This window comes from Rudanella lutea DSM 19387 (genome assembly GCF_000383955.1).
GTDB classification, from domain to species: Bacteria; Bacteroidota; Bacteroidia; order Cytophagales; family Spirosomataceae; genus Rudanella; species Rudanella lutea.
In genome coordinates this window covers 5433530-5491200 of record NZ_KB913013.1, presented here as the reverse complement: position 1 = coordinate 5491200, position 57671 = coordinate 5433530, and the positions used below count along the sequence as shown (strand labels likewise).

Below are 57671 nucleotides of genomic sequence, written 5' to 3'. Positions count from 1 at the left end.
ATTTCGACTTTACGCATCCTGAAGTAGAGGAAGCCATGCGGTCGTTTATGAACGTGGTTTCGCAACATATTGCCGTTCGGCGCGAACACCTGGAGCCCATGCTGGCCGACGCGCTCCGCAAAACGCTGACACTGATCTTCGACCCGCGTTATTTTTTCGACGATCTGCTGCGTAACCAGCCTGACTTTACGCTCACTTCCGATGCAGCCAAGCAAATTGTCCGCTACACGCAGATCAACAAGTTTGTGGCCAACTATCTGGTAGAACGCATGAACGGCAAACCGTTTATGTACGTCAATCAGGCGCTGAACTGCCTCGATGAAGTGCTGTCGCAACGAGGGCACGAGCTGGAGAAGTACGACCGGTACGTGGCTATTCTGTCGGAGAAAGTACCCATGGATCTAAATGCCCTCCTGCGCACGTCGCCGGGTGTAGCCAACGGTAGCCCGGCCCGTTCGTTTTTCGATACCGAACTCGAATCAGATAATACGGGCGCGCAAAGCCCAAACGTCGGTGGGGCAGCCGAAGCGTCGGGGAACCAACCCGTCGACTTATCGAGCGCCCCGCTGCGTCCGACCCTGCTGACCGAAACAGGTCAGCGCACGTTCAGCCCGGCCGAAACACCCATGAGCCAGCCAGTCGTACCCGCCGACTCGTTCAGCGACTCACCCGGCGTTGGCGTTCAGTTCTCTCCCGATGAGTCGGATCGGTACAGCCGCGAGCCAGTAGCCGCGCCGGTGGCCGCCCCGGTGAGCCAGGCATCGCCGTTCGCCAGTGGAGCCCTGAGCCAATCGCCCAGTTTTGAAGCGCCCCGCCTTTCTGCCGACAGCGAGCCCAAATCTAACGAGCCAACGAGTGTGGCCGAAGCGTTCCACCGAGCGCCCATCGAGAGTATTGGCAAGAGTATCTCACTGAACCAGAAATTCCGGTTTATCAATCAGCTTTTCAGTGGGAGCAGCACCTCATATGCACAAGCTATTGAGGAACTCGACCAAATGGAAAACTACGGGCAGGCTCTGGATTTGATTTCGTACCGCTACGCCAGTCAGTATCTCTGGGATATGAGCAGTGACGAGGTAAGCGAGCTGGTCGAGATTCTGAAACGACGGTTTAGTTAAGCGGTCAGCACCAGTTTTTTTGTGAATAGTACATTCAGCCGGAGATGTCTTAGAACATCTCCGGCTTTTTTTATACGACAAACAACTATTAATCAAGCTCTAATGCCGGTTTGTTGGAACAAACCCAGCGGTGTACCATATTACGCCACACAAAGTGACATCGGCCCAGTTTGGTCGTCTTACTCAGGCGTAATGATCAGATGCGGGGTACCGCGTCTCTACTTTTCTTTTCAACCGGATTGATGCCCCGGTCGTAGGCGGCATCCCCTGATCACAACCGCTTGCGAGTCCTCTACCCCACCCTACTTCTGCTACTCCTGTGCGTACGCACCTGGGCCCAACAACCACCCAAGCCCGCAGTGGACCTGAATGGTTTTCTACAGGGACTGTTTCCGGTACAGGCCGAAGGTATTGACTACCAATCGGTATTCGATAACCTCGCTCAGCTTTACGCCACCCCACTCGACCTGAATACAGCCACACGCGACGAACTGGCGGCTACGTACCTGCTCGACGAGCGGCAACTTAACAGCCTGCTCACCTACCGCGAACAGTACGGCGATTTGCTATCGGTGTACGAACTTCAGGCTGTACCGGGCTTCGATGTACCGACCATTCGGCGGCTAATGCCGTTCGTTGAAATTGGTTCGTCGGCCCTCTCAGGGCGTATGCCAGCTCCTGTCGACCACTATCTGCTTCTGCGGTATGAGCAAATTGTGGAAGAACAGAAAGGGTTTTCGGCAGCTTTGCCCGACAAAAACGGCAAGTACCCCACGCGTTACGGGGGTGGTTCGGCGCAATGGTTTGCCCGGTACCGATACAGCCGCCCACGGGCTTACAGCCTGGGCCTGACCGTAGAGAAAGATCCCGGCGAAGCGTTTCGGTGGCAACCCGGTAGCCGGCAGTGGGGTGCCGACTACGTTTCATTTCACGCACAGGTGCAAAACCGGGGCCGTTGGCGCAACCTGATTCTCGGTGACTACCAGCTTCAGATTGGACAGGGGCTCGTGCTGTCGGCCGGGTTTGTGCTGGGCAAAAGCTCCGAAACCGTGCAGACTGTCCGGCGGCCCACGCTGGGAGCTCGTCCGTACACCTCACTTACCGAATACGGGTATTTTCGGGGGGCAACGGCTACCTACGCGCTCGCCCGAAATCTGGACATTACGCTACTGGCCGCCCGCAACCGACGCGATGCCAATACCGCCCCGTCGACAGCAACAACCGTAGTGGAAGGAACCATTGCCACGTCGCTTCAAACTTCAGGGCTGCACCGTACGCCTTCCGAGCTGGCCGACCGGGGCAGCCTACTCGAAACCAACGTGGGCGCGCACCTGCTCTATCACCGGGGGCAACGCCTGCAACTGGGAGCCACTTTACTGCGCACCCAATTCGACCTGCCCCTACTCCGGCGCAACTTAACCTACAACCGGTACGAGTTTACGGGTCGGCAAAACACGGTGCTGGGCCTGCACGGCAGCTATATCTGGCACAACCTGAATTTCTTTGGCGAGGTGGCCCACAGCCGTGGTTCGCTCACCAACAGTGGGGGTGTGGGGGCCGTGGGGGGTATGCTGGCCAGTTTCAACCGGCGCGTCGACGTGTCAGTCGTGGCCCGGCACTACGACCGGAACTTCCATAGTTTTTACGCCAACGGGTTCAGCGAAAACACCCGCACTATCAACGAAACAGGTTTGTATGCCGGGCTGAAATACACCGTCTACCGCAAGCTGGTTGTGGGCGGCTATGTAGACGTAGTTCGGTTTCCGTGGTGGCGGTATCTGGTCGACAAGCCTTCGCGTGGTTTTGATTTTCTGACGCAGGCTACGTACACCCCTAACCGACAGACATCGTTCGCGCTCATTTTTCACGAAGAACATAAGGAAAAGAATAAGCCCGGTAGCAAAACCACACCGCGCGAGGTGGTAGGCACTACTCGCCGGAGCCTGGCCCTTACGGCCGAATACCCGCTGGGGCCGCGCCTAACCCTACGCTCTCGCGTGCAGGGGGGTACATTTGCCTACACGAGCCTGAGCCCCTCGCGGGGGTTTGCCTTGGTACAGGACGCAAGCTACGCGTTCAAACGGTGGCACCTGAGCGGACGGATAGCCCTGTTTGGCACCGACGACTACGACAGCCGTCAGTATGTGTACGAACGCGATGTGCTGTACGCCTTCTCGTTTCCAGCCTACTTCAACCGGGGCCTTCGGCACTATGTGCTCGTACAGTACGATGTGAGCCGCCACCTTGACCTCTGGTTACGCTGGGCCCGCACCAACCTCACCAATCAGGATACCGTTGGTTCAGACCTCGATCAGATCAATGCCCCGCATAAATCAGAGCTGAAAGTACAGGCCCGATGGCGGTTTTAAGTTCGTTCAGTCGGTTACAAACTGTGTATCGGCGGTCTGCTTTTTGTCAACTTTACACATTATCAAACACCTTACAAGTACACCTAAGACCTCCTTTATTCACTTCTAAATCTAAAGTCACGGTTAGATTTATAATTGTCTACAGGATCAGAGCATATCTCCCAGGAATCTGCCTAATTTTCAGGTCTGAGCTATAAACTACCTGATAATGAAGCACTTTCTCTACTTATTCACTTGGTTAACTACGATCGTTGCTGCTTCCGCCCAAACCCCATCGACACTTAAATCGGAAGCCCGGCTCAATGGGCACCTGCGTTCTTTATCTGATGCATACAAACAAAACAAGCGACTCGACTCCTCGATAGTCAACTCCCGACTCATCAACTTCGACAAAAGCTCCGGGCGGGTATTGGTCAATGCCATTGCCGAAAGAGACACAGCGACCCTCAGCGCCGAACTCCGGCAGGTAGATGCCGAAATTGTGAGTAGTCGCGCTCAGATTGTCAGCGCCTGGGTGCCCGTAGCCAACCTATCAGCGCTTGAGAGCCTGACCAGCTGCCGGTCGGTGCGCCCCGCTTACCGCCCGCGTTTGCGCACCGGTCCGGTCAATAGTCAGGGCGACTCCGCGCAGCGTTCGGGCGTGGCCCGACGTCAGTTTGGCGTGATTGGACAAGGGGTAAAAGTGGGGGTTCTATCCGACAGTTATGCGGCTCTGCCGCAGTCAAACACAGGCGTAACTACCGGTGAGCTACCGGGCATTGGCAACCCCAACGGCTATACCACGGCCGTGACCAACGTACTGGATTATACCACATCGGGAGCGTCGGACGAGGGACGGGCCATGCTCGAAATTATCCACGACGTAGCGCCCGGCGCCCAGCTCTTTTTCCGAACCGCGTTTATCTCCAACACCGATTTTGCGGCTGGTATTCAGCAGTTGGCTAATCTGGGGTGCAAAGTCATTATCGACGACATTGGCTATTTCGAAGAACCTTTTTTCCAGGACGGGGTCATTGCCCAGAGTGTCGACAATGTGAAAAACAACAATGGTGTTACGTACTTCTCGGCGGCAGGCAACTCAGGTAATGCCTCGTATGAAGCCAATTATCAGCCCTCTACGTATCGGCCGTTTAGTGGAACTATAAATCCTGAGGTGGCCCATAATTTCGGCACAGCAGCCGCACCGGTATATTTTCTACCCATTCGGTTGCCAGCACTGGGTGAAGCGGTTATCTCGTTTCAATGGGATGATCCATTTTTTTCGGTTACCGGAAACAGACAAGCAGATGCTCAAACCGATCTGGACATTTATCTGCTCAATGCCATTCCCAGTTCGAACACGGCTACTGTAGCGTTAAGCTCAATTGTAGCCCGAGGCTCTGACGACAATCTGGCAAGTGGCGACCCGGTCGAAATTCTGAGCTATGCCAACCCCAGCAATACGCCCCGGACTTTTTACATCATGATTGTAAAGTACGCGGGCCCCAACCCCACCCGAATCAAGTACGTTGAGAATTACGACTCGACCTTTCCGGCCGCAGCCAGCGCGATTGTGGGTATCAATGCAAGTACCTGTTACGGGCACCCCAACGCAGCCGGGGCCATTGCCACGGGGGCTGCTTTCTTTCTGGAAACACCCGCGTACGGCATTAACCCTCCGCTGATTGAAGACTTTTCCTCGAAAGGCGGCACCCCCATTTACTTTACGCCCAACGGCACCCGGCTACCCAGCCCCGTGACGCGGCAGAAGCCCGATGTGACGGCCCCCGACGGCGCTAATACTTCGTTTTTCTTTAGAGATAGCGCGTCTGATCCCGACACCTCACCTAACTTTTTCGGCACTTCGGCCGCGGCTCCACACGCGGGGGCTGTAGCGGCTCTGATGCTCCAGGCCAACCCCACACTGACGCCCTCGGCTGTCCTGACTGCCCTGACTGCTTCCTGCCTCGACATGGACGACCCCACAACCCCCGGTTTCAGCACGGGATTTGACTTTGTGACCGGGCACGGACTGATTCGGGCCGACGTGGCCGTGCAAAACGCCATTCCGGCTTCGTTACCGTGTGTCTCGCTCACTTCGGGCAACTGGAACAGCGCGGCAACCTGGTCGTGCGGGTTTATTCCACAGCTGACCAACCCCGTGAGCATTGGCAACGGGCACATCGTCACGATTAGCGGCCAAACCGCCCGCGCCCAAAAAGTCACTTTCAGCGGCACCGGAAAGCTCAATTTCCTCAACAACGGGAAGTTGGGGTATTAGAAAAAAGGAGGAAAGGGAGAAGGAGGAAAGGGACGCAAGCGCGGCCATTCATTCTCCCTCTCCTCCTTTTCTCCTATTTCCTTATCATCTCATCCGTTACGCGGGCGGTGCGGCTCCGAACAGCGGAGGTCACAAAAAAGCCGGTTGCGGCCGGGCCATTGGCGTTTAAGTTCCGAATATTGGTAGGTACGTTGGCGGGGGGCGTGGCAAACAAACCACCGTTGCTAATCTGTGTTCTCAGCTCAGCCAGAAAAAAGAAAGCTTCGGGCGTAATAGACTGCACCTCAACCCGCACCGTATCGTTCCGGGCATACAGCCGCTCAGGGTTTATAGACTGCCGAATGGGGCGAATAAACAGTAACCCATCCGTGTTTCCGTTGCTGCTGAAACCAGCATCGTAGACCGTAATCAGGTCGTTGGGGCGGTTTTGAAGCTGTCCGTTCCTGAAAAACCGGATCCGGTAGTAATCCGGGGCACCGGGAAAATCTTTGACGTAAAACTCCGCCTGAAAACCCCGCTCCTCCGAAATCGGGTTAACCTTTTCTTCCCGAAACACAATTGAATCGACAGCAGGCACCCGGTTCATGCGAGATACCGACACGTACTGCTGCCCGCCATACTCGATACCGAGCGTGTAGGTTTCGCCAATTCGCCCGAGGGTGTCGGTTGGGCTGCTGGGCTTCCAGCTATAAAATCCATCGTTATCAGGATCGGTAAAGAGGTACGTACGCCCTTTGCCGTCGCGGATACCCACCCGCGCCCCGGTGGCCGGTATAGCTGCGCCATTCTGGAGGTACGGGGCCGTTTGGGTCAGGCGGATTCGTTGCTCACTGAGGCCGTCGGTCAGCCAGGCATCCACCGACAATTGCGTAGGGCCTTCATCCAGTTTAGCATCAATGACGGTCTCACAGCCTACGAGCGTCAACGTGCTCAACAGTGCCAACAGGTACGCACTTCTGTATTTGCGGGGCCAAACGATTTGGGTCATCAGGCGGCCGAGTATGTTTTGGGGGTTTGATTGCATCAGTGTGGCAGGTTAGAATTTAAAATTGTACGTGACCGACGGGATGGCGGTTGCAAACACAGAGTACCGTACCGCCTGCGTGTTGTTGGTCACCTGCAACCGGCGGGTGTCGCCCAGCTCGGGCGAGCGCGGCACGTCGATGGTTGTGGCGGGTTCCTGCTGAAAAAACACCGAGAATGGGTTTTTACGGGCGTACACGTTGTACACCGAGAACACCCAGTTATCGTCTTTCCGTTTGCCCGGACGCTGCCTTCCCTTGAGCGTAGCCGCCAGATCGAGCCGGTGATATACCGGAATCCGGTAGTTGTTGCGCAGGTTGTCGGCGTTATGCGGTACCACATACCCCTGATACTCAAACCGCGTGGTTGGAAACGTAGCCGGCGTACCACTACTCAGGGCAAACGTGGCCGAGAAATTCCAGCGTTTCAGCCGACCGGTGCTGCCGGGGTCAATCAGGGCCACGGTATTGAGCGTATGCCGCCGGTCGAACCGCGAAGCAAACCAGTTCCCTCCGTTGATACCATCGACCAGTCGGTCGGTTTTGCCGAGGGTATAACTCACCCAGCCGTTGACCAGACCCGTGTTTTTCTTCACGTAAAACTCAGCGCCGTAGGCCCGCCCCCTACCCGACAGCAAATCGCCTTCGAGGTATTTGTTGAGCAGCAAATCGGCCCCGTCGATGTAATCCAGCTGGTTTTGCAGCCATTTGTAGTACACTTCCACCGATACCTCGTAGGTATTGTTGCGGCCATCTTTGAGGTTGCGGAAATACCCACCGGCCACCTGATCGGCCACTTGCGGCCGGATATTGTTGGTCGAAGGCGTCCAAACGTCGAGCGGGGTCGACGCGGTTGTGTTCGACACGAGATGGATATACTGCGCCAACCGGTTATAACTGAGTTTGAGCGAGCTATTTTCGCTTAGTTCGTATTTGGCCGAGAAACGAGGCTCCCAATTGCCGTAATTTTTGATCACATCGCCCCGCTTGTACGTACGCGTTTGGCTCAGAATCGGAAACCGGCGCTCGCCCGGCGGCACATCGGTCTGAAACGAGTACGCTTCACCGGGGCCGAGGTAGCTAAACAACGAGTACCGCAACCCGTACTGCAACTGCAACCGGGCCGATACCTGCTGCTCATTGCCGATGTACAGGGCGTTTTCGATGGCGTACTTATTCTCCAGACTGAACGTCCGAATACTGCCTAAACTCGCCCCGGTAGCCGTGCCGGGCTCAAAATCATACACGATGCTCTGCCCGCCGAACGTGAGGGTGTTGTTACGCAGAAAAAGCGTAAAATCCGGCTTGATGCTGTAGTTGATGATCCGCGATTTCCAGCGGAAATAATCGTTTTTGTTTTCTTCCTTCCGCTTCAGGTCGGAGTCGAGCATGTAGTCGTAATTGCTGTAAAAGGCCGTTGTGTTCAGAAACAGTTTCTGGTTGAACACGTGGTTCCAGCGCAGCGAGGTAGTGGCATTGCCCCAGTTGAAACCAAAGTCGGAGCCAAACACATCGCGACCCAGATACCCCGACAGGTAAACCGTGTTTTTGTCGTTGATCCGGTAATTAGCCTTGGCGGTGAAGTCGTAGAAGTAAAACGAAGAGCCCTTGAGATCGCCCGTCAGAAAAGGCTGGGCGAGCACGTCGGCATATGACCGCCGACCGGCCACAATAAACGAACCCCGCGCTGTACCATCGGCTTTTTTGAACAGGGGTCGCTCGTACGACAATCGACTAAAGATCAAGCCGATTCCCCCGTTCACTTCGGGCTTTTTGGCGTTACCTTCTTTCAGCCGCACATCCAGAATCGACGAAATGCGCCCGCCGTACAGCGATGGAATACCGCCCTTAATCAGCTTAACATCCTTAACGGCGTCGGGGTTGAAGACCGAGAAAAATCCGAACAGGTGCGACGAGTTGTACACCGGAGCTTCATCGAGCAGTACCAGATTCTGATCGATGTTACCGCCCCGCACATTGAAACCCGTAGCCCCCTCACCCACGGTCGTGACACCGGGCAGCAGCTGAATGGCCCGCACCACGTCGACCTCGCCCAGCAGGGCAGGCACCCGCTGTATGGTGCGCACGTCAATTTTATTGACAGACATTTCGATGGCCCGCACGTTGTCTTCTTCGCGCTCAGCCTTCACCGTGACTTCCTGTAAATCACGACCTTCTTCGCTCAGTTCAACATCTTTGCGCAGGTTCTCGGTTGTAAGCGTAATCGGAATCGTCTGTTTCTGGAAACCAACAAAGGAGATAACGAGGTTATACGAACCGGGAGGCAACGAGATGGCGTAATACCCGTAGTTATTAGTGACGGCACCGGTGCCGGTTTCTTTCACAAAAACCGACACGCCAATGAGGCCTTCGCCGTTTTTGGCGTCTTTTACGTAGCCACTTACAGTGAGTTGTGCCGCACCCGCGGGTGGTCGGGAAAGCCCATTTTGCCCCGTCGACTGCGCCCAGGAAACCGATTGGGCCAGGCAGGCAAGACCCAGAATCAGTGCCCACGCAGTGCGAAAAATAGAAATCATAAATTGGATAGGTTGTAAAATCGTCGATGGATGGTTTGTTAACAACTCGAAAAGTAAGTCAGATGATTTGGTGTTAGACCCAAAAATTGGACGAAGTGGAGAAAAACGACCGCGAACGGTCTTATGAGTAAGACAAAACCAATACTTTTACGAGCCTGAAAGCCCCTCATCCACCCTTATTCACCGACTTACCTTGCCCAATGGACCATTGTAGAGCCATTTACCCCTACCTATCCAGCCACCTATTCTGCCAGACGACTGACGCTTTATGATTCAGATAAAAAACATTTCGAAGACATTCGGCGACCGCAAGGTCCTCAACGACATCAGTGCCACCTTCAAGCCAGGCAACACCAGCCTGATTATCGGGGGGAGTGGAACCGGAAAAAGTGTGCTCCTTAAATGCATGATCGGCCTCGTGAAGCCCGAACAGGGCGAGGTGCTCTACGACGGTCGCGATTTTTTGAAGGGCGACGAAGAAACCATCAAGGCGATTCGGCGCGAGATGGGCGTTCTGTTTCAGGGGTCAGCCCTGTTCGACTCCAAAAATGTGATTGATAACGTGCGGTTTCCGCTCGAAATGCTCACCGACATGAGCGAGTCGGAAAAAGAAGACCGGGCCCAGTTTTGCCTGCAGCGGGTGGGGCTCGAACAGGCTGCCACCCGGATGCCGTCGGAAATTTCGGGCGGTATGAAAAAACGGGTTGGTATCGCCCGGGCCATCGTGATGAACCCCAAATACCTTTTTTGCGACGAACCCAACTCGGGCCTCGACCCGCTGACCTCGATCAAGATTGATCAACTCATCAAAGAAATTACCGACGAGTTCAACATCACCACCATCGTGATTACGCACGACATGAACTCGATGATGGAGATTGGCGAACAGATTTCGTTCCTCTACCAGGGCCGCAAAATCTGGGAAGGCGACAGCAACACCATTGTGAACACCAACGTGGCGGAGCTGAACGAGTTTATTTACGCTAACAAGCTACTCCGGGATATGAGCCGCTAAGAAGCTGTTCAGGGCAGGGCGAAGGCCACGTACTTATCGCCCGAGCGGGTGTTGAGCTTTCCCCCTCCGCAGGCAATCACAACGTACTGACGCCCGCCCACCGAGTAGGTGCTGGGCGAAGCATACCCAGCCGCCGGGAGGCCGGTTTGCCAGAGGCTTTGGCCGGTCCGGGTGTCGATGGCCCGAAACTGCTCGTCTTTACTCGCTGCCACAAACAGCAGGCCGCTACCCGTTACGAGCGGCCCACCGTAGTTATCGGTGCCCGTGGGCGGAAGCCCTTTGGCTGTCAGCTCTTTGTACTCGCCCAGAGGCACCTGCCAGCGGTGCTCGCCTGTGTTCAGGTCAATGGCGGTGAGTGTTCCCCAGGACGGGGCGCTTACCGGGTAGCCGTTGCGATCGTACCAACGATTGTAGCCCGTGTGTCGATAAGGCAATTTGGGTTTGGACACGTTCGCCCCATTAGCCGCCTGTGCCAGCCCCGCCGTTGGGTTGAACAAAAAGTCGACAATCGCCTTGCGCTCGGCATCAGGCAAATGGGCAAAAGACGGCATCAACCCCCGCCCGGTTTTCAGCACCTGATGCACAGCCTCGACCGACAACCGGGCTTCGAGCCCTACCAGCCCAGGATACGACCCATCGTGATTTCCGCGCCGGTCAGAGCCGTGGCAACTGGCACACCGCAGTGTATATAGCTGCGCGCCCAGCGTCATGCCTTTGTCGGCGGGCACCTCATTCGGAACCAGCGACGAATACACCGGATTTTGCTTGGCCGGAATGTACATAACTCCGCCCGGGTCCACCGCCGAACCGCCCCATTGTGCGCCCCCGTCGGTACCGGGATAGAATACAGTCATCTGGCCTGTAAGCGGCAGGTATGGGCTTCCGGTGCGGGCCGTTCGGAGCCGGGCCACAATCTCTTCACGGTTAGCAGCCCAGGGGTTAATATCGGCCTCGGTAAAGGTCTGTCGGGTAAACGGAGCCGGTTTGAGCGGCACAGGCTGGGTCGGGCTGGGGTACTCGCCCGGCATGGCATCGGTCGCATAGGGGCGTTCTTCCACCGGAAACAGTGGTTTCCCCGTCACCCGGTCAAACACAAACACATGGCCCTGCTTGGTCGTCTGCGCTACGGCGTCGATTCGTTTGCCCCTATGCACAACCGTCAGCAGATTGGGCGGAGAAGGCGGATCGCGGTCCCAGATGTCGTGGTGCACCAGCTGAAAATGCCAGATTCGTTTACCCGTCCGGGCATCGAGTGCCAGCAGGCAATTGGCAAACAGGTTGTCGCCCTGCCGGTTTCCGCCGTAAAAATCATAGGCGGCCGAGCCCGTCGGTACGTACACAATACCCCGTTGGCGGTCAATGGCCATACCCGCCCAGGCATTGGCCCCACCGAGCCGGTCGCGCGGATTGGCGGGTTGCCAGGTATCATACCCGAGCTCACCCGGCTTTGGAATGGTGTGAAACGTCCAGACGAGTTTACCCGTGCGTACGTCGTAGGCCCGAATATCGCCCAGCAAAGCGGTTTCGCCCTCGGCTACGCGGGCACCCACAATAATCAGATTTTCGAAGATGGTATTGGGCGTATTGGCCTGCACGTAGGTATCACCTCCGGGCCGCTCGATGCCCCGCTTCAGATCGATTCGGCCGCCCTGCCCAAAGCCATCGATAGGCTTTCCCGTGCGTGCATCGAGGGCGTAGAGCCACGGCCCGTACCCGAAAAAAATGCGTTGGTCATTACCAGAAGCCCAGTATGTAACACCCCGACTGGTGGTACCGCCCCCGCCGGTCAGATTGGTACGCCAACGCTCCCGGCCGGTAGCGGCATCGAGGGCAAACACCTGCGTGCCAGCCGATACGCCGTAGAGCACCCCATCAATTACAAGGGGATTACATTGCATTTGGGTGCGGTTGTTCACGGTATCGGCCCCGCCCGACGCGTACGTCCAGGCCACACGCAGCTGCCCCACGTTGGCGGACGTGATTTGGCTCAGGGATGAGTAGTGGCTTCGGGCACCGTCGCCGTTATATTCGGTCCAGTTGACATCGGGTAGCTGCGGCCGAAACGCCACTTGGGCGGTACCGAGCAACAGTACAGCCCCGACAAAATACCTGAGCATAAGCAGGATGGATAGAAAGTGTCTCGCTGGTAGAAGCGACCAACCCACCGGGTTTACCCATCGGACCGAGACGGTGCTGGCCGTTGCGCGGGCCGTCGCCGAATCCGTTGCAGAGCCAGCCGCACGGTGTCGCGCTCCACTACAGCGATAATACCCAGATACAGCACAAACAAGGCCATGTGGTAGGGCACCGAAACCCAGAGATTCGGAATCTGCACGAGGCTCGACCCGTAAATAAGCACAGCCGCACTGCCAATGTAAAACAGGGCCGAACCCAGCCGGTACGGCACCGGGTAATATTTTTCGCCCAGCCCATAACAGAGCGCCATCATGACAAAACTCGACGCCAGAAAAGCCCACGCACAGCCCATGTAGCCCATTTTGGGAATGAGCAGGATATTGAACAGAGCCGTAACCGCTGTACCTACTACGGTAATCAGCGTTCCAAAACTTGTTTTGTCACTCAACTTAAACCAGAACGAGATATTGTAGTACACACCCAGCAGGAGGTTGGCCAACAGCAAAATAGGCACCACCCCCAACCCTATCCGATATTTGGGCGACAAGGTCAGTTTGCCAATAATGTCCAGATTGAGGCTCACGCCTACCCACAACACCGCGCACACAATGATGAACCACTTGGTTACGTCGGCCAGCAGTTTAGGCGAGTTTTTATCTTCGGCCCGGCTGAAAAAGAACGGGTCGGCAGCAAACTTGAACGAGTTGATAGCCAGAGCCATGAAAATCGACAGTTTGAGGCAGTTTCCGTAGATACCCAGAGCATCGTCGGCAGTGAGGCCGGGATAAAAACCGTCGGGCAGAAACCGCCGGAGCAGCAGCCGGTCGGTGAGTTGGTTGAGCACACCCGACAGCCCCGTGAGCATAATCGGGAACGAATAGGCCAGCAGGGATTGAGCGGCTACCCAGTCGAGCGTAAACCGGAAACCGCTAAAGGCATTGCGAAGCAGAACCAGATATAAACCGTTGGCAATCAGATTAGCGAGCAGAATATAAGCCGGGCCAATTTCGGGCCGGTAAATAAACGAAGCCACCGGACGCAGGGCGGGCAGGTAGTCGCCCTCGGCAATGTCTTTGCACAGGATGATAAAGAAAACATTGAGCGCCACGTTGATCAGGATGTTGAGCACCTTGGCTAGCACAAACTGTTTTGCTTTGTTCTCGACCCGCAACCGCGCAAACGGCACCGCCATAATGGTGTCGATGGCCAGGATAAACCCGCCCCACATTACTGCAATTCCCTCGCCGGGGTATCCCATCAACCCGGCGATCTGATCGGCAAACAGGGTTGTAAAGAAGGCAGGAATCAGGCCCGACAGCACCAGCAGACTCGTGCTTCGGTTAAACACCAGTTGGCGTTCGTCGGCCCGCTCGTCGCCCTTGGCACGAGCGGCAAACCGAAAGTAGGCCGTTTCGAGACCGAGGGTGTAAATAGCCAGCAAGACCCCAATCCAGGCATAAATAGACACGTTTGAGGCCAGTTCAGCGGGTTTCAGAAACGCGTAAGTCTGGATGGGTGCCAGGGCGAAATTGATAGACCGGGCCAGAATGGTGCTGACGCCGTACAGGGCCGTATCGCTGGCTAGTTTCTTAAAGGTACTCATGTACGGATACGATTAGGCGGGCAAAGATACAGCCTCGGTTGGGTTGTCGGTGCCGGGGGCGTATCTTTGCGGCTCCGTGTCCATGTATACTGGAAAATGTGTAAAGAATAACGCATAGCGGATACTCCCGCCATGGGTTATGCTTTGCCGGCCGTTATACATCGTCCATTACTCATTCTCCATTATATGAAAAAAATAGCTTCCGCTCTGCTGTCAGTTTACTACAAGGATGGTCTCGAACCCATTGTCCGCCTATTGCACGAGCAGGGTGTTACGCTCTATTCAACGGGTGGTACGCAGACCTTCATCGAACAACTGGGCATTCCCGTTATCCCGGTTGAAGACCTGACCGGCTACCCGTCTATTTTCGGTGGCCGGGTCAAAACCCTGCACCCAGCGGTATTTGGGGGTATTTTGTACCGGCGCGACCTGTCCGAAGACGTAGCTCAGGCCGAGCGGCATCAGATTCCGGCTATCGACATGGTGGTGGTCGATCTGTACCCTTTTGAGGAGACGGTAGCCTCCGGCGCATCGGCGGAAGATATTATCGAGAAAATCGACATTGGCGGGATTTCGCTCATCCGGGCGGGGGCCAAAAACTTTGCCGACACGCTCATCGTTTCGTCGCGCAACCAGTACGCCGATGTACTGAGTATTCTGACCGCGAAGAACGGAGCCACCGATCTGGACGACCGCCGTCGGTACGCGCAGGAGGCTTTTGCTACTACGTCACACTACGATACGGCTATTAACCAGTACTTCCTGGGGCAGACAGCGGGTGGGTCGGCCACGCCCCTCCGCTACGGCGAAAACCCGCATCAGTCAGCTACGTTCTACGGCGATCTGGATGCCATGTTCGATAAGCTGCACGGAAAAGAACTTTCGTTTAACAATCTGGTCGATGTGGACGCGTGCATTCAACTCATTGACGAGTTCACCGACGAGTCAGCTGCGTTTGCCATCATCAAGCATACCAACGCCTGCGGGGTGGCTACGGCTCCCACTGCCAAAGAAGCTTACCTCAACGCGCTGGCCTGCGACCCGGTTTCGGCTTTCGGGGGTGTGGTGGTCACCAACCGCCCGGTCGACCTCGAAACGGCCGAGGAGTTGAACAAGCTCTTTATGGAAATTCTGATTGCGCCCGAGTTTGCTCCCGAAGCCCTCACGTTGCTGCAATCGAAGAAGAACCGGATTTTGCTGCGCCGGAAACCCGTTGAACTGCCCACTAAGCTGGTCAAAACGATCCTGAACGGCGTTCTGGAACAGGATAAGGACAACCGCACCGAAACCGGAGCCGACTTCACGGTCGTTACCGAAAAAGCCCCCACCGACAGCGAAGTAAAGGCACTGGAGTTTGCCCTGAAGGTCTGTAAGCACACCAAGTCGAACACGATTGTGCTGGCAAAAGAAGGTCAACTGCTGGCCAGTGGCGTAGGTCAAACGTCGCGGGTCGATGCGCTGAAGCAAGCCATTGAGAAAGCCCACGCGTTTGGCTTCGACCTGAACGGGTCAGTGATGGCATCGGATGCGTTCTTCCCCTTCCCCGACTGCGTCGAAATTGCGCATCAGGCAGGTGTCACGGCCGTGGTGCAGCCGGGCGGCTCCATCCGCGACAAAGACTCGGTCGACTACTGCAACGCCAACGGGTTGGCCATGGTGACCACGGGTGTGCGGCATTTTAAGCATTAATTTTATACATTTCGCTTCGGTAATTTATAAAATTGGCTCTCAGTACTGGACATTAGATGTTGGACACTGGACGTTAGACCTCTCTACAGAATGGTAACAGGTCTAACGTCTGGTGTCTGAAGTCCGAATGTCCAGCACTGAAAAATTGGCTAACGGCTAACCGATTGACGACAAGCCTGTAAGCGGGAACTTGACCGTTCTTAAACACCTTGCAGGTTTGTCGTTTGTCTTTCTCAACCCTATGCGACTGCTTTACACGATCTGGTGCGCCCTGCTGTTTGCTATCCTGTTCACGCTGTTTTTCCCGTTTATTTTTCTGTGTATTCAATGGGATAGCGGCCGACGGTACGCGCAGGAGGCCGTGCGGGTTATGGGCAAATGCTTTTTCTTCCTGATTGGCATGCCGATTCGGGTCGATTGGCGGTTTCGGCCCGACGCAAAGCAGGCGTACGTGTACTGCGCCAACCATTTTTCGTACTTCGACATTGCCGTGACGGGCGTGGTGGTGCCGGGTTTTTACGCGTTTATTGGCAAAAAAGGCGTTAAGAAAATTCCGCTGTTCGGGTACATGTTTGCCCGGTTACACATCATGGTCGACCGGGAAGCCGCCCGCAGTCGCGCCTATTCGCTGGCCAAATCGATTCGGGTACTCAAAGAAGGGCGGAGCATCATTATTTTTCCAGAGGGGGGTATCCTGACCAAAGAACCGCCCAAAATGGCCTATCCGTTTAAAGATGGCGCGTTTATCATGGCCATTCAGCAACAGGTACCGATTGTGCCCATGACGCTGGTGAACAACCACTACATCTTGCCCGACGAGTCGCCCATTCGGATGCGATGGGCCCCGGTCAAGGTTGTTTTTCACGAACCCATACCCACCGCCGGCCTTACGCCCGACGACCTCGAACGTCTGAAGGAACAGACGTTCCGTATTATTGATAACGAACTACACAGCCAGTGGGCTAAAACGATACCTTATGAAAGTCGATAAAGAGACCTTACAAAAAATTGCCCACCTTGCTCGTTTGGAGGTTCGGCCGGAGGAAGAAGCCGAACTGCTCAACAGCCTCAATGGCGTACTGACCTGGATGGAGCAACTGAACGAAGTCGACACCACGGGTGTAGAGCCGCTGATGCATATTTCACCCGACCTTAATGTACTGCGTAACGATGCGGTGGCCAATCATCTCCCCCGCGAGCAGGCCCTCGTCAATGCCCCTCAGCATGACGAGACCTTTTTCCAGGTGCCGAAGGTGATGGAATAATGGGTAGTAAATAATGGATAATGCGTAAGGGATAATGTGGTTTGGTTGAGCACAAGCCCATACCTCATTATCCATTACTCACTGTACATTATCTATTATTTATTACAAACTCATCTGCGTCGAGGTGGGCGGGGAATTTGGCCCGAAACTCGTTTAGCTCGTCGAGCGAGAGGGTTTGCTGATGCGCGGCAGGGGCTTCGTACTGTCTGAACAGCACCTCGCCTTTTGGGCTGATGATGGCCGAGCCACCGGCATAATGGTGCCCGTTGACATCGTCGCCAACCCGGTTGACACCCACCACATAACTCAAGTTTTCGATGGCGCGGGCTTGCAGGAGGGTGTCCCAGGGTTGTTGCCGTACCGCGGGCCAATTGGCTACGTACAACAGCAGGTCATACGCTTGTGGCGTGTTGCGGCTCCAGACCGGAAACCGCAGGTCGTAGCAAATAAGCGGGCAGATACGCCAGCCGCGCCACGTCCGAATCAGGCGCGACTCCCCCGCCTTGTACAGTTTGTCTTCTCCCGCCATCCTGAACAAGTGCCGCTTGTCGTAGGTAGCAAACTGCCCGTCGGGCTCCATCCAAAGCAACCGATTCACGTACTGCCCGTTGTCGCGCACTACATAGCTGCCCGTGACGGCGGCATTGGTTTGCGCGGCCATTTGCTGCATCCAGCGGTGGGTAGTCAGACGCGGAGCCTCGGCCACAGCAGGGGCCTCCATCGTGAATCCCGTTGTAAACATCTCGGGCAGCACAATGAGGTCGGTGGGCTGAGGCAGTGCAAAAATAGTCTCCTCCAGCGCGGCCCGATTCGCCACCGGGTCGTGCCAGTGCAGGGAGGTTTGGAGGAGGGTTACGTTCATCGTGGAAAGCGCATCCGGTAATCGACATCCACCTTTCCTTTGGTGATGTCGGCCAGTTTTTTCTTCAGCAACTGCCGTTTCAGGGGCGACAGGTAATCCGTAAAGAGTTTACCTTCGAGGTGGTCGTACTCGTGCTGGATAATGCGGGCCGCCATACCGTCGTACTCCTCTTCGTGTTCGTTCCAGTCGGTATCGAAGTACCGAATCACGACCACTTCGGGCCGGTACACCTCCGCCCGGATTCCCGGAATACTCAGACAGCCCTCTTCAAAACCCCATTCTTCACCGGTTTCATCGACAATTTCGGGGTTGATAAAGGTTTTCTTGAACCCTTCGAGGCTGGGGTCTTTATCGGCTTCTTCTTCGTCTTCATTGATGCCCGTTCCATCAACCACAAACATCCGAACGCCCTGCCCGATCTGGGGGGCTGCCAAACCAATACCCGACGACGCGTACATGGTTTCAAACATGTCGTCGCTCAATTTTTTTACATCGAGGGTGCCCGGTTCAATGTCTTTAGCCCGTTTACGAAGAACCGGGTCTCCGTAGGCTACAATAGGAAGGATCATAATTGAGAGTGATGAGCTATAAGTGATGAGCGATGAGCGACAACAATAGTTCATCACTCATCACTTATAGCTCATCGCTGATGTTGTTCCATAAATGATTGCAAAATGATTGCCGCGCTTACTTTATCGATGTTACCCGATTTTTCGCGTCGGTCTTTCTTTGTCGACCCGCTCGCAATCATGGCTTGCAAGGCCATTTTGCTCGTAAATCGCTCGTCGTGTAGATGAACGGGGGTTTCGGGAAAAGCGTTCTGCAAGGCCCGCACAAACGACTTTACCCGGGGTGTATTGTCGGTATCGGTTCCATCGAGCCGCTTCGGCATACCCACCACAAAGGCCTCAATCGGCTCGGTCTGCGCGTACTTTTTCAGGTAAGCCACCACCGTATGCGACGGAATGGTTTCCAGCGCCGATGCAATGAGTTGCAGGGGGTCGGTCACGGCAATTCCCGTGCGTTTGGCTCCAAAATCAATGGCAACGAGTCGTGGCATAGCGACACAAAGATACGGCGGTTTACGTGGTATGGCACCTACTTGTGACAAATGGCGCCTATTTTCACCCGTTCGGTTGCTACTTCTCCCCATAAATCTCCCTACTTTGCGGCCCAACTTCACCGGTTCGGTTGTTACGAAGAAAGCCCCAAACTCAACCTCTCATGCCCAAGATGAACTTTTGCCCGCAGTGCGCCAGCCCATTGGTGGAAGGAGAAGCAAGCGGCCGGTCGCGACTGATTTGCTCGAAACCCTGCGGTTATATTTTTTACAATAATCCGCTGCCGGTAGTTGGCGCTATAGTCGAGTACGATAACGACACCGTGGTACTTACCCAGAACATTGGCTGGCCCGCCCACTGGTTCGGTATTGTGACCGGGTTTCTTGAACAGGGCGAAGAGCCCGCTCAGGCCATTCTGCGCGAAATCGAAGAGGAGCTGGGGTTAACCCAAGCCGAAATCGTCGAGTTTCTGGGAATATACACGTTCTACCAGCGCAACGAGATTATTTTCACTTACCACGTACGGGCCACGGGCACTATCCGAATGGACGAAACGGAGTTGCAGGCCGTGAAACTCGTTCCGGTTTCGGAGCTGAAACCGTGGCCGTTTGGTACTGGCCCGGCCGTAAAAGAGTGGCTCGCCAAACGGGGGATCAACGCCTGACCTATGACCGACCTGCAACGTACCTTCCGCGTGACCCGCTGGGTTCAGGAAACCGCCGACACCCGCAGCTACTGGCTCGAACCAACCGACCAACAGCCGGTGCCGTTCCGGCCGGGGCAATTTCTGACTCTGCTTGTACCCTTTCATGGGCACGAAGCCCGGCGCTCGTACTCAATCAGCTCCCTGCCTGCCGAGGGCCTGCGAATCACCATCAAGCGAGTGGCAAACGGTGATATTTCGCGCTACCTGCTCGACACCCTGACCGAGGGTGACCTAGTCAGCAGCCTCCCGCCCGCAGGTCGGTTTGTACTCGATACGCAACCGGCTGGCCCCGCCCGTGATATTCTGCTGTTTGGGGCCGGGAGCGGCATTACGCCCTTACTACCCCTCATTCGGCAGGCCCTCACCGACGAGCCGCAAAGCCGCGTAACCCTGTTGTACAGCAATCCGCGCGCATCGGGCATCATTTTTCGGGACGAACTGAACCAGCTACATCAGGCCTACCCCGATCAGTTCCGGCTGCTTTACGTACTCAGCCGGTCTGAGCCCGACGAGGCCCTGCCCAAGGGTACCGTCCTCCCCGGCCGGATGAGCAATACCCGGCTCGAAACAATGCTCCCTACCCTGCTGCACCACGACCGTGCGCACGCCCGGGTGTTTATCTGCGGCCCGGCCGATTACATGCGGATGGTTCAGTTTACTCTGCTGGTGTCGGGCATGCAGGCCGGGCAGCTCCGGCGTGAAAACTTCGTAGTTGAGCCCCTACCCAAAACACCGGCCCCGGTACGCGCGCAGGATCGAACGGTGCGGCTCCGACTGCCCGATCGGGAGGTCGATATTGAGGTGCCAGCGTACGTCTCCATTTTGCAGGCCGCGCTCGATGCGGGCATTCGACTACCCTACAGCTGCCGGGGTGGGCGGTGCTCGTCGTGCGCGGCCCGTTGCACGGCGGGGCGGGTGCAGATGACCATCAACGATGTGCTGACCGAGCGCGACCTCGCCGAAGGCTGGGTGCTCACCTGTACGGGTTACCCCGACACCGACGGGGTGGTGATTGAGGTCTGAGGTTCGGCTGTGTTTTCGGTACCGCGAATCGGTACGTCGATAATGGCTTTGGTACCTTTTCCGGGCTGGGTTTGCCAGTTGATTTTACCATGTAGCATCGCCACCCGCGACTCAATGTTACCGATACCCAGTCCGCGGACACTCCGGTCGTAATCGAATCCCTTGCCGTCGTCGCTATACTCAAGCTGCAAGCTACCCTCCTGTGCTCTCACCACCAGGCCAATGTGTTCGGCACCCGCGTGTTTGAGCGAGTTGTTGAGCAATTCCTGCGTAATTCGGTACAGCATCAGGCTCGTATCTTTCGACAGTCGGGCGGGAGCCTGCACCACGTTGAGGTTCATTTTGACGGTTTCGGTGGCATTGACCCGGTCAAACAATTCCTCCACGGCCGCCACATAGCCATGGCGCTCCAGCGTTTGAGGATCGAGTTTCCGAAGCAGGTTGCGCACGTCGGTGATGGTGTCATTGATCAGACCAAACATGTTTGCCTTAATCGTGCGAATAGCGTTCGATTCGGGGGTATGCTGCACCAGTTGGCTCGTGTACAGCTTGAGCGTTGCCAGCCGGGTCCCGATCTCGTCGTGCAAATCGCGGGCGATGCTTTTCTTGGTTTGTTCCTGCACATCGTACGCCAATCGCACCCGTTCGGCTTCTTTTTGCCGAATCAGTGCTTCGCGATGCCGCACGTACCAGAGAATCAGGCCACTTAGCGAGCCCAGCGCCAGCAGGATAAAAGGCCAGGTGCTCCAGAACGGCGGCCGGATTCGGATGTGCAGCTGCCGCACATGATGGCTCCAATGGTTGTCTTTATTGGCCGCTTTGACCTGAAAGGTGTAATCGCCGGGCGGCAGATTGGCGTACCGAACGTAGTTATTTTCACCCACCTGCACCCACCGATCCTCGTAGCCTGTCATCTGGTACTGGTAGGTGTTGTATCCGGTGCTCGTGTTATCGAGCGCGCTGAATTCGAGCGAAATGGTATTTTGCTCATGGCTCAGGTCTATCTCATTTACCTCACCCACATACCGGTTGCCGGGCGCAAAGGGCTCTTCGTTGACCTTCAGGTTGTAGATGTGCACCCTCGGGTTAAAACGACTACTGTGGTATGCTTCGGGACGACAGTAGTTGAACCCATTCACGCCACCAAAATACAGCCGACCGTCCGACGACCGCATCAGGGCATTTCCGTTAAACTCATAGCCCTGTAGGCCATCGGTCAGTTTGAAATTCGTGAATACCGCCTTTTCGGGATTCAGCCTTGAGATACCCCGGTTGGTACTCACCCACACATTTCCGAGCGTATCGCACAGGGCCCCGTACACAAATGAGTTAGCCAATCCCTGCCGCTCGCCATACAACTGAATTTTTCCGGTTTTCTGGTCAAAGCACGCCAGCCCCCGGTTGGTCGAGATCCAGACAACCGGCCGGTTAGGGTCTTCCTGCATGTGCAGCACCGTGGCCCCTTCGAGCCCGAGCCGGATTTGACGCCAGGGCCCCGGCTTGCCAACCGGCGGCAGCTGATACACCGCAAATCCGTGCAGGTACGTACCAATCCAGAGCTGCCGTCGTGCTGCATCGAACCAGAAGCTAAACAGGTTTTTGTGGAGCAAGGTGGGCTCGCGCACCCAGGTTTTGTCCGGCAGATGCAGGGTGTACAGGCCATCTTCGGTAGCGGCCGCCAACGTACTGCTGTCGATAGACACCAGATTTCGGACGTAGTTGGCGGCCACGAGGCTGTTGAACCGCGACGGAAACGGGGCCAGCTCAACCGATTTACGGACCGGGTCAAAGCACATAGCTCCGCCAATGGAGCCAATCCAGATTTTGCCGCGCCAATCGCGGTAAATCGACTTAATGAAGTTGTGCATGGGCAACGCACTACGCTCGCTGTCGGTCAGGTACCGCTCAACAATCTGTTTCGTAACCGGGTCGAATACGTTGATCCCCTTTTCGGTAGCTACCCAGATCCGCCGGGGCGACTCTTCCAGAAACGCCCGAATCGAGTAGTTGCTCAACTGATGGGGCGGGTCAATGGCCGGGTCGCCCGAGTGTTTACTTTTGAGCATCCCCTCAAACAGAAACGAGTTGGGTACCACCCGCGCCAGTCCGTCGGGGTCGACGTTGGCCCACACAATGCCCTGATCGTCTACGTACACTTTGCTAATCTCGTAGGTCCGAAGCCGTTGGTTACTGCTAGTGAAATGCGTAATGGCCCCGAAGCGCTCGGTCCGTTTATCGAAATACAACAAGCCGTTGGCCTGGGTACCCATCCAGAGCAGGTTTGTCTGGTCTTCGGCCAAACTGTAGACCGGGCTGATCGGCCGCTTAGGCCCAAGCTGATAGGTCTTGTACACACAGGTGCGGTAGTCGAACCGAATCAGGTTGGTAGCCGTTCCGAGCCAGGCCACCCCATTTTTGTCAATGTAAAACGAAAAAATGGCCAACGGGGTACCGGCTTCATTGTCGGGGCCATCGCTAAAGTACGTGTGCACCCGCCGTTCTTTCAGGTTGTACCGAATCACACCTTTAGCCGCATGTAGCCACACATCGCCCGCTGGGGTCCGAACGGTCGAACTTTGCAGGTCGTACTCCTGGGCCGGTTTAAGCGTCGGGTCAAGTACCTGTTTCTGGAGCGTCTGCCACTTGAGCGATACCAGCCCCTCGGTATCGCTGAGATACAGAAGTTCGTGTTTATCGGCAAAAAAAGGAAGTGTTCGGCTGTTTATTGGTCGTCCCGTTTGTGGGTGTTGGGCTTTCAGGCAGGTAAACCGATCGTGCAGGCGGTCGTACCGGTTCAGGCCCTCTTCGGTACCTACCCACAGGTCGCCATTGGGCGTTTCGACAATGCCCATGATGTTGATTCCGTGAATAGAGCTGGGCGTTGGCCGGTTGAGAGCGGGTCGGGTGCGTCGGTTACTGCCCGCCACAGGGTCGGGCCGAAAGGTGCGGAACGTATGGCCATCATACCGGTTCAGGCCGTCCTGGGTGCCAAACCACATAAATCCGCGGCTGTCTTTGTGCATGTAATACACAGACCCTTGGGTAAGTCCCTGCGCGACCCCGATATGATCGACCCGAAAACCCTGCCCATACGCACTCCCCATAAGGCAGAGCAACATACTGGCTACCAGCAAGGTGCGCCCAAAAGAGTAGAACAGGCTGAACATGTCGGGGTGCGTTGAACAAGCCTCAAGTTATGTTTTTAGACCGTAACCCCCAAAAAACAAGGGAACGTATTACTATGTAAGGTATTTCTGCAATGGGGTTTGTGGTTTGTAGTTTGTAGTTTGTAGTTTATTGTTTTGGGTTCTTGGCTGTGATCCCAACCCGGCATCCACTCTTTCACTCTTTCGCTCTTTCGCTCTTTGCCGTTCGCGGCCCGCGCTCTTTGCCATTCGTCTATTTTCACGAACTTTGGCAAAACGTCCAACCCTCATCGACAATGGCGAGTATTATTCAATCAACTACCTTATTCTGCATGATGGCCGGAACTACAGCCGCTCTTGCTCAGCCCCTCGCGTACCCAACCACCCGCCAAACGGACCAAACGGATACCTACCACGGTACGGTGGTAAAAGACCCCTACCGTTGGCTCGAAGACGACCGCTCGGCCGAAACCGGCGAGTGGGTGAAGGCCCAAAACAAAGTGACCTTCGGCTACCTTGAGCAGATTCCCTACCGGGCTCAGTTGCAAAGCCGACTCGAGAAAATTTACAATTACCCTAAGTACTCGGCCCCCTCGCGCAAAGGCGATTGGTTTTATTTCTCGAAAAACGACGGCCTGCAAAATCAATCGGTGCTGTACCGCCAGAAAGGGTTGAACGGTACGCCCGAAGTGGTGCTCGACCCCAACAAACTCTCGGCCGATGGTACCACCCGGCTGTCGGCATTTAGCCTCTCCAAAGATGGTAACTATGCCGTAGTTGGCACCTCGAAAGGTGGCTCCGACTGGAACGAGTATCAGATTATGGACCTCCGCACCAAGCAGTACCTCCCCGACAAAATTGAATGGGTGAAGGTATCCGGCGTAGCCTGGCAGGGCAACGGCTTTTTCTACAGCCGGTACCCAAAGCCCGATGGCAGTGCATTGGCGGCTAAAAACGAAAATCATCAGGTTTTCTACCACGCCCTCAACACGCCCCAGTCGGCCGACCGGCTTGTGTATGAAGATCCCAAAAACCCACAGCGGTTCCACACGGTGGAAACCTCCGAAGACGAGCGCTTTGCGGTGATGTCGGTGAGCGACCGGGGTAAAGGCAAAGATGGCAACGCCCTGTATTATATGGATGCTAAGGCCGGACACAAAACCTTTGTGCCTGCCATTACCGAAATTACCGATGCACGCTACAACTTCATTGATAACGATGGCGATGCGTTTCTGATCGAAACCAATGCCGATGCCCCCAACGGCAAGCTGATTCGGTTTGAACCCAAAACCAAAACGACAACCGTACTGCTGGCCGAAAAACCGGAGCCGCTCTCAAGCATAGGCGTAGCCGGAGGCAAACTGTTTGCCAATTACTCCAAAGACGTCACCTCACGGGTCTACGTGTACGACCGCAAAGGCAAGCTCGAAAATGAGATTCAGTTGCCCGGTGTGGGTACGGTAAGCGGTTTCGGCGGTGAAAACGACGATAAATTTGTGTTCTTCACCTTTACGTCGTTTACGTTTCCGCCGACTATTTACCGCTATGACCTGGCGACTAAAGCCAGTACGGTATTCCGGCAGCCCGAGGTTGATTTTACGCCAACTGACTACGAAACCAAGCAGGTTTTCTACACCAGCAAAGACGGCACCCGCGTGCCTATGTTTATCACGTACAAAAAAGGCATCAAACTCGATGGTACCAACCCGACCCTGTTGTACGGGTACGGTGGTTTTAACATCAGCCTGCCCCCTTCGTTCAGCCCGCTCCGCATCGGTTTTCTCGAACAGGGGGGCGTATATGCGCAGGCCAACTTACGCGGGGGTGGTGAGTACGGCGAGAAATGGCATGAGCAGGGCATGAAGCTGAAAAAACAGAACGTGTTCGATGATTTCATTGCCGCTGCTGAGTACCTCATCGGGCAGAAATACACCTCCCCCGAGAAGCTCGCTATCAACGGTGGCTCAAACGGCGGTTTACTGGTAGGGGCCGTAATGAATCAGCGCCCTGAGCTGTTCAAGGTAGCCATTCCGCAGGTGGGTGTGATGGATATGCTCCGGTTCCACAAGTTTACGATTGGCTGGAACTGGATTGCCGATTACGGCAGCAGCGACAACGCCCAGGAGTTCAAGACCTTGTACAGCTACTCGCCCCTGCACAATATTAAGCCGGGCGTAAACTACCCCGCCACCATGGTCACCACCGCCGACCACGACGACCGGGTGGTACCAGCGCACTCGTTTAAGTATGCAGCTGCACTGCAAGCCGCTTACAAAGGTCCTAACCCGATGCTCATCCGCATTGACACGAACTCCGGGCACGGTGCCAGCAACACCAAAAAAGCGATTGAGTCTACCGCCGACACCTACGCATTTATTCTCTGGAACATGGGCGTAAAAAGCCTCCGCGAGATTGCGCAGAAATAACGAGTCCGATAGTAGACACCAAAAACGCCTGTACTTTCAGGCGAAAAGCCAGTCAGCCCTTGGGGCCGACTGGCTTTTTTATTCTTTCCGGCTACCTTTCAGCAGGCTTTACTCCATAGGCAGGTACACGCTAAAGGTGCTCCCTATACCTGCCTGACTCGATGTCAGAATGAGTCCTTCGTGGTTTTCGGCCACCTTCCGGGCTATGGCCAACCCTACCCCCGACCCACTGTAGTGATTTTTTGGGTTCAGGCGCTGAAACATCTGAAAAATCTGATCACTATACTGAGCATCGAACCCGATTCCATTGTCGATCACGTCGATCCGGCAGAAGCGACGGTCGGCCCGATTGACGAGCTGCGCCGGTAACTCGTCGGGGTTTACTTGGTGGGTTTCGACCCGAACGACCGGCTGCACAGGTGGTTCGGTGGCATCGAGTCGGCGGAATTTCAGGGCATTACTCAACAGGTTCTGAAACAGTTGCCGAAGCTGCGTAGGGTCGCCGGGAACCACGGGCAACTCACCCACCAGCACCTGCGCACTGCTTTCTTCGACCAACAGAGCCAGGTCATCGAGCACCTCGGCCGTCAGTTCCGACAACGGTACCGCCCGGAACGGTGCCCGTTGGGTAGTCAGTCGGGAGTACGTCAGCAGCTCCTTAATCAGCAGCGACATACGGCGCGATGCCCCGAGCATCCGCTCCAGAAAATCACGGCCGGTGGGGTTTAGATCAGACGAAAACTGATCGTTCAACATAGTTCCGAACGACACAATTTTGCGCAGAGGTTCCTGTAAATCGTGGCTGGCTACGTAGGCAAACTGTTGGAGATATTCGTTGCTCCGGTTCAGCTCCCGAACGGTTTTTTCCAGTTCTATCTGCGATTTTTCGAGGCTTGCCTTAGCCTGCGCCAGTTCTTCATTTTCGCGCAGGGTTTGTCCCACTATTTTCTGGGCATGAATATTCACCACAAAGCCCGTCCAGGCCGCTACACTACCGAAATCGCCGGGAATGGGCTTGGCCGTGAACAAGTGCCATTGGTAACCACCCGTAACGGCCTCCCGAATCCGGCATTCGTATTGAAACGAGAGCCGCTCGGCGGTTTGTAGGTTCCACTGTTTCCAGAAGTCGACGTAGTCATCGGGATGAATCACCTTCGCCCATTTGGTTTGGTTGAGCGTTTGCAGCGAGTACCCCGTCAGCTCTTTCAGCCAGGCGTTGGCGTACAGTAACTGCCCCAGCTGGTTGGCCGTAAAAATGACCAGCGGCAGCGAGTCGGTGACCCGTTTGTAATGTTGCTCGCTATCCTGAAGCCGGTCGGCGAGGTTCTGCAACTGCTCATTCTTTTTCTTGATCTCGTCGTATGCCGACAGAGGCCGGTCGGTATAAAACTGAGCCCGCCATCGGTCAAAATGCTCGGGCATAATTGTCCGCGTTGCGGGCAAGAGGCAGTACAGACAAATGAGGCTTCCGGTGCCGGAGCTGGTAATTTCCAGTTTTTCGACAAGCCGCCGGGCGTTGAGCATTCCCTGACTGAGCGGGTTGGGCACCTCCAGCTGACTATCTTCAATGCGGGCTACCAGATACTGCCCTTTACGGGAAACAGTCGCGCACAAGGTTATCTGGGGGGTTGACCCTGCTTCGAGAGCATAGCGCCCCACCTCCGACACCGCTGTGGCAAACGACGTTTGGGCCGCCAGCGACAGCCCCGCCAGTTCGGCCAGTTTCATGGTTCGTTTATGGGCCAGAATCAGGTCCATCTCATTATCGAGCGCCACTTTAGCTAATTCCTCCATAGTCTCGCTGAATTCGTCCCACAAATAAAGAAGTATCATCCGTCTGCCGCGCATAATCTTTGTATAAGGCGGCCGCCAGAATGGTTAAGTCGTATCGATGGATAAGCGGATAGCGGGTGTGATCCCAACGGGTATGGAGTCCATCGGAGCACATGACAAGCAACTGCCCCCGTTCAAAAGGGAGCACATGGTTATTGAGTATCGTTGGCACGTTCATGCCAATGATGCCATTGTATGGTAAGAAGTTTTTAGCGGTCATGGGGCCGCTTAGCCGGGTTACAATGTTACCCACCCCGCACCAGTTCCATTGGTTAGTCTGGCAGTCGTACACAACCACCGACCCTACCAGCCCCCGGGTTTTGTTGACCGACTGGTGCATATGCCGAATAATGGCGGCCGGCTGATGGTCGGGACAAAGCCGAAACGCCTGAATAGCCGCCTGAACGGCTTTGTTAGCCTCGGGGCCGTGGCCCAGGCCGTCGCCCAGCAATAGTTTGATATGCCCCGGCGTCTGCTTCACATAGCAGCCATCCCCACACACTTCCTCGCCCGGTTTGGGTACCAGCAGCGACCGAAACTCAAACCCCGAGGGCGTGTTGACCGGTGGTTTCTGGAAAATCCGAACCAGCAGAATCGTCCCCCAGCCTTTTATCGAATACAGTTGTGCCAGATCCGACAATCGCTTAATTGCCCCGAGCCCATGGCCCAGGGTTCCGGCGGTCGAAACGCCATCCTGAAACATACGGTTCGGATCGGCAATGCCCGGCCCTTTGTCGATACTCAGGAGTTCGAGTCCCGCCTGACCGGGCGTTCGGAAATGGCGGATGAGCATTTCACCTCCACCGGCATGTTTGATTAGATTAGAAGCCATTTCGGCCACCACCAGATCAACTTCGGCCAGGCGCTGTGCCGAAAAGCCTACCCCGGCGGCAATCTGACTAATCCGTTTTTTTACCGAAGCTACATAACTCCGATCCGCTACCGGTAAACGCTCGTGTGGGGAGTTATCCATTCTTCCACTTCACAATTGACACAACCGTCCCCTGCCCCACGGTGCTCTGGATCGAAAATTCATTCATTAAACGTTTGGTACCCGGCAGGCCGAGCCCGAGGCTACGCCCGGTTGAGTAACCATCCTGCATGGCCAGGTTAATATCAGGAATACCCGGCCCCCGGTCGGAGAATGTGAGCCGGACCCCCACCTCGCGGCCCTTGCTTACGACCTCGATCAGTACGTCGCCCCCATTGCCGTAGCGGAGCATATTACGCACCAGCTCGCTGGCGGCCGTAATCAGTTTGGTCTGGTTTACCAGCCCCATACCGATCTTGACGGCCACCTCTTTGACCCGGTTTCGCAGCGGCACCACGTCCTGCTCACGCATGATTGCCATCGTATCTTTACTCAGCGTCGTCAGCATCGTCGCCAGCTAGTTCGTCATCCTGGCCAAACTTATCATTCAGTAGGGCCATTCCCCGCTCCACATTGAGAGCGGTATGAACCCCTTTCAGAGAAAGACCCAGTTCGATCAGGGTGATGGCTACAGCGGGTTGCATCCCGACAACCACGGTCTCGGCATCGAGTACGCGGGTCATACTGGCGATATTGCCGAGAATACGGCCCATAAACGAATCGACAATCGAAACCGACGAAATATCGATCAGCACCCCACGGGCACCCGTCTTATGCACCATCTCGACCAGATCGGCTTCGAGGCTCAGGGCCAGCCGGTCATATAAATCAACCTGAATGGTGACGAGTAAAAACGCCCCCATCCGCAGGATTGGAATTCTGTCCATACCGGCTTATCTCAAAAGGCTTTTTTATCCGTCTCCAATCGTTTTACGGTCAATCGTTGCAACCCAAAGGCGTACCGGAGAGCACTGGCAAGCGAGGCTTTGGTTACGATGTTGGTCAGGTCGATACCCAGGTGCACAATGGTTTGGGCAATTTCGGGCCGGATACCACTGATGATGCAGTCGGCTCCCATCAGGCGGGTAGCACTCACGGTTTTGATCAGGTGCTGAGCCACGAGCGAATCAACAGCGGGAACTCCCGAAATGTCCAGAATGGCGATGCTACTGCCGGTATCGACAATTTTCTGAAGCAGACTTTCCATCACCACCTGCGTACGGGCGCTATCAAGCGTGCCAATAATGGGCAGTGCCAGTATGCCATCCCAAAGCTGAATGACCGGCGTTGAAATATCGCTGATCTCATCGGTTTGGCGCAAAATCACTTCCTCACGGCTTTTAATGAAGGTCTCGAACGTGATGATGGCAAAGCTATCGAGCAACCGACTTATCTTCCGGCTTTCCCGCAAAACGGCCGCAGCATCGTCCGCTGCCAGGTCGGCCAGCAAATCAAGAATGGTTTCTTTGAGGCTGAAAATAAACAGGCCCGTTTCGCGGGGCGAGAATCCCTGCCGGGCCCTTGACGAGGTAATATCTGCCAGAATCTCAAATACTTCGTCAAAGTCCGATGAATCGGGCTGACTGATATTTTCCTCGTTAATCGTTTTAGTCAATGCATTGACCAATTCTTCCGACTGCGCCCGCAGTTCATCGTTGGTCATTAAATCATCGCGGAGAGTTTCACTGGCTAACTGCTTCTGAAACCAGCCATCCAGCAATCGTGCTTTGTTGGCTTTAAGGAGTTGGGCTATTTTATGAATCATTTCCTGGTAGTTGTAGGAGGATTGCCAAAAGTAGTGATTTTTGACAGCTGCGCACCGAAATGTTACCTAATCTGATTTTATTGCTCGCTTTGACCCCTATTTTCATAACCGACTGGTTACTATTTACCGGCATGCACTCAAAACAATGACGACTTTGTGCGTAAAATTACTTACTAGTATAGCTCGTCAAATTACTAAGTGCAACTCATGCCCGGATTAGTATTTAGTTATACAAGTATTTAAATACAAAAGCCCTACTTGTTTGTAAGTAGGGCTTTTGTATTCCTGAAAGAGTCAGTCTATATTAGAATTTGAGCGACAGACCTACTTGAAGTGGAGCCACTCCAAACCCTGCTTCGGCAAATCCACCCAGGTTTGGTTTGAAGAAGTAACGAGCACCTACATGGCCTCCCAAATCAACTCCACCGTATGAACCACGGAGACCAACAAAACTTTCATTCCATGACCAACCACTGTAAATCAGTCCTAAGCCTGCATATACATCGAGCTTGTCTTCCGAAATCTTCAGAATTTCATTGAAGTGATAAGAACCCCGACCTCCAATGCTGTAGTAAGCACCGTAGCCACTGTAGCCTCTGTACGCGCCAATGGCACCCACCGTAATATTATCGGCAACGCCTACCTCAAAGGAAGCCCCCAGGCCTATACCACCGGCATAACCAATACCACCCCATCCTCCTAAACCTATACCAGCATTGAGAAACTTTGATCCTTTACCCACTTCAAGTTGAGCAAAAGCGGTATTACCAAGAAGGAGAGCTGCGACAAAGAAAAAAGCGAGTGAGATCTTTTTCATGTGAGAAATCAATTTACGTGTTTAACTGTGGCAAAGTAATGTGTATTTCGGCTGGTAGACCAAGAAAAAATTACACCACTTATCTATCGGTAAATACTTTACAGACTTTACAGGTAAAAAGTCAGAATGTGAGAATTCTACAGATAGAAACAACCTAACTGAAGCGTTTTCCTATCTGAACCCATACCGTAGAAGCGAGTCATTTATCCGATTTCCGGCCGTTTAGTGTACAATAGTACAACGACCCCAGCGTATTCCACCAGCAACTTAGGCTGGATTGCTTCGAAAGGGGTATCAAACGCCTATTTTATTGGGTGAACCGTATATGAACACCTGCCCTGACATAGTGCCAGGTCAACTCCCAGTTTTGCATTACTTTACTTTGAAAACAGTCTTTGTTGCTCTTATGCCGACCGCCTGATCCGGCACACCTTGTTCTGGTCAATATCGGCGGGGCGGGGATAATACGAAATCCGTTTGGCCTTGGGGTCGTCGGCCAGTTTAATAACAAACACATTCGGATACTTTCGCACCACTTTGTAGATCAAGTGCGGCAACAGGGCAAAGTAAAAATAATCGCCCGTTGCAAGCGTAGAAAGGTAAACCCGTTTTGGGCCAGACTCTGTTTTTGTTACAGTACTGACATTCTGGACAGTAGAGCTCTGCATACATTATACGTTAAGAAAAGTGGATATATTCAATATGCCTCTCTGGGTGTTGAGACTCAACTTACAAAACTCCAGAGAGTCCAGCACCAGCGATGCTGGACTCTTCCACTACCTAACCCATAATATTTATGTAAGACATGGACCCCGAGATTGTCGCCTGAGACATATTCTTATCGTACTGATCCAGCGCCCTATTCTGTCACCTACGTAAGTAGTCTTAGAATAGATTTCCCATTGGATAGATTTTCTTAGAGAATTTTAAGTAGCACACAATAATCTACTAAAACTACTTATATTATATACTATAAAACATACATAATTTATGGATATGCCAGTCCCTCAAAACGCAAAAAGCCCCATAATGGGGCTTCTGCTAAGTAATTGGGGAGTAATCAATGAGCCGTTTCGGTGGGCTTCAATTTATCTTTGAATACCTTTCTGAACTTGTCGAGCTTGGGGGCGATTACAAACGCGCAATAGCCTTGCTCAGGGTTCTGGGCAAAATAATTCTGGTGGTACTCTTCGGCCACATAAAACGTCGTGGCCGGACTAATTTCGGTAACAATCTTTTTGTCGTAAGCCCCCGACTTATCCAACTCGGCCTTAATGGTTTCGGCCAGTTGCTTCTGCTCGTCGTTGTGATAAAAAATCACCGACCGGTACTGCGTACCTACATCGGCCCCCTGCCGGTTCAGGCTGGTGGGGTCGTGGCTCCGGAAAAACGCCTGTAGCAGTTCGGCATAGGTAATTTTGGTGGGGTCGTAGGTTACCTCCACACACTCGGCATGGCCGGTTGTCCCGGTGCATACTTCCTTATACGTTGGGTTAGGTTTAGCGCCCCCTTCGTACCCCGATACAGCCGATTTCACCCCGTCGAGGGTTTCAAACATGGCCTCGGTGCACCAGAAGCAGCCCGTTCCGAACGTAGCTTTGGCTAGGCCTGCGGGCGCAGCCGTTGATTCATTTCCTGTCATAGTTCCTGTTTGTTGGGATTTCGTTGCGGCACCAACCGGTCGATGGGCCAGTTGTGTTTGGCCAAAAACGGCCGGGGTGATCCATAAGGCGATCAGTGCAGTGAGGGCTTGTTGCCAGAAATTGCTCGTAACCATACTGGTTCGAATCCGGTTTGTTTGCATAAGAGTAACGTATCTTGCTTCTGATAAGTTTACAAGCCCTACATGAGCCCTTTCGACATTGAATCGCTCCGTTTCGACGGAAAAAAGACCTTCCGCATGGAGGATGCCACCACCAAAATTGACGATTTATATACGGACGATGTGGACTACGAGATTCAACTCCGCCACCAGGCCGCCGAAATCGCCGACCTCCAGACCGACCTGTATGCCGATAATCGATACGGGTTGCTGGCTATTTTTCAGGCGATGGATGCCGCCGGCAAGGATGGCACCATTCAGCACGTGTTTACCGGGACTAACCCGCTGGGTTTACGCATCACCTCCTTCAAGCGACCCACCGATGGGGAACTGGAGCACGACTGGCTCTGGCGCAGCTGGCGCGAGCTCCCCGAGCGGGGCACCATTGGCGTTTTTAACCGGTCGTATTATGAGGAGGTACTGGTGGTGCGCGTACACCCCGAAATTCTGACCCAGTCGCAACGGCTACCTGCCGAACGCACCGACGATCTCGACAAAGTCTGGAAACATCGGTTTGAGGCCATCCGTGACTTCGAAAAACACCTCTACCGCAATGGCTTCCCGGTGATCAAGTTTTTCCTGCACATTTCGAAGGAAGAACAGGCTGACCGGCTGATAAAACGCATCGAAAACCCAGAAAAACACTGGAAATTTGATGAGGGTGACGTGAAAGAACGGGGCTTCTGGAACGAATACATGGCCGCGTTTGAAGAGGCTATCAACGAGACGGCCACCGCCAACGCCCCTTGGTATGTAATCCCTGCCGACGACAAAAAAAATATGCGCCTGATGGTAAGCCGGATTGTACTAAACGAGCTGAAGAAGCTACCCATTCATAAACCTGAAGTAAACGAAGAGCGGTCTGCAGCCCTCAAAAAGCTCATCAAGGTGATTAAGGAACAGTAAAATAACCCCGGCTCCGAAAGCCGGGCACTCAATTCTCAACGTCATGAAAAAATTCAGTAGTAAACCGTTTCGGATCGATGGCCGGACGCCGTACTCGGCCAAACATACCCCAACCCGGATCGAGCCGCTCTATCGGGACGAAGACGACCGCGCTCGTCAGCTCGATGCGCTCAGCGACCGGATGGATCAGGCACAGAATCAGATGCACGCTCACGAAAAATACGGCTTTGTAGTGCTATTTCAGGCCATGGACGCGGGCGGCAAGGATAGCAGCATCCGGCATGTTTTCAAAGGTGTGAACCCATCACGGTTTCAGGTGGCGGCCTTCAAAAAACCCGGGAAGGAAGACTTGGCCCACGATTTTATGTGGCGATTCTGGAAAAAACTACCCGAGCGGGGTTACATCGGCATTTTCAACCGAACGTATTACGAAGAGGTTCTTGCCCTGAAAGTGCACCCCGACCGGCTCGCCGATAATAGCATACCCGAGGAGTTTTTGGCGAACTCCGGTAAACTCTGGAAAGAACGCTATGCCGACATTACCCATTTCGAAGATTACCTCCACCGCAATGGGTTTCGGGTGGTGAAGTTTTACCTGCACGTGTCGAAAGAAGAACAGGGTCAGCGGCTGATTAACCGGCTCAAAGACACCGAAAAGCAGTGGAAACTAAGCGAAAACGACCTCGAAGAACGGCAGGAATGGGATGCTTATATGCAGGCTTACGAGGATGCCATCAATGCAACAGCTACCCGAAACTGCCCGTGGTACGTGATCCCAAGCGACGACATGAACAATCAGCAACTCATCATTGCGCAGATCATGGCCGAACTTCTCGAATCACTCCCCGTCCACTTTCCCGAACGCAACGAGAAAGAGGCCCAGAAGTTAATCAAGCAAATTGAGAAACAGGACAAACGGACGTAAGGCTCCTTTGGCTTCCGCGTGCTGGCAGGTACCCAATCGGGAGACCCGCCAGCTGCACGGGCCGATTACAGCAGCAGTTGCGCCAGCAGAAAATCAGCGGCCAGAATAGCAATACAGCTGTTGGTCACGGCCGAGGTCGAGGCTGTACCCACTTCGAGCGCCCCGCCATGTACGTTATACCCCTGAAAGGCCGAAATAGTCGTGATCAGAAACGCAAACACCACCGATTTGATCAGGGCGAAAATGAGGCTAAACGATTTAAAGTCGGACCGGAGCCCTTCGATATAATCGTTGGGCGTAATGATGTTGGCAAACGTTCCGGCAATATAACCGCCCAGAATCGACAGGAAAGCCGCCATGGTTACCAGCAGCGGAAACATGAGCATTCCCGCAATAATTTTGGGTAACACCAGATACGACCCTGAGTTGATCCCGATTACTTCGAGCGCATCAATCTGCTCCGTGATCCGCATGGTACCGAGTTGGCCGGCTATGCTCGACCCAACCTTACCGGCCAGTACAATGCTCGTAATGGTAGGTGCCAGTTCGAGAATGGTACTGTCGCGCACAATAACCGAGATAATCGACAGGGGTACCAGCGGGCTTACGAGGTTATAGGCCGTCTGCACACAGGTTACGGCCCCGATGAACGTCGACACAATCGACACGATAAATACCGAATTGATCCCGATCGACATACATTCGTCCATAATCAATCGGTAGTACACGCTTAACTTTTCACGATTGGTAAAGAGGGCACCCAGAAAAATAAAATAACGGCCAATTGCTGCCATGTTTTGGGGAAAGTGTTGTGAGGAGGTTGTATTCGCGGGGCTTGGCTATACCCGGTTCTGATCAAGAGCCAAAACAGTTAACGTATTTACAATCAAATAATTACCACCGTTGTTTTAACCAGAAATTCAGTACTGGATATTCGGGCTTCAGACACTAGACGTTAGACCTACTACCATTCTGTAGTGAAATCTAACGTCCAACATCTAATGTTCAGCACTGAGAACCAGAGGCAAAAAACGTCATACCGTAGACTACCTAACGCCCACAAAGATAGAATGGTTTACGGCTTCTACAGGTCGCCCAATTGCGGCCGAATCAGGATTTCTTCGACCACCGCACTCTTCGATAGTTTGTACGCTCCCCAAACACTATCGGCCACGTCCTGTGGTTTCATAAACCGGTCTTCGGGCAAGTCGGTGCCTTCCCAGCTGGCCGTGAGGGTGGCACCGGGCAATACGGCAGTTACTTTTACCCCGTGCGGCTTTAGCTCCTCGCGCAGCACCCGGCTCATTCCCAACAGGGCAAATTTCGAGATGCAATACGACCCGCCATTGGTGTACGCCGTGATACTGGCCGTAGAGCACATCATAAATATATGTCCCGACCGGGCGGCCATCATGTCGCCTACCAGCCCCCGCGTGAGGTGGTAAGCACTCGCAACGTTGGTATTCATGAGCGTTTCAAACGTCCCCTCGGCTTCGGTATGGATCATGCCCGGCAGAAAAATGCCCGTATTGTTCACCAGCACCTCTACCGGGCGCCCCAGCGACTGTACATAGCCTACCAGCGCATCGACCCCGGCACGGGTTGCTAAATCGGCCGCGAATGGCAGCCGGTTGGGGCCGGTTACGCCGTCGACATTCCGCGAACAGACGACCACGTCGAAGCCCTGTTCGACAAACAAATCGACGATGGCGCGACCAATTCCTTTGGTCCCGCCCGTGACAACAAGTAATGGATTCATGGGGTAAACTTACAGCCTCTCCTGCCTTTTCCCTATCTTGCAACCTCCATTTAATCAATCGTCTTTTTTTAGAATGGCTTCAGAGCAGTATTTAGGTATCGACGTGGGCGGCACCAACGTCAAAATGGGCATTGTTGACGCCCAGTCGGGCACCATTTCTAATTTCTACAGCCACGACACCAACTCCTGGCGCGAATCGGGTCATTTCATGGATCGCTTCGGCGATGCCATTGCCCTGCAGCTCCACGACAACAAGCACATCACCCGGGTTGGTATCGGGTTGCCCGGAATGATCAACCGCGAACGTACCATTCCGCTCGAAATTACAGCCATTCCGCTGCTCAATGGGGTTCCGATGGTGGAGATCCTGAGCAAGCGTTTTCCGGGCGTTCAGTTTTTCCTTGAAAACGATGCCAATGCCGCTGCACTCGGTGAGTTTTACTTTGTAGACGACATGAACGATGAGAACTACATCTTTATCACGCTCGGTACGGGCGTGGGTGGTGCAGCCATCATTGATAAAAAAGTATTCAAAGGCGGAGATGGCAACGCGATGGAACCGGGTCACCTGCCCTCGCGCAACGGCCGGGTGCTCGAACGGAATATTGGCAAGAAAGAACTACTCGATCTGGCCAACGAACGCCGGTCCCAATTTAATCGCCCAACCCGTTTACCTGCCGACGGGAGCATTTCCACGACGGGTTTGGTAGCTGCTGCGGCCGAAAACGACGAGTTGGCCATGCAAATTCTGGATGAAGTAGGCGAAATGCTCGGAGAGGGGTTGGTTTCGCTGATTCGGATTCTGGATATTCGCAAGATCCTGATCGGGGGTGGTTTATCGGCTTCGTTCGACTACATCATGCCCGGTGTGACCCGTCAGCTCGAATACTGGCTTACCCCCTATTACAAAGATGGGCTTGAAGTGAAGCGGGCTACGCTCGGCAATGATGCGGGCCTGCTCGGCGCAGCATCTCTTTGCTTTGATTAACGCAATCTGATAAAGCAAACCTGCTGAATACAAAACGCCAGCAGTCAGACACGGCTACTCCGCCAGGCATATCTGACCGCTGGCGTTTTCATTTGCGCACAACCAATATCTACTACTCCTACAGGCAATAAGTTCGCTATTAATACATTAGCCATTCTTTTATGGCTTTCATAGGCAAATGCCACTTATAAATTTACACATCAAGTATGATATTGCATTATTTACTTCTACTTAAGTATTTTATTTTCAGTGTATTAACATCAATTTGCAGAAATGTCATATCACCAAATCAACAAAACCACATACTTAATACATCATATGCGTGCCGTATGATTGAACGGCAAGAAAAATTAGACAAGTAGGGAACAAAACGGGAGCAAGATGAATTAGGGGCCCCGAATCAGCCGATTCGTAATTATCCCTTTTTTCATTTTTCATTTTTTCTCGTTTATGACCAAAACTTTACGACGTACTACTCAGCTCATATGCTGGCTGGTACTATTGCTATCGACAACGATGGCAAAGGCGCAGATTACCGGGGGCGTGGAGGTTCTCGGCATTGGTGTTCCCATTGGAACTACGTCAAGTACTGTCACCCAGAACTTCGATGCACTGGACAATGGCATTACAGTTTCAGCGGCTGGTCTGCTTGGCAACGTGCAGGGTACCTATACTAACCGTACATTGGTTTTAGCCTCTACAGGCGCACCGAGCCTGGTTGGTGCGGTTCCTACAGGGGGTGCGTACAGCTTCGGAACCAACAGCGATCGAGCACTCGGCTCCAATGCCAACCTGCTCAACTCAGCCGTTGGTCTGGTACCGATCCGGTATGGCATTCTGTTCCAGAACAGCACAGGAGCCCCCGTTTCGTCTTTGCAGGTAACTTACACCGGCGAACAATGGTACCAGGATGGTGATGGCGCTGCGCAGTCGCTAACGGCTGCCTACGCCCGGTTTGACGAAGGTACGTTCTCTACAATTGGAGGTTTATTGACAGGGGTATTAAACCTGTTGAACGATTTACCCATTGTGAGCACGATTCCTTACACGCAGGTTCCCGGCCTGACGTTTACGAGTCTACAGAACGGATCAACAATCGGAGAACTTGACGGGAATGCGGCCGCTAACCGAACCACACTTACGTCAACGATTACGTTTGGCACACCCCTGGCACCCGGCGAATACGTCTTGCTCCGCTGGACAGATCTTAACGACGGGGAAAATTTATTGGTCAACGTCATAGATACCGATCACAGCCTCGCTATCGACGACCTTCGTGTGGTAGCCAACATAGTGAACAACAACCCGGTTGCCAATCAGGGCGCTATTACGAATCCACAAACGGCTACCGTTGGGGTAGCTTTCAGCACGACCACAGCAGGGGCCTTTTCGGACCCAGACAACCAAACTCTTACATACTCAGCCACAGGATTACCAGCATCATTTTCAATCAACCCTACTACAGGGCTTATTACCGGGACAGCCGCCACCACGGTAGGCAGTCCATTCAGCGTTAGTGTTATTGCGACGGACCCATTTGGGGGCTCTGCATCAGTTGGATTCACCCTCAATGTGGTTAACCCGCCCAACCAGCCGCCGGTATTGGTAGGTGGAGGTATTCCTTCACCCCAGTCGGCCACTGTTGGTATCGGTTTTTCAACCACCACAGCTGGTGCGTTTTCTGACCCGGATGGCGGCACGCTGACTTACTCAGCCGCGGGCCTGCCAAATGGCCTGAGCATCAACCCAACCACGGGCGTCATCTCAGGTACGCCAACCGTATCGGGCACTTTCAACGTGACCGTGACGGCTAACGATGGTCAGGGTGGATCAGTAAACAGCCCCTTCCAGCTTAACGTAGCGCCCGCCAACCAGCCGCCGGTATTGGTAGGTGGAGGTATTCCTTCACCCCAGTCGGCCACTGTTGGTATCGGTTTCTCAACCACCACGGCCGGTGCCTTCTCCGATCCGGATGGCGGTACGTTGACCTACACAGCTGCGGGCCTGCCAAATGGCCTGAGCATCAACCCCACCACGGGCGTCATCTCAGGCTCGCCAACCGTATCGGGTACCTTTAACGTGACCGTAACGGCCAACGACGGACAGGGTGGATCGGTGAGCAGCCCCTTCCAGCTGAACGTAGCGCCCGCCAACCAGCCGCCGGTATTGGTAGGTGGAGGTATTCCTTCACCCCAGTCGGCTACTGTTGGCATTGGTTTCTCAACCACCACAGCCGGTGCGTTTTCTGACCCGGATGGCGGCACGTTGACCTACGCAGCCGCGGGCCTGCCAAATGGCTTGAGCATCAACCCCACTACGGGTGTCATCTCAGGTACACCAACCGTGTCGGGCACCTTTAACGTGACTGTGACGGCTAACGATGGACAGGGCGGATCGGTGAGCAGCCCCTTCCAGCTTAATGTAGCGCCCGCTAACCAGCCGCCGGTATTGGTAGGTGGAGGTATTCCTTCCCCCCAGTCAGCTACCGTTGGCATTGGTTTCTCGACCACCACGGCCGGTGCCTTCTCTGACCCGGATGGCGGCACGCTGACCTACGCAGCTGCGGGCCTGCCAAATGGCCTGAGCATCAACCCAACCACGGGTGTCATCTCAGGTACACCGACCGTGTCGGGCACCTTCAATGTGACTGTGACGGCTAACGATGGCCAGGGCGGATCGGTGAGCAGCCCCTTCCAGCTGAACGTAGCGCCCGCCAACCAGCCGCCGGTATTGGTAGGTGGAGGTATTCCTTCCCCCCAGTCAGCTACCGTTGGCATTGGTTTCTCGACCACTACGGCCGGTGCGTTCTCCGACCCGGATGGGGGTACGCTGACCTACACAGCCGCAGGCCTGCCAAATGGCTTAAGCATCAACCCAACTACGGGCGTGATCTCAGGTACACCAACCGTATCGGGTACCTTTAACGTGACCGTAACGGCCAACGACGGACAGGGTGGATCGGTGAGCAGCCCCTTCCAGCTTAACGTAGCGCCCAACGGAGCGCCGTCGGTAACCTCACCCGGTGACCAGTCACTGACGTTGAACACACCAGCCAGCTTCACTATTGTGGCAACTGACCCCGAAGGAGGTACGCTTACCTACGCGGCTACAGGCCTGCCCGGTGGTTTGAACATCAACCCCACCACGGGTGTAGTGACTGGTACGCCTTCGCAAACCGGTGTCTTCCCCGTCTCAGTGACGGTGACCGATCCACAGGGAACAACCGGCACCGTTAGCTTTAACGTAACGGTCAACCCGCAGGTGACGCCAAATCAGCCACCGGTATTGGTAGGTTTAGGTATTGCCTCACCCCAGAGTGGTACTGTAGGTGTACCGTTTACGAGCACCGTATCGGGTGCCTTCTCAGATCCGAACGGCAACCCGCTGACGTTTACCGCAATGGGGCTGCCTGCTGGTTTGGCCATCAGCTCAGGCGGTGTGATCTCTGGTACGCCGACTGTGTCAGGCTCGTTCAACGTAACCGTAACGGCCAATGATGGCCAGGGCGGAACCGTGAGCGATGACTTTGTGCTGAACGTGTCACCGGCTGCAGGCAACCAACCACCAACCCTTGTTGGACTCGGCATTGCTTCGCCCCAAAGTGGCACTGTGGGTATACCGTTTACCAGCACCGTATCGGGCGCATTCTCGGATCCCGATGGTGGTACACTTACCTTTACAGCAATGGGACTGCCTGCTGGTTTATCAATCAGCTCAGGCGGTGTGATCTCAGGCACGCCGACCGTGTCAGGCTCATTCAACGTGACCGTAACGGCCAACGATGGCCAGGGCGGTACTGTGAGCGATGACTTTGTGCTGAACGTGTCACCGGCTGCAGGCAACCAACCACCAACCCTTGTTGGACTGGGTATTGCTTCGCCCCAGAGTGGAACCGTCGGCATTCCGTTTACCAGCACCGTATCGGGTGCCTTCTCGGATCCTAACGGCAACCCGCTTACGTTTACAGCAATGGGCCTGCCCGCTGGTTTATCGATCAGCCCAAGCGGAGTGATCTCAGGCACGCCAACCGTATCGGGCTCGTTCAACGTGACCGTAACGGCCAACGATGGCCAGGGTGGAACCGTGAGCGATGACTTCGTGCTGAATATAGCCCCCAGCGGGGCTCCAGTAGTGACCTCACCCGGTGACCAGTCACTTACGTTAAATACGCCAGCCAGCTTCACCATTGTGGCAACAGACCCCGAAGGTGGTGCACTTACGTACGCGGCCTCAGGCCTGCCAGCCGGGTTGAGCATCAACCCAAACACAGGTGTGGTTTCGGGTACTCCATCACAAACGGGCGTATTCCCGGTTACGGTGGTCGTTACGGATCCGGTAGGAACTACCAGCAGCGTTAGCTTCAACGTGACGGTGAACCAGCCCGTAACGCCCAACATGCCACCAATGCTGTCGGGTACACCACTGGCTTCGCCCCAAAGCGCAACGGTGGGTGTAGGCTTCTCTACCAATACCGCACAGGCGTTTGTTGAACCCGAAATGCAGCCGCTGACCTACTCGGTAACCGGCTTGCCAATGGGCATCAATATCAACCCAAGCACAGGGGTGATCTCAGGTAACCCGTCGATGTCTGGTACGTTTGGGGTTACGGTGATCGCAACCGACCCGCAGGGTGCCAGCGTGAGTGCTGGATTTACGCTCAACGTTTCGCCAGCCGCTCCGGTAAGCACAACACCGCTGGCCGTAACCGTGTTGTCGTACAACTGCGTAACCGGCGCGATCGTCTTCGGCCGACTGGGTGGTGATCCGAACCGTCAGGTCGAATACATGGCTATTGGCGTGAAAGGTTACTCGACCGATCCAAGCGGTATCATTGAAGCCGCTGTTCGGAACGACCCAAACAACACGTCGATCACGGTTATGGCTCGTTACGTAGGCGACCCCGCTTCGCAGGTAATCTTCGTGTTCAACTTCCGCGCATTCTGCTCAACCGGTCAGCCAACCAACCAGTCTCCTGTTTATAACGGTGGTCTGGCCAATCAGGTAGGCACTGTCGGTGTACCGTTCACGTACACCTTCCCGTCGAATGCGTTCATGGACCCCGAAGGTCAGACGCTCACGTACTCCGCGGCCGGTTTGCCCGCCGGTCTGAGCATCAACGGGACAACGATCAGCGGTACGCCGTCGGTATCAGGTACGTTTGGGGTAGTAATCACGGCACAAGACCCACAGGGAGCTACTGCAACCGGTAACTTCCAGATCCAGATCAGCCCGGCCAACAGCGGAACGGGGGTTACGGGTCCGTTGGCCGCTACAGTACTATCGTACAACTGTACAACCGGTGCGATCGTCTTCGGACGCGTTGGCGGTGATCCGAACCGTCAGGTTGAATACATGGCCATTGGCGTGAAAGGCTACTCGACCGATCCGAGCGGTATCATTGAAGCCGCTGTCCGGGCCGATGCCAACAACACGTCGATCACCGTTATGGCCCGCTACGTAGGCGACCCCGCTTCGCAGGTGGTGTTTGTGTTCAACTTCCGCGCGTTCTGCTCAGGTGGTCAACCTACCAACCAGTCACCGGTGAACAACGGCGGCCTGACCAATCAGGTAGGCACCGTGGGCGTACCGTTTACGTACACCTTCCCGGCCAACACGTTCTCTGACCCCGAAGGTCAGACGCTCACGTACTCCGCAGCCGGTTTGCCCGCCGGTCTAAGCATCAACGGTACAACAATCAGCGGTACGCCGTCGCAGTCGGGTACGTTTGGTGTAGTGATTACCGCCCGCGATCCGCAAGGTGCAACGGCTACCGGCAGCTTCCAGATTCTGATCAACCCAGCAGGTGGTGGCAGTGGTGCCCCGATTGTTAACGGTACGATTCCGAATCAGACGGCTACGGTAGGTATTCCGTTTGGCTACACAATTCCGGCCAATACCTTTACCGATCCGCAGGGTCAGTCGCTGACGCTGACTGCATCGGGTATGCCACGGGGTCTGTTGTTCAACAACGGGGTATTCAGCGGAGTACCGACTCAGCAGGGTATCTTCCAGATCACGGTAACGGCCCGCGACCCAGATGGCAATACGGCCAGCACCACCTTTACCCTGACTGTAAACCCGAGCGATCAGTGTGGTAGCGACCCAACAACCATTGGCCAGCCGCTGCAACTGCTTGAGCCTACCTACAACTGTCAGACCGGTACGATCAAGTTCAACGTACGAGGTGGCAATGGTACGGTCATCGAGTTTGCGGCTATCGGTATTACACCGTTCCAGCAAAACTGCTTCGAGACGATGGATACCGAGGTAGCGCAGGACGTTCGGAATGATAAGCCCAATGTGGAGCCCTTCACCATTTTGGCTCGTCAGAACGGCACAACGGTTTCGTACTCTTGGGATGCCCGCGCGTACTGCCGTCCCGGTGGTGCTGGCAATCCAGGTTCGGCTCGGATGAGCGTACTGGAGCCGATGGGCAACCTGAACGTAACGGTGTTTGGTAACCCCACCTCAGCCGACGCTGTTGAGTTTGAGGTAACTGGTGCCGAAGGTAAGCCGCTGATGCTCCGGCTCAGCGATGCGCAGGGCAAACCAATGGGTGAGCAGCGCATCGAGAAGGCAGGGGCTGCTAACCGCTTCGTAATGCCACTCGGCAAGTCAGGTGGTTTGTATCTGTTGCAGGTAAGCACCCCCAACCAGGTGCAAACGGTGAAAGTAGTACGGCAGTAATCAGGTTTGGATTTCCAGACCTGAAGTACTCCGCACAGCAACGCCGGACGAAGGAGGTTTCGACTTCCATCGTCCGGCGTTTTTTTATTGATGAGCCCCCAAACACACAGGCTTTTGGAATGCACCGGTTTAAACGGGCACTAACTCGCGCCGGTACGCGCTGGGAGTCTGACCCGTCACCATTTTAAACGTCTTGTTGAAATGCGACAGGTTACTGAATCCAACAGCAAACCCAATGTCGGCCACCGTTCGGGCGGAGTGAAGCAACCGCCTGGCCTGGTTAACCCGGTATTCATTGACGAAATCGGTGAAGGTCATGCTCGTCATGCGTTTGAAATAACGGCAGAAAGCCGGCACCGTCAGGCCCGCCGTATCTGCAACCTGCTGCACTGATAGCTCACCGCCGTAGTGATCGGCCACGTATTGATAAACCCGGTTGATACGCTCCTGCTCCTTCGGGTTCAGGTCGAATCGGATACCATCGGCATGCAGGGGTTCTACATCAGGGGCTATTGCCAGCTGGTGTAGCACTTGCAACAGGGTCATCATTCGGGCAAAGGATGGCAGATGAGGTAATTGGAGAAGGATTTCGCCAACAGCCCGTTTGGTAGCCGGACCAAACACCAACCCCAGCCGACTCCGTTCGAACAAGCGCCGGACATCGGTCATTTCGGGCGTTTGCAGAAAGCCTTTTCCCAGAAAATCGTCGCGCATCTGCACCACTACTTCCTCATATTGCCCCTGCTTGCCGTAACTGAAATTAAGATGCGGCAGATTAGGGCCAATAAACACCAGCTCGCCCGCTTCGTACTGCGAAATATTGGTACCAACATGACGCTTACCGCTACCCTCAGGAATGTACACAATCTCGTACTCGGGATGATAATGCCAGTACACCCGGCAGGTCTCGGCCTCGGTCAGATGCACCACCTTGAAGGAGTTGCCGGGGCCGGGCTCTATTTTTTCGAATTGCAGACGCATAGGGTGTTTATTGTTTTGGGTTCAGAGTTTATTGTTTTGGTCGGCACACATTGGATTTCATTACCAAACCTCGTGCTCAATTAACCGAATAATAACACATTGTGTGCCCGAAAAATCAACAGAGCATTGGTTTTGGCAAATCATAGCGTCGTGCAAGTGCCATTCGGGCCTTAGTTTTGTAGCATGAATACAACGGATCAATCGACTGTAGCGTCCATATCCATGACAGGCAACCCGCTCGTTCGGAATGTGCTGGCTTATTTTAGCCATGCACAGGCCCGGGCGGTCGGGTTGGTTTTTGCCTCCGACAGCCTGCTGTTTGGCAGTTGGGTGGCGCACATTCCGCACATCAAACAGCGTCTGCAACTATCTGAAGGCGAACTGGGTCTGGTTTTGTTCGCCATGCCCGCCGGGCTTCTCACCATGAACCCGCTCACGGGGTACCTGATTGCTAAATTGGGCCAGGCACGGGCTTGTTTCTGGGCGGCTGTTGGCCTGGCACTGGTCATGTGCATTCCGGTCAATGCGCCCAACGTGTGGGTACTGGTCTTAGGGCTTTACATGGTCGGGCTGGCGGGGGCGCTCATCAACGTAGCCATGAACACGCTGGCGACCGACGTGGAAAAATCAACGGGCTTGGCCATCATGTCGTCGTGCCATGGTATGTGGAGCGTGGGCGGCATGATTGGGTCGGCCGTGGCCGGGGCTGTGATTGCCTTGCACGTTGCACCCGAAATTCACCTGCCGTTGATGGGCTTGCTGGTACTTCTGATCACGGTAGGGGTACGCCCTGTACTGGCCCGGATTCCGGTGCAACCCACTACCGAACAGGCCTCGTTTGTCATGCCCAACCTCAACCTGCTGCTGATGATTCTGATCGGTTTGGCCCTGGCTATGGGCGAGGGTACCGCCTTTGACTGGAGTGCGGTGTACCTCCGCGAGACCCTCGGAGCCAGCAGTCAGATAGCGGCTCTTGGGTTTGGTGCGTTCTCGCTGACCATGACCCTGGGCCGGTTTATGGGCGATGCCCTCATTCCCCGGCTGGGCGCACAGCGGTTTCTGTTTCTGGGTGGACTTATTGCGGCCGCGGGCTTGTTTTTGGCCGTTCTGGTACCGGTACCGGGTGTAGCTCTGCTTGGATTTGCCCTGCTCGGCGCGGGCTGTTCGCTGGGCGCACCGATTCTGTACGCAGCCGCTTTACGGGTGCCGGGAATTCCGCCCGCGGCTGGTCTGGCTACGTTTGCAACCTTCAGTTTTATCGGGTTTCTGGCGGGGCCTCCTGTCATCGGTTTCGTTGCCGAAGCCTTTGGTTTACCCTGGGGCATTGCTTTCGTAGGCTTCATGATGCTCGTGTCGGCAGCCCTCTCAAAAATTGTGAAATTGTAAAAATGAAGAAGGAAAGGACAAAGCAGGAAAGGAGAAAGATACTCTCCCTTTCTTCCTTTTCCTCCCTTTTCCCTTTTTTCCCATTCCTATGCTTGCAGCCATCTTCGACATGGACGGCGTTATTGCCGATACCAACCCCTACCACACTATTGCCTGGCGTGAATACTACCGGCGCAACGGCAAACCCCTGAGCGATGCCGACTTTGTAAAGTATGTTTCGGGCAATCACAACAAAGCTATTGTAGCCCATTTGTTTGATGGACAAACGCTGACCGATGAAGAAGCCTACCGGCTCGGCGATGAGAAAGAGGCTTTGTTTCGGGAATTGTATGCCCCGCATATTGTACCGGTACCGGGTTTACCCGATTTTTTGAAAGCCCTCAAAAAGGCGGGTATTAAAACCGCCGTAGGCACCTCGGCCCCGGTTGAGAATCTCGATTTTGTACTCGAAAAACTCGGGCTGCGCGACTATTTCGATGTCCTTCTGCACGAAAAGCTGGTGCAGCGCCCTAAACCCGACCCTGAGATTTACAGTAAAGCGATGGAAATGCTCGGTGTTTCGCCCGCCGACAGCCTGATCTTTGAAGATTCAATGACGGGTATCCGGGCCGCACGGGCATCGGGGGCGCGGGTCGTGGGGGTGGCCACCACGCATACGACCGACGAGTTACGGACTGTGTCGGACTATGTGATCCGGGATTTCACCGGGCTAACCCCCGAAGGATTGATGGCGGCTTTGTAGTCGATCAACGTCGTATCAGAATGCACGCAGCCGATTGCGTTTGCCCACGCGGTAAACCGGTCGGCTGATTTTGTAGAAAATGCCCCCGGCCACAATCATAGCCCCCGACGGAATCAGCACCTGTTTGTCGAACAGAAACCGGCCTGTTCGGCCATCCAGCGATTTGGGATTGACAAAATCAGCGGCCGCGTAAATTACTCCGGCAACGGGCAAAATCACTCCCAACTGTGTAATGAACGGAATCTGTTTGCGTCGGTAAATCCGGTCGACATCCCGAAACCGAATGGTCAGGTTTTCGGTCCGATCCATAATTTCGTTGAGCACCAGAATATCGAACGTACTGTCGGTAACGGCCGATACGGGTCCCTCCCATTGGTCGCCTTTAGCGCGCAGTCGGATTTCATCGCCCACCTGATAGCGGTAACGCGCAAACCCCGTCAGGCCCCGGACGTCGAGCGCCATATAACGCGCATTGGTGTTGGGCAACGCTGCCGAACGCTGGGCCAACCCTGCCAGGGGCATGGCAGCGAGCAGACAGCCGAGCAGAAGGGAATAGACAGGATTCATGGCAGCGGGGTTTTAGTCTAGAACGCGGAAACAGCGAAAAGGTTACAGCGATCATGTATCGTACTCAAAATCAAATTTCTACCTTTACTTTCAAGTGATTTACGCTTTTTCTCTATGATCCAATTTAAACGACTCGACCATATCCTTGTCACTATACCGCCCGGTACCACGCAACAGGCCCGAACGTTTTACGCCCTAACCCTCGGCCTGACCGAAATTCCAGGCGGGCACCCGCACGGGGCCATCTGGTTCGACATGGCGGATATTCAGTTGCACCTGCGCGAAGAAGAAGGCGGTAACTTCTCGTCCCGGCACCCGGCGTTTGAAGTCATCAACCTCGAAGCGGCCCGGCAGGAACTGGAGCAGAAGGCTGTTCAGATCACGTATTCGTCGGAGATTGACGGGCGGCAACGTTTTTTTATCCGTGATCCATTTGGCAACCGCATTGAGTTTCTGGAATACAATTAGTTACTTTTCCCGCCATACTACACAGCATAACCATGCAAACACCCACCCTGACACACGTTCTTTTTCTGAGCCTCCTGGCAACAGCCCTATGCAGCAGCTACAGTTTCGGCCAGTCGCAGCCCAACCAAGACCGGTTTCCGACGTACGACCACATTAAGCCCAGCCCAAACGAGATTTATGATCACGTAAATCACGATGGGCCTATCACTCGTCAGGCCAAAGTGGTTCTCAACCTGTTTTCGTACCCGGAGGGCACGGTCACGTACAAACTGAATGGCCAAATCTACGAAAGCACCGAGCAGGCGAGGAAAGCCTTTCTGCAAAAGGGGCGGCAGATTGAGCGGTACACAATCGGGAAACCCGACGCCAACGGTAAACGCCTGATCGAAATTACGTATCGCTAAAGCACCTTCTCAACCCGTTTGGGAGCCTCCAGGGGTTCGGGGGTATTGGCCGACACCCCCCCCGACACAATCAGTTTCATAACATCGGCGCTCGGTACGTTGAGCAGCGTCACGTTTTCGGCGGGCACAATAAACAACTCACCCGAAAAGGCATACGAATGCGGCATGTACACCGCCACCATATTGTTTAGCTGAAGATGACTGAGGTCGGTTTGGGTGATGAAGCCCAGCTTTCGTAAATCCGATTGCCGGTTTATAAGAACCAAAACGGGCTGGTTAAATTTCTTGCGGTCGCCGACAAAGGCCGAAATCAGGTCTTTGAGCGAAAAATACATCAGGCTCACCAGCGGCAGATGTTTGATAGAGCCTTCGAGCAAGGTGGCAAACGACTGCGGAATGATGGTCGAAACCAGCACGCCCACGCCAAAAATGATGCCCACCATAATCAGCACGCCAATGCCGGGGATGTCGATAGGGTTCAGCCCGTCGACCCATTCGAAGATACCGTAGATAATCCAGATGGTCAGCCCAATGGGGGCTACCGCCAGCAATCCACGGCCAAAATAGGTAATGGTACGATTGAGTAATTTACGGATCATGGTGGTTTTGCTCGCCGGGCGGCCCATGCAGTATTCGACCTGTCTATTTAGGCGGCTCGCTTCATCTCTTCAACCGCGAACATCGTACCAAAATTCATTTTTGTTCAACTTTGCGGTATGATTCACGCAAACCGACTTCGACTTTTTACCGAACGTATATTTTTGGCCATTGGCTGCTCCGACAATGACGCCCGACTGGCAGCCGATGTCCTGATCTCGGCCGACCTGCGCGGGGTTGACTCGCACGGGGTGGCCCGCCTGCCGGGTTATGTGCGTCTGTATGATCTGGGCCGCCTGAACCCGCAACCGCAAATGCGGATTGTACACGAGAGCCCCTCCACAGCCGTTGTCGACGGCGACCGGGGCCTTGGCCTTGTGGTGGGGCCGTGGGCTATGCAGGTGGCCATCGAGAAAGCCCGCACGGCAGGTACTGGCTGGGTGGCTGTGCGCAACTCCAACCACTTCGGCATTGCGGGTTACCACGCCCTACTGGCGGCCGAGCACGACATGATTGGGCAGGCTATGACCCACGCGGCTCCGCTGGTAGCCCCGACGTTTTCGCTCGAAAAAATGCTCGGTACCAACCCAATTGCCGTAGCGATTCCGGCCGCAACCGAACCGACGTTTCTGGCCGATTTTGCCAGTACGGCCGTGGCCTACGGTAAACTCGAAATTCTGCAACGTAAAGGGCAGGATATTCCGACAGGCTGGGCTCAAAACGCCGACGGCCAACCCACTACCGACGCCAACGCGGTTCGGAACGGCGGAGCACTGCTACCACTCGGCTCCGACCGCGAACATGGTTCGCACAAAGGGTACGGCCTAGGCTCGGTAGTCGACATTTTCTCCGGCGTACTGTCGGGAGCGAACTATGGTCCGTGGGTGCCACCCTTTGCTACGGCGGGCTTTATGAGCGCGCAGGAAGGCGTGGGCATTGGGACCGGGCATTTCTTCGGTGCCATGCGCATCGACGCGTTCCGGCCCGCCGACGAGTTCAAAGCTCATATGGACACCTGGATCAACCGGTTTCGGTCGGCGCGGGCAGTGCCGGGCCAACAGGTGCTTATTCCCGGCGATCCTGAGCGAATGATGGAAGCCGAGCGCACCGCCAACGGCATACCGGTGGTTGAGCCGGTTATCAACAGCCTCAACGAACTGGGCGAACGTTTCGGGGTGGAGTTGTAGAAAAAGGAGGAAAGGGAGGAAGGAGGAAAGGGAAGTGAGGGCGGCAGGAAAAAAAGGGAAAGGAGCGGAAAGAGGAGAAACTCCCCTTTCTCCCTTCTCCTTCCTCCCTGTCGCCCTTCTCCTAATAAAAATGCTCCCGGAGGTAGTTGGTCAGGTAAGGAAACTGGGCGAGTTTGCTTAGAAAATGGGGGTCGGGTGTCTTCGAATAGAATTCATCGACCACGTGCTGAATGGTCACGCCATACGGAGCCGTTTCGAGCCGCTCAATAATGTCCCCTGCTTTCACTTCGCCGGGCTCAACCACCCGAAAATAGATACCGTGCCGCCGGGCCTGCTGAAATTGCTTCACCATGGTCGAGTCGTTGAAGCGTACGTTGAGATTGTTGCACGGGAAACGGGGCTGCACCACCATCAGCACGGCCGTCCCGACCCGAAACGTATCGCCCAGACCGGCCTCATGGTCGGGTAAGCCCACCGTAGTCAGGTTTTCGCCAAAATGGCCCGGTTCGAGCGCTTTGCCGGTCTCTTCCCAGAACCGATAAAAAGCCATATCGTAGGCATAAACGGCTTTGTTAGGGCCGCCATGCACTCGCTTATTGGCTTGCTCATCGCCCTCAATAGAGGTCAGCTCCAGCCGAACGGGCCCTTCGACAGGATGCTTAAAAATGGCCGTGCGTACGGAGCGGCCTTTCCACGTATGGGTCTGTGCCAGACCTACATTGACAGTTTGGATGTACATTTCTATCTGATGACTATGCCCCTACTATCCGAGGACTGGCGTACACTATCCGAGGACTACGCCCACCATCCGAGGACTAGCGCCTACCATCTGAGGGCTACGCCCACTATCCGAGGACTACGCCCACCATCCGAGGACTGGCGCCTACCATCTGAGGGCTACGCCCACCATCCGAGGCCTATGCCCACCATCCGAGGACTACGCCCACCATCCGAGGACTGGCGTCCCCGGTTAATCATGAGTCAACCCCGTTGGGGTTGATGGATTAGGTGAAAAGATGGCGCTCGTCGTAAGCGACACCATGCTCGTCGAGAAGTGACTTATACTCGGTTTCGTAGGTTATTTTGCGGTGATGCTCCTTTTGTTTCTTGATGTAATTGATAATCCGGTCGCGCTCTTTTATGGAGTATGTAAAGGCTCCATATCCCACGGCCCAACCCTCGAAGGCCGGGAAGTTCTCGTTGGCTTTCATCCAGAGTGAGCTACCCACCTTGATGGTTTTCACAAAATCGGCGAGCGACACGCTTGGATGCAGATCGCTGAGGATATGAATATGATCCTCCACCCCGTTTACCCTGTACAACCGGCAGTTTTGGTTCTTCACAACACCCCAGATATACCGGTACAGCTCCGTACAATGTTCATCCGGAATCGTCGGCTTACGATGCTTCGTCCCAAAAACGATATGATACAATATCTGTCGGTAGCTCATACAACCTGTTGGTAGCTCACACCCGCAAACTACAAACCCTACTCCCCAAAATCAACACCCCTCCCCAACCCCAACGGGGTTGACTCATGATTAACCAGGGACGTCAGTCCTCAGGCAGGGACGTCAGTCCTCGGACAGGGACGTCAGTCCCCAGCGAGACGCCAGCCCTCCTCCGGGTAGCCCTCCCCCGCCGGGTAGCCCCTCGGATAACTACCCCTCGGAAAGAGGCCATTTTATCCGTATTTTTGGTTTTACACTCTCACAAGATTCTATGTCCGTTCGTCTCCTTCTCTTCGTTTGTCTTTTCTTTTCCGTCCAACGTAGCCTAAGTCAGGTTGTTACCACCGTCCCCGCTTTTCCGACGGCCGACAGCGAGGTGACGCTTATCTTCGACCTTGCGCAGGCCAAAGACAGCCGGGCCGCCGGGTTGCTCGGCAAAACAGGCGATGTTTATCTCTGGTCAGGGGCCGGTACCACCGAAACCGGCGACGCGTTTCAATTCCAGCCAACGGGACAAACCAACTTCAATGCCCCGTTTGTACCGGGCACTATGACAGCCCTCGGCAACAACAAATGGCAAATCCGGCTCGTACCCCGCACCTATTTCAACGTACCCGCCAACCAGCCTATTCGGCGGTTGGGTGTTTTGCTCAAAAGCAGTGACGGCCGGGCACAAACCGAAGACCTATACGTCCGAATTTACGACAACAGACTCAGCATCAACCGCGTTGAACCAACCGAAAAAGACTTTTTTGTCTCTCCCAACACTACTTTACCCGTACGCTACCGAACCTCGCAGCGGGCCGCCCTGTCACTGACCGTTGATGGGCAACCCATCACAAACGTTCTGGATCGCGACTCTCTGCGGGCGCAGCTCAATACCGGCACACAACTGGGTACCCGTCGGATGGTTGTGTTTCGGGCCATGACTATGACATCGCCCACGGGGCAGGCCGCGGCCGACACCTTCTATTTCACTGTTCGGCCTGAGCCCACGGTAGCCGAGTTGCCCGCCGGTATGCGGGACGGCGTCAACTACACCAGCCCCAGCACAGCCACGCTGGTTCTGTTTGCCCCGCGTAAAAGCTTCGTGTACGCCATCGGTGAGTTCAATAACTGGCGGCCCTCACCCGAGTATCTCATGAAGCGGACACCCGACGGCAACCGCTACTGGATTGAACTCAAAAACCTGACCCCAAAAACCGAAATAGCGTATCAGTATCTGGTAGACGGCACATTGGCCGTAGCCGACCCCTACGCCACCAAAATTCTCGACCCCAACAACGATCGGTTTATCCCGGCCACTACCTACCCCAATCTGAAACCCTACCCCACCGGGGCCACGGGCATCGTGTCGATTCTGCAAACCGACCAAACCGCCTACCCCTGGCGTAAAATCAACTTTGAGCGTCCCGACCCGGCCAACCTGATCGTGTATGAGCTGCTCGTCCGCGACTTTTCGGCCAACCGCAACTACAAAACCGTGACCGACAGCCTACCCTACCTCAAGCGTCTGGGTATCAACTGTATCGAGATCATGCCCATCATGGAGTTTGCCGGAAACGACTCTTGGGGCTACAACCCGATTTTCTACTTCGCGCCCGACAAGGCCTACGGTACCGCCGACGACCTGAAACGCTTTATCGAAGCGGCCCATCAGCAGGGCATTGCCGTTGTTCTCGATATGGTATTGAATCAGGCCGATTACGAGTACCCGTACGTAAAAATGTACTGGGACGGCAACCGTCCAAGCCCCGACAACCCCTTTTTCAATCCGCAGGCAACCCACCCGTTCAGCGTCTTTTTCGATTTTAACCACGAGAGCCCCGCTACGCAGGCACTTGTCGAGCGAGTCAATACGTACTGGTTGCAGGAGTTTCGGTTCGATGGATTCCGGTTCGACCTGTCGAAAGGGTTTACCCAGAAACAATCGGGGAACGATGTTGGGTCGTGGAGCAGCTACGACCTGAGCCGGGTGCGCATCTGGAAACGTATTTACGACCAGATTCGGGCCGTAGACCCCACGGCTTACGTGATTCTGGAACACTTTGCCGATAACACCGAAGAAAAAGAACTGGCCGATTACGGGATGATGTTCTGGGGCAATCACAACGGCGATTTTCGAAACACCGCCAAAGGCCGGGCTGCCAGTCTGAACGGCCTGTCGGCTAAAGAACGAGGCTGGCAGCGGCCCAATCTGATCGGGTATGCCGAGAGCCACGATGAAGAACGACTACTGGTGGATGTACTGAAAAACGGCCGGGTTGAAAATAACTACAACACCACCCAGCTACCCACTGCCCTTGAGCGGGCCAAACTGGCGGCCGCGTTTCTCATCACCACGCCGGGCCCAAAGCTCATCTGGCAGTTTGGCGAACTGGGCTACGATGTGAGCATCGACGAAAACGGCCGCACCGGAGCCAAGCCCATTCGGTGGGAGTACTACAGCGACCCCAACCGCCGAAAACTGTACGGCGTGTACCGCGAACTGATAAACCTCAAAAAAACGGTGCCGGCGTTCCGGTCGACCGATGTGACAATGGCCACCAACGACCTGGTGAAGCGCATCACCCTCCGCGACCCGGCCAACACAATTTTCCTCATCGGTAACTCCGACGCCGAAGTCCGTACCGTACCAGGCGGTTTTCCGGGTGTGGGCCGCTGGTACGACTTCTTCACCGGCGAGTCGATCAATATCACCGACGCAAATAGTACCGTGATGATGCAGCCGGGCGAGTTTCACCTGTATTCCAGCCAACCTCTGCCCAAACCCGAGGCCGGGCTTGTACCGTTCGGCCCGTCGATGGCCGTGGTTACAGCCGTGACCGAGCAACCCGTCGATGGATTGACACTTTCGCCCAACCCCAGCGCCGACGAAGCCCGGCTGGAACTGAGTAACCCGTACCGGGGTTTGGTAAATCTGTATCTGACCGATGCCTCGGGTCGCGAGCTCCGCAGCAGTCGGGCGGTGAAAACAGCCGACACGCTCATTCAGACCATTGATCTACGCAACCTACCCAACGGACTGTATATCATCCGGTTGCAACTGGGTGAGCAGCGCGTGGTTCGGAAAGTAATGAAGCAGTAAATCAGGTTTTCTACGCCTATGCAGGGCACAGGTGCAGAACATAACCTCATGCAGTACAACCTCTTGAAACAAGCGTCACCCCTCGCCCATACGGGCGTCCACTACGAGATTTTTGTCCGGGCTTTTTGCGACTCCAACGGCGACGGTATCGGCGACCTCAACGGCGTCACGTCCAAGCTCGATTACTTGCAGGAGTTGGGCATCAGCGCCATTTGGCTCATGCCCATCAACCCGTCGCCTTCGTACCACAAATACGACGTGACGGATTACTACGGGATCGACCCGGAGTACGGCACTCTCGACGATTTTCGGCGGCTCGTGCAGGAAGCACACCGGCGGGGCATTGCCGTGCTGATGGACCTGGTGCTGCACCACACGAGCAGTCGGCATCCCTGGTTTATCGAAGCCTGCAAAGGCCCCGAAAATCCGTACTGGTCGTATTACAAATGGCTGCACCCCGACGAAATCAAGGCCCGAAACCTGGCCACCCGCGATATTACGGCCGACTCGTCGGAGCGAAACCCCTGGCACCGGGTGGCCGGGGCCTCGTACCCCGAACGTTACTACGGCATGTTCTGGAACCAGATGCCCGACCTCAACTTCGATCATCCGGCGGTACGGCAGGAGTTTTTTCAGATTGCCCGGTTCTGGCTGGCCGAAATCGGGGTCGATGGGTTCCGGCTCGATGCGGCCCGGCACCTCTATCGCGAGTTTGAAGAGCCCAAAAACCACCAGTTTTGGGAAGAGTTTCGGCGCGAAGTAGAGACCGTTGTCCGCACCGGCGACCACCCCGGCCTGCGCCGGGAGGGCGTGCATCTGGTGGGAGAGGTCTGGACCCGCCCGGCCCACGTAGCCCCCTATTTCCGGGGGTTGCACGCCAACTTCAACTTCGATTTTGCCCTCTCGCTCGCCGAGGTAGTTCAGCAAGAGGACGATACCGAAGACCTGATTGAGTTGCTGGCCTTTATTCAGAGCGCTTACGAACAGGTAGAACCAAATTTTATCGACGCCCTGATTCTCTCCAACCACGATCAGGACCGCATTGGGAGTGTCCTGAAAGGCCATACCGACCGGCTCAAAGTGGCTGCGAACCTGCTGCTTACCCTCCCCGGCAATCCGTACCTGTATTACGGCGAGGAAATTGGGATGCTGGGCCAAAAACCCGACGAACACATCCGGGAGCCCTTTGTCTGGAACGTAGGCAAGCACGACCCCGACCGCGCCCGCTGGAACAAAACCGGCTCGCGGTCGGCACGGTACTCAACCAGCCGCACGGTGCGCCCGTTGGCCCAGCAGCAAACCGACCCTGAGTCGTTGTTTAACCACTACAAACGCCTGATTGGGTTTCGTAACAGTCACCCGGTACTGAACGACAACCTGAGCCGAATTGAACTGAGTGGCATCCGGCAAGCCGGCCTGGTGGCATTTGTTCGGCGGAGTCAAACTGGCGAGCGGGTCCTGCTCGTGCATAACCTGACAGGCCAACCCATCCGTACGGTACTGCCCCCCGAAGAGGTTGCCTTTAACCAACTGACCTGGCACAGCCACCCGGCAACCCACTACACCGACGGGGGCCTCACCGTGGGGCCATACAGCGTGGCCCTGCTCGAAGCAAACCGGTAAGGCTTTCTTTCCAACCAATTCAACGACGCATGAACACCGACTCGACACCCTTACCCGAACGCGTACGCCCCCGAACCCTCAACGAGGTAATCGGTCAGCAAAAACTGATTGGCCCAAACGGAGCCCTGCGCCGGGCGGTCGAGTCGGGACGTCTGCCGTCTATGATTTTGTGGGGGCCGCCGGGTGTGGGTAAAACCACCCTGGCTCTGCTGTTAGCCGAGGCTGTCCGGCGGCCCTTTGTGGCGCTGAGTGCCATCAATTCAGGCGTGAAAGAAGTGCGGGAGGTACTGAGCCGGGCTACGCCCCTCATGGCCCCGGTGGTGTTTATCGACGAGATCCACCGGTTCAACAAAAGCCAGCAGGACGCCCTGCTCGGGGCCGTCGAACGAGGGCAGATTACGCTCATCGGGGCCACCACCGAAAACCCCTCGTTTGAAGTCAATTCGGCCCTGTTGTCGCGCTGTCAGGTCTATGTGCTCGAATCGCTCACGCGCGATGAGCTGGTAGCCGTTGTCGACCGGGCCATTGCTACCGACGCATTTTTGCAGAGCAAGCAGATCACGGTT

General features: G+C 55.0%; 45 protein-coding genes (2 of these 45 running past the window's edge). 22 read left to right on the top strand and 23 right to left on the bottom strand.

Annotated features, from left to right (window positions below; all coding sequences use genetic code 11):
- From RUDLU_RS0122520 to RUDLU_RS28005, 3 genes are all read left to right on the top strand, one after another.
- A protein-coding gene (locus RUDLU_RS0122520; protein WP_019990699.1) for a hypothetical protein crosses the window boundary here: on the top strand, positions 1-1118 show its 3' portion. It extends 205 nt beyond the left edge of the window; only the last 1118 of its 1323 coding nucleotides appear in the window; its start codon lies off the left edge, out of view; it ends in the stop codon at positions 1116-1118.
- A gap of 359 nt (positions 1119-1477) precedes the next feature.
- A complete protein-coding gene (locus RUDLU_RS0122515; protein WP_019990698.1) occupies positions 1478-3487 on the top strand; it encodes a ComEA family DNA-binding protein in 2010 nt (669 codons plus the stop codon).
- Between the two features lie 208 nt (positions 3488-3695).
- Positions 3696-5747 (top strand): S8 family peptidase, encoded by a 2052-nt coding sequence (locus RUDLU_RS28005; protein WP_052316757.1) that lies wholly within the window; start codon positions 3696-3698, stop codon positions 5745-5747.
- A 73-nt stretch (positions 5748-5820) separates the two neighbouring features.
- On the opposite strand, the gene RUDLU_RS0122505 is transcribed toward RUDLU_RS28005, so the two are convergent.
- The gene (locus tag RUDLU_RS0122505; RefSeq protein ID WP_019990696.1) at positions 5821-6771 is read right to left on the bottom strand and encodes a DUF4249 domain-containing protein; all 951 of its coding nucleotides are present in this window, start codon (positions 6769-6771) and stop codon (positions 5821-5823) included.
- A 12-nt stretch (positions 6772-6783) separates the two neighbouring features.
- A complete protein-coding gene (locus tag RUDLU_RS0122500) occupies positions 6784-9306 on the bottom strand; it encodes a TonB-dependent receptor (protein ID WP_019990695.1) in 2523 nt (840 codons plus the stop codon).
- Positions 9307-9574: 268 nt separating this feature from the next.
- Here RUDLU_RS0122500 and RUDLU_RS0122495 point away from each other — a divergent pair, with 268 nt between their 5' ends.
- A complete protein-coding gene (locus RUDLU_RS0122495; RefSeq protein WP_019990694.1) occupies positions 9575-10321 on the top strand; it encodes an ABC transporter ATP-binding protein in 747 nt (248 codons plus the stop codon).
- Positions 10322-10329: 8 nt separating this feature from the next.
- Here RUDLU_RS0122495 and RUDLU_RS0122490 read toward each other — a convergent pair whose 3' ends face one another.
- Both RUDLU_RS0122490 and RUDLU_RS0122485 read right to left on the bottom strand, forming a co-directional pair.
- On the bottom strand, positions 10330-12438 hold the full coding sequence (locus RUDLU_RS0122490) for an outer membrane protein assembly factor BamB family protein (RefSeq protein WP_019990693.1): 2109 nt from the start codon (positions 12436-12438) through the stop codon (positions 10330-10332).
- 53 nt (positions 12439-12491) lie between these two features.
- On the bottom strand, positions 12492-14060 hold the full coding sequence (locus RUDLU_RS0122485) for a polysaccharide biosynthesis C-terminal domain-containing protein (RefSeq protein ID WP_019990692.1): 1569 nt from the start codon (positions 14058-14060) through the stop codon (positions 12492-12494).
- A gap of 186 nt (positions 14061-14246) precedes the next feature.
- On the opposite strand from RUDLU_RS0122485, the gene purH reads away from it, so the two are divergent.
- The 3 genes from purH (at position 14247) to gatC (ending at position 17014) form a co-directional block, all read left to right on the top strand.
- Positions 14247-15749, top strand: a complete 1503-nt coding sequence (purH, locus tag RUDLU_RS0122480; RefSeq protein WP_019990691.1) for a bifunctional phosphoribosylaminoimidazolecarboxamide formyltransferase/IMP cyclohydrolase — start codon at positions 14247-14249, stop codon at positions 15747-15749.
- 241 nt (positions 15750-15990) lie between these two features.
- Complete coding sequence (locus RUDLU_RS0122475; protein ID WP_044130747.1) at positions 15991-16740, top strand: lysophospholipid acyltransferase family protein; 750 nt, start codon at positions 15991-15993, stop codon at positions 16738-16740.
- Entirely contained in the window at positions 16727-17014 is a 288-nt protein-coding gene (gene gatC, locus RUDLU_RS0122470) for an Asp-tRNA(Asn)/Glu-tRNA(Gln) amidotransferase subunit GatC (RefSeq protein ID WP_019990689.1), read from the top strand. The genes RUDLU_RS0122475 and gatC overlap by 14 nt, the downstream gene beginning before the upstream one ends.
- 88 nt (positions 17015-17102) lie before the next feature.
- On the opposite strand, the gene RUDLU_RS0122465 is transcribed toward gatC, so the two are convergent.
- The 3 genes from RUDLU_RS0122465 to ruvX form a co-directional block, all read right to left on the bottom strand.
- Positions 17103-17876, bottom strand: coding sequence for an amidohydrolase (locus RUDLU_RS0122465; RefSeq protein ID WP_019990688.1), 774 nt, complete (start codon positions 17874-17876; stop codon positions 17103-17105).
- On the bottom strand, positions 17873-18445 hold the full coding sequence (def, locus tag RUDLU_RS0122460) for a peptide deformylase (RefSeq protein ID WP_019990687.1): 573 nt from the start codon (positions 18443-18445) through the stop codon (positions 17873-17875). Before def ends, RUDLU_RS0122465 begins: the two co-directional genes overlap by 4 nt.
- Before the next feature lie 71 nt (positions 18446-18516).
- Positions 18517-18936 carry a Holliday junction resolvase RuvX gene (gene ruvX / locus RUDLU_RS0122455; protein ID WP_019990686.1) on the bottom strand — a complete coding sequence of 140 codons (420 nt, stop codon included), beginning with the start codon at positions 18934-18936 and terminating at the stop codon, positions 18517-18519.
- A gap of 164 nt (positions 18937-19100) precedes the next feature.
- On the opposite strand from ruvX, the gene RUDLU_RS0122450 reads away from it, so the two are divergent.
- Both RUDLU_RS0122450 and RUDLU_RS0122445 read left to right on the top strand, forming a co-directional pair.
- On the top strand, positions 19101-19601 hold the full coding sequence (locus RUDLU_RS0122450) for an NUDIX domain-containing protein (protein WP_019990685.1): 501 nt from the start codon (positions 19101-19103) through the stop codon (positions 19599-19601).
- Between the two features lie 3 nt (positions 19602-19604).
- Positions 19605-20666, top strand: a complete 1062-nt coding sequence (locus tag RUDLU_RS0122445) for a ferredoxin--NADP reductase (RefSeq protein WP_019990684.1) — start codon at positions 19605-19607, stop codon at positions 20664-20666.
- On the opposite strand, the gene RUDLU_RS0122440 is transcribed toward RUDLU_RS0122445, so the two are convergent.
- Positions 20630-23833, bottom strand: coding sequence for a ligand-binding sensor domain-containing protein (locus RUDLU_RS0122440; RefSeq protein WP_019990683.1), 3204 nt, complete (start codon positions 23831-23833; stop codon positions 20630-20632). The genes RUDLU_RS0122445 and RUDLU_RS0122440 overlap by 37 nt on opposite strands.
- A gap of 311 nt (positions 23834-24144) precedes the next feature.
- Here RUDLU_RS0122440 and RUDLU_RS0122435 point away from each other — a divergent pair, with 311 nt between their 5' ends.
- Positions 24145-26238 carry a prolyl oligopeptidase family serine peptidase gene (locus RUDLU_RS0122435; RefSeq protein ID WP_019990682.1) on the top strand — a complete coding sequence of 698 codons (2094 nt, stop codon included), beginning with the start codon at positions 24145-24147 and terminating at the stop codon, positions 26236-26238.
- 108 nt (positions 26239-26346) lie between these two features.
- Here the strand turns inward: RUDLU_RS0122435 and RUDLU_RS0122430 are convergent, their stop codons facing one another.
- The 8 genes from RUDLU_RS0122430 to msrA form a co-directional block, all read right to left on the bottom strand.
- On the bottom strand, positions 26347-28032 hold the full coding sequence (locus RUDLU_RS0122430; RefSeq protein WP_027303306.1) for an ATP-binding protein: 1686 nt from the start codon (positions 28030-28032) through the stop codon (positions 26347-26349).
- The gene (locus RUDLU_RS0122425; protein WP_019990680.1) at positions 28016-29044 is read right to left on the bottom strand and encodes an anti-sigma regulatory factor; all 1029 of its coding nucleotides are present in this window, start codon (positions 29042-29044) and stop codon (positions 28016-28018) included. Before RUDLU_RS0122425 ends, RUDLU_RS0122430 begins: the two co-directional genes overlap by 17 nt.
- Positions 29037-29450: an anti-sigma regulatory factor gene (locus tag RUDLU_RS0122420; protein ID WP_019990679.1), complete on the bottom strand. Its 414-nt coding sequence runs from the start codon at positions 29448-29450 to the stop codon at positions 29037-29039. Before RUDLU_RS0122420 ends, RUDLU_RS0122425 begins: the two co-directional genes overlap by 8 nt.
- Positions 29431-29829: an STAS domain-containing protein gene (locus tag RUDLU_RS0122415; protein ID WP_027303305.1), complete on the bottom strand. Its 399-nt coding sequence runs from the start codon at positions 29827-29829 to the stop codon at positions 29431-29433. Before RUDLU_RS0122415 ends, RUDLU_RS0122420 begins: the two co-directional genes overlap by 20 nt.
- Before the next feature lie 11 nt (positions 29830-29840).
- The gene (locus tag RUDLU_RS0122410) at positions 29841-30707 is read right to left on the bottom strand and encodes an STAS domain-containing protein (protein WP_019990677.1); all 867 of its coding nucleotides are present in this window, start codon (positions 30705-30707) and stop codon (positions 29841-29843) included.
- Positions 30708-31011: 304 nt separating this feature from the next.
- Positions 31012-31524 carry a hypothetical protein gene (locus tag RUDLU_RS0122405; protein ID WP_019990676.1) on the bottom strand — a complete coding sequence of 171 codons (513 nt, stop codon included), beginning with the start codon at positions 31522-31524 and terminating at the stop codon, positions 31012-31014.
- A gap of 404 nt (positions 31525-31928) precedes the next feature.
- A complete protein-coding gene (locus tag RUDLU_RS0122400; protein ID WP_019990675.1) occupies positions 31929-32192 on the bottom strand; it encodes a hypothetical protein in 264 nt (87 codons plus the stop codon).
- A gap of 392 nt (positions 32193-32584) precedes the next feature.
- A complete protein-coding gene (gene msrA / locus RUDLU_RS0122395; RefSeq protein WP_027303304.1) occupies positions 32585-33166 on the bottom strand; it encodes a peptide-methionine (S)-S-oxide reductase MsrA in 582 nt (193 codons plus the stop codon).
- Positions 33167-33370: 204 nt separating this feature from the next.
- Between msrA and RUDLU_RS0122390 the strand changes: the two genes are divergently transcribed.
- Positions 33371-34252 carry a PPK2 family polyphosphate kinase gene (locus tag RUDLU_RS0122390; protein WP_019990673.1) on the top strand — a complete coding sequence of 294 codons (882 nt, stop codon included), beginning with the start codon at positions 33371-33373 and terminating at the stop codon, positions 34250-34252.
- 43 nt (positions 34253-34295) lie between these two features.
- A complete protein-coding gene (locus RUDLU_RS0122385; RefSeq protein WP_019990672.1) occupies positions 34296-35177 on the top strand; it encodes a PPK2 family polyphosphate kinase in 882 nt (293 codons plus the stop codon).
- A gap of 65 nt (positions 35178-35242) precedes the next feature.
- On the opposite strand, the gene RUDLU_RS0122380 is transcribed toward RUDLU_RS0122385, so the two are convergent.
- The gene (locus RUDLU_RS0122380; protein WP_019990671.1) at positions 35243-35971 is read right to left on the bottom strand and encodes an MlaE family ABC transporter permease; all 729 of its coding nucleotides are present in this window, start codon (positions 35969-35971) and stop codon (positions 35243-35245) included.
- 290 nt (positions 35972-36261) lie between these two features.
- The gene (locus tag RUDLU_RS0122375; RefSeq protein ID WP_019990670.1) at positions 36262-36936 is read right to left on the bottom strand and encodes an SDR family oxidoreductase; all 675 of its coding nucleotides are present in this window, start codon (positions 36934-36936) and stop codon (positions 36262-36264) included.
- A gap of 73 nt (positions 36937-37009) precedes the next feature.
- Between RUDLU_RS0122375 and RUDLU_RS0122370 the strand changes: the two genes are divergently transcribed.
- Both RUDLU_RS0122370 and RUDLU_RS0122365 read left to right on the top strand, forming a co-directional pair.
- Complete coding sequence (locus RUDLU_RS0122370) at positions 37010-37924, top strand: ROK family protein (RefSeq protein WP_019990669.1); 915 nt, start codon at positions 37010-37012, stop codon at positions 37922-37924.
- 516 nt (positions 37925-38440) lie between these two features.
- Positions 38441-44611: a putative Ig domain-containing protein gene (locus tag RUDLU_RS0122365; protein WP_019990668.1), complete on the top strand. Its 6171-nt coding sequence runs from the start codon at positions 38441-38443 to the stop codon at positions 44609-44611.
- 129 nt (positions 44612-44740) lie between these two features.
- Here the strand turns inward: RUDLU_RS0122365 and RUDLU_RS0122360 are convergent, their stop codons facing one another.
- The gene (locus RUDLU_RS0122360; RefSeq protein ID WP_019990667.1) at positions 44741-45592 is read right to left on the bottom strand and encodes a helix-turn-helix domain-containing protein; all 852 of its coding nucleotides are present in this window, start codon (positions 45590-45592) and stop codon (positions 44741-44743) included.
- Positions 45593-45775: 183 nt separating this feature from the next.
- Between RUDLU_RS0122360 and RUDLU_RS0122355 the strand changes: the two genes are divergently transcribed.
- The gene (locus RUDLU_RS0122355; RefSeq protein ID WP_044129646.1) at positions 45776-46978 is read left to right on the top strand and encodes an MFS transporter; all 1203 of its coding nucleotides are present in this window, start codon (positions 45776-45778) and stop codon (positions 46976-46978) included.
- An 88-nt stretch (positions 46979-47066) separates the two neighbouring features.
- Positions 47067-47720, top strand: a complete 654-nt coding sequence (locus RUDLU_RS0122350; RefSeq protein WP_019990665.1) for an HAD family hydrolase — start codon at positions 47067-47069, stop codon at positions 47718-47720.
- Between the two features lie 15 nt (positions 47721-47735).
- Here the strand turns inward: RUDLU_RS0122350 and RUDLU_RS28000 are convergent, their stop codons facing one another.
- Positions 47736-48287 (bottom strand): hypothetical protein, encoded by a 552-nt coding sequence (locus tag RUDLU_RS28000; protein WP_019990664.1) that lies wholly within the window; start codon positions 48285-48287, stop codon positions 47736-47738.
- A gap of 114 nt (positions 48288-48401) precedes the next feature.
- On the opposite strand from RUDLU_RS28000, the gene RUDLU_RS0122340 reads away from it, so the two are divergent.
- A complete protein-coding gene (locus RUDLU_RS0122340) occupies positions 48402-48755 on the top strand; it encodes a VOC family protein (protein WP_019990663.1) in 354 nt (117 codons plus the stop codon).
- A gap of 32 nt (positions 48756-48787) precedes the next feature.
- Positions 48788-49159 carry a hypothetical protein gene (locus RUDLU_RS0122335; protein WP_019990662.1) on the top strand — a complete coding sequence of 124 codons (372 nt, stop codon included), beginning with the start codon at positions 48788-48790 and terminating at the stop codon, positions 49157-49159.
- Here RUDLU_RS0122335 and RUDLU_RS0122330 read toward each other — a convergent pair.
- A complete protein-coding gene (locus tag RUDLU_RS0122330) occupies positions 49156-49758 on the bottom strand; it encodes a DUF502 domain-containing protein (protein ID WP_157580358.1) in 603 nt (200 codons plus the stop codon). The genes RUDLU_RS0122335 and RUDLU_RS0122330 overlap by 4 nt on opposite strands.
- Positions 49759-49875: 117 nt before the next feature.
- Between RUDLU_RS0122330 and RUDLU_RS0122325 the strand changes: the two genes are divergently transcribed.
- Positions 49876-50943, top strand: a complete 1068-nt coding sequence (locus RUDLU_RS0122325) for an Ldh family oxidoreductase (protein WP_019990660.1) — start codon at positions 49876-49878, stop codon at positions 50941-50943.
- A 121-nt stretch (positions 50944-51064) separates the two neighbouring features.
- On the opposite strand, the gene RUDLU_RS27995 is transcribed toward RUDLU_RS0122325, so the two are convergent.
- Together RUDLU_RS27995 and tnpA are read right to left on the bottom strand one after the other, a co-directional pair.
- Positions 51065-51682 carry an MOSC domain-containing protein gene (locus RUDLU_RS27995; protein ID WP_019990659.1) on the bottom strand — a complete coding sequence of 206 codons (618 nt, stop codon included), beginning with the start codon at positions 51680-51682 and terminating at the stop codon, positions 51065-51067.
- A 265-nt stretch (positions 51683-51947) separates the two neighbouring features.
- Positions 51948-52394 (bottom strand): IS200/IS605 family transposase, encoded by a 447-nt coding sequence (tnpA, locus tag RUDLU_RS0122315; protein WP_019990658.1) that lies wholly within the window; start codon positions 52392-52394, stop codon positions 51948-51950.
- Positions 52395-52665: 271 nt separating this feature from the next.
- On the opposite strand from tnpA, the gene RUDLU_RS0122310 reads away from it, so the two are divergent.
- The 3 genes in view from RUDLU_RS0122310 to RUDLU_RS0122300 are tightly spaced (at most 48 nt apart) and all read left to right on the top strand, a layout consistent with a single transcriptional unit that may run on beyond the window.
- Positions 52666-55482 carry an alpha-amylase family glycosyl hydrolase gene (locus RUDLU_RS0122310; RefSeq protein ID WP_027303302.1) on the top strand — a complete coding sequence of 939 codons (2817 nt, stop codon included), beginning with the start codon at positions 52666-52668 and terminating at the stop codon, positions 55480-55482.
- A 48-nt stretch (positions 55483-55530) separates the two neighbouring features.
- Positions 55531-57105: an alpha-amylase family glycosyl hydrolase gene (locus RUDLU_RS0122305; RefSeq protein ID WP_044129645.1), complete on the top strand. Its 1575-nt coding sequence runs from the start codon at positions 55531-55533 to the stop codon at positions 57103-57105.
- A 29-nt stretch (positions 57106-57134) separates the two neighbouring features.
- A protein-coding gene (locus tag RUDLU_RS0122300) for a replication-associated recombination protein A (protein WP_019990655.1) crosses the window boundary here: on the top strand, positions 57135-57671 show its beginning. Its footprint extends 735 nt past the window's final position; 537 of the gene's 1272 nt are visible here — the first part of the coding sequence; the start codon lies at positions 57135-57137; its stop codon lies off the right edge, out of view.

Coding starts and splice junctions, on each gene's coding strand:
- RUDLU_RS0122330 (WP_157580358.1), bottom strand. CDS start 49,758: ATGATCCGTAAATTACTCAATCGTACCATTACCTATTTTGGCCGTGGA.
- RUDLU_RS0122380 (WP_019990671.1), bottom strand. CDS start 35,971: ATGGCAGCAATTGGCCGTTATTTTATTTTTCTGGGTGCCCTCTTTACC.
- tnpA (WP_019990658.1), bottom strand. CDS start 52,394: ATGAGCTACCGACAGATATTGTATCATATCGTTTTTGGGACGAAGCAT.
- RUDLU_RS28000 (WP_019990664.1), bottom strand. CDS start 48,287: ATGAATCCTGTCTATTCCCTTCTGCTCGGCTGTCTGCTCGCTGCCATG.
- RUDLU_RS0122490 (WP_019990693.1), bottom strand. CDS start 12,438: ATGCTCAGGTATTTTGTCGGGGCTGTACTGTTGCTCGGTACCGCCCAA.
- RUDLU_RS0122430 (WP_027303306.1), bottom strand. CDS start 28,032: ATGGAGGAATTAGCTAAAGTGGCGCTCGATAATGAGATGGACCTGATT.
- RUDLU_RS0122340 (WP_019990663.1), top strand. CDS start 48,402: ATGATCCAATTTAAACGACTCGACCATATCCTTGTCACTATACCGCCC.
- msrA (WP_027303304.1), bottom strand. CDS start 33,166: ATGACAGGAAATGAATCAACGGCTGCGCCCGCAGGCCTAGCCAAAGCT.
- ruvX (WP_019990686.1), bottom strand. CDS start 18,936: ATGCCACGACTCGTTGCCATTGATTTTGGAGCCAAACGCACGGGAATT.
- RUDLU_RS0122415 (WP_027303305.1), bottom strand. CDS start 29,829: ATGGACAGAATTCCAATCCTGCGGATGGGGGCGTTTTTACTCGTCACC.
- RUDLU_RS0122505 (WP_019990696.1), bottom strand. CDS start 6,771: ATGCAATCAAACCCCCAAAACATACTCGGCCGCCTGATGACCCAAATC.
- gatC (WP_019990689.1), top strand. CDS start 16,727: ATGAAAGTCGATAAAGAGACCTTACAAAAAATTGCCCACCTTGCTCGT.
- RUDLU_RS27995 (WP_019990659.1), bottom strand. CDS start 51,682: ATGTACATCCAAACTGTCAATGTAGGTCTGGCACAGACCCATACGTGG.
- RUDLU_RS0122435 (WP_019990682.1), top strand. CDS start 24,145: ATGATGGCCGGAACTACAGCCGCTCTTGCTCAGCCCCTCGCGTACCCA.
- RUDLU_RS0122305 (WP_044129645.1), top strand. CDS start 55,531: ATGCAGTACAACCTCTTGAAACAAGCGTCACCCCTCGCCCATACGGGC.
- RUDLU_RS0122370 (WP_019990669.1), top strand. CDS start 37,010: ATGGCTTCAGAGCAGTATTTAGGTATCGACGTGGGCGGCACCAACGTC.
- def (WP_019990687.1), bottom strand. CDS start 18,445: ATGATCCTTCCTATTGTAGCCTACGGAGACCCGGTTCTTCGTAAACGG.
- RUDLU_RS0122310 (WP_027303302.1), top strand. CDS start 52,666: ATGTCCGTTCGTCTCCTTCTCTTCGTTTGTCTTTTCTTTTCCGTCCAA.
- RUDLU_RS0122420 (WP_019990679.1), bottom strand. CDS start 29,450: ATGCTGACGACGCTGAGTAAAGATACGATGGCAATCATGCGTGAGCAG.
- RUDLU_RS0122385 (WP_019990672.1), top strand. CDS start 34,296: ATGAAAAAATTCAGTAGTAAACCGTTTCGGATCGATGGCCGGACGCCG.
- RUDLU_RS0122485 (WP_019990692.1), bottom strand. CDS start 14,060: ATGAGTACCTTTAAGAAACTAGCCAGCGATACGGCCCTGTACGGCGTC.
- RUDLU_RS0122465 (WP_019990688.1), bottom strand. CDS start 17,876: ATGAACGTAACCCTCCTCCAAACCTCCCTGCACTGGCACGACCCGGTG.
- RUDLU_RS0122475 (WP_044130747.1), top strand. CDS start 15,991: ATGCGACTGCTTTACACGATCTGGTGCGCCCTGCTGTTTGCTATCCTG.
- RUDLU_RS0122325 (WP_019990660.1), top strand. CDS start 49,876: ATGATTCACGCAAACCGACTTCGACTTTTTACCGAACGTATATTTTTG.
- RUDLU_RS0122375 (WP_019990670.1), bottom strand. CDS start 36,936: ATGAATCCATTACTTGTTGTCACGGGCGGGACCAAAGGAATTGGTCGC.
- RUDLU_RS0122445 (WP_019990684.1), top strand. CDS start 19,605: ATGACCGACCTGCAACGTACCTTCCGCGTGACCCGCTGGGTTCAGGAA.
- RUDLU_RS0122410 (WP_019990677.1), bottom strand. CDS start 30,707: ATGATTCATAAAATAGCCCAACTCCTTAAAGCCAACAAAGCACGATTG.
- RUDLU_RS28005 (WP_052316757.1), top strand. CDS start 3,696: ATGAAGCACTTTCTCTACTTATTCACTTGGTTAACTACGATCGTTGCT.
- RUDLU_RS0122425 (WP_019990680.1), bottom strand. CDS start 29,044: ATGGATAACTCCCCACACGAGCGTTTACCGGTAGCGGATCGGAGTTAT.
- RUDLU_RS0122495 (WP_019990694.1), top strand. CDS start 9,575: ATGATTCAGATAAAAAACATTTCGAAGACATTCGGCGACCGCAAGGTC.
- RUDLU_RS0122365 (WP_019990668.1), top strand. CDS start 38,441: ATGGCAAAGGCGCAGATTACCGGGGGCGTGGAGGTTCTCGGCATTGGT.
- RUDLU_RS0122360 (WP_019990667.1), bottom strand. CDS start 45,592: ATGCGTCTGCAATTCGAAAAAATAGAGCCCGGCCCCGGCAACTCCTTC.
- RUDLU_RS0122440 (WP_019990683.1), bottom strand. CDS start 23,833: ATGTTCAGCCTGTTCTACTCTTTTGGGCGCACCTTGCTGGTAGCCAGT.
- RUDLU_RS0122390 (WP_019990673.1), top strand. CDS start 33,371: ATGAGCCCTTTCGACATTGAATCGCTCCGTTTCGACGGAAAAAAGACC.
- RUDLU_RS0122405 (WP_019990676.1), bottom strand. CDS start 31,524: ATGAAAAAGATCTCACTCGCTTTTTTCTTTGTCGCAGCTCTCCTTCTT.
- RUDLU_RS0122500 (WP_019990695.1), bottom strand. CDS start 9,306: ATGATTTCTATTTTTCGCACTGCGTGGGCACTGATTCTGGGTCTTGCC.
- purH (WP_019990691.1), top strand. CDS start 14,247: ATGAAAAAAATAGCTTCCGCTCTGCTGTCAGTTTACTACAAGGATGGT.
- RUDLU_RS0122335 (WP_019990662.1), top strand. CDS start 48,788: ATGCAAACACCCACCCTGACACACGTTCTTTTTCTGAGCCTCCTGGCA.
- RUDLU_RS0122450 (WP_019990685.1), top strand. CDS start 19,101: ATGCCCAAGATGAACTTTTGCCCGCAGTGCGCCAGCCCATTGGTGGAA.
- RUDLU_RS0122355 (WP_044129646.1), top strand. CDS start 45,776: ATGAATACAACGGATCAATCGACTGTAGCGTCCATATCCATGACAGGC.
- RUDLU_RS0122350 (WP_019990665.1), top strand. CDS start 47,067: ATGCTTGCAGCCATCTTCGACATGGACGGCGTTATTGCCGATACCAAC.
- RUDLU_RS0122400 (WP_019990675.1), bottom strand. CDS start 32,192: ATGCAGAGCTCTACTGTCCAGAATGTCAGTACTGTAACAAAAACAGAG.